Below are 54,268 nucleotides of genomic sequence, written 5' to 3'. Positions count from 1 at the left end.
CTTCTGGTCCGGTGGGGCCGCGAGTGCCGAGGTGATCATTGCGGTGGGCGGTGGCAGTGCCATCGATACCGCCAAGGCGCTGATGGTGGCCACGCCCAGCGGGCGTTTCTCCGAGCTGGTGGCGCTGCTGGCGTCCGGCAAGGCCTTCACGCCAGCGCGGACCAAGACGCTCATCGCCGTGCCGACGACGGCCGGTACCGGCAGCGAGGTGACGCCCTGGGCCACGGTGTGGGACCGCGGCGCGCAGAAGAAGTACTCGCTGCACCTGCCCGAGACCTGGCCGAGCATTGCGCTGATCGACCCCGAGCTCATGCTGTCGCTGCCCGCCTCGGTCACGCTGCAGAGCGGTCTGGATGCGCTGTCGCACGCGCTGGAGTCGATCTGGAACGTGAATGCCAACCCTGTGTCCGATACCTTCGCGGTGGCGGCGGTGCATGAGATCCTGGATGCCCTGCCGCAGCTGATGGAGCACCTGGACGACGCGGTGCTGCGCGGTCGCATGGCCCTGGCGGCCCTGAAGGCCGGCATGGCCTTCTCGAACACGCGCACGGCACTGGCGCACTCGATCTCGTACGAGATGACGCTGCGCTACGGGCTGCCGCACGGCATTGCCTGCAGCTTTCCGCTGCCCATGGTGCTGGAGCGGGCCATTGGCCAGAACCCGGAGCGCGACGCCGTGCTGGAAAGCGCCCTGGGAAACCTGGCCGGTGCGCCGGCCCGGCTGGCCCGCTTCATCGAGGAACTGGGTGTGAGGACGCGCTTTGCCGACTATGGCGTGAGTGACGACCAGGCGCAGCAGATGGTGGCCCATGCGCTGACCGGCGCACGCGGCAAGAACTTCATCGGAGCCAACACGGCAGCACTCAAGGAGGCAGCATGAGTTGCATCATGGAAAGCGTGGACTTCCGCGCGGAGGCCCTGCGCATCGGCGGCGCCAGGGTGCGCACGGAGCGCAGCATCGACGTCGTCAACCCCTACAGCGGCGAGCGCGTGGGCACGGTGGGCATGGCCAGCGTGGAGGACGTGCGCCGGGCGATGGACATCGCCCAGGCCTATGTGCCCACGCTGTCGCGCTACGAGCGTTCGGCCATCCTCAACCGGGCGGCGGCGCTGCTGCGCGAGCGCACCGACGAGGCATCGAACATCATCACCGCCGAGTCGGGCCTGTGCAAGAAGGACAGCACCTACGAGATCGGGCGCGTGGCAGACGTGCTCAACTTCGGCGCCAACGAGGCCCTGCGCGACGATGGGCAGGTGTTCTCGTGCGACCTCACGCCGCACGGCAAGAAGCGCAAGGTGATCACCACGCGCGAGCCGCTGTTGGGTGTCATCACGGCCATCACGCCCTTCAACCACCCCATGAACCAGGTGGCGCACAAGGTGGTGCCGGCCGTGGCCACCAACAACCGCATGGTGCTCAAGCCTTCGGAGAAGGTTCCCCTGTCGGCCTACTATTTTGCCGACCTGCTGTACGAGGCCGGCCTGCCCGTGGAGATGCTGCAGGTGGTGACCGGCGATCCGCGAGAGATCGCCGACGAGCTGCTGACCCACCGCCACGTCGATCTGGTCACCTTCACCGGCGGGGTGGCCATTGGCAAGTACATTGCGTCGAAGGCCGGCTACCGGCGCATGGTGCTGGAGCTGGGCGGCAACGACCCGTTGATCGTGATGGACGATGCCGACCTGGACAAGGCCAGCGACTTGGCGGTGCAGGGCTCGTACAAGAACTCGGGCCAGCGCTGCACGGCGGTCAAGCGCATGCTGGTGCATGAGAAGGTGGCGGCCGAGTTCACCGAGCGCGTGGTGGCCAAGACGGTGGCATGGCGCTATGGCGACCCGATGGACAAGGCCACCGAGATGGGCACGGTGATCGATGAGGCCGCGGCCCGCCACTTCGAGAAGGTGGTGAACGAGGCCATCTCCCAGGGCGCGCGCTTGCTGGCGGGCAATGTGCGCGAGGGCGCGCTGTACTCCCCCACGGTGCTGGACCGGGTGCGGCCGGAGATGACCGTGGTGCGCGAGGAGACCTTCGGCCCCGTGTCGCCCATCCTGACCTTTCGCAACATCGACGAGGCGATCTGCATATCCAACGGCACGGCCTTCGGCCTGTCGTCGGGCATCTGCACCAACCGCCTGGACGACGTGACCCGCTTTGCCAAGGAGCTGCAGGTCGGCACCGTCAACCTCTGGGAGGTGCCGGGCTACCGCATCGAGCTGACCCCGTTCGGTGGCATCAAGGATTCGGGCCTGGGCTACAAGGAAGGGGTGCAGGAGGCGATCAAGTCGTTCACCAACTGCAAGACGTTTACCTTGCCATGGTGAGCGGGCAGGCATTCGTCCCGCACGCAGGCCCTAGATCGCCATGCCCTGCACGGCGCTGGCCAGAGGCTCCAGTGCCGCCATGTCTGCTGAAGTGAGCGTGATGGAGGCAGCCGCCGCGTTTTCCTGGAGCCGCGAGGGCTTGCGGGTGCCGGGGATCGGCACGGCGGTGGCGCCCAGCAGACGTGCCTGCGTGTGCAGCCAGGCCAGCGCCAGCTGCGCCGCCGAGAGCCCGCGGGCGGCGGCCAACTGCTCGACCTGGGCCACGAGGCGGGCGTTGGCCGCCTGGTTGTCTGCCGCAAAGCGCGGGAAGTTCTTGCGGGCGTCGTCGGCACCCAACTGGCCGGCAAAGCTGCCACTGGTGAGCAGCCCGCGCCCCAGCGGGGCATAGGGCACGATGGCGATCCCCAGCGCCACTGCGCATGGCAGCACCTCGCGCTCGATCTGGCGGCTGAACAGCGACCATTCGGATTGCAGCGCCGCGATGGGATGGATGGCATGCGCTGCGCGCAGTTCGTCGGCCGTCACCTCGCACAACCCGAGCGCGCGGACCTTGCCGGCGCGCACCAGGTCGGCCATGGCGCCGATGGAGTCGGCCAGCGGCACCTCCTGGCTGCGCCGGTGCATGTAGTACAGGTCGATGGTGTCGACCCCCAGGCGCTGCAGCGAGCGCTCTGCCGCGGCGCGGATGTAGGCGGGCCGGTTGTCCAGGCTCCAGTCGCCGGGGTTGTCTGCGGTGCGGGTGTAGCCGAACTTGGTGGCGATGAAGGCGCGGCCCCGGTGCGCCCGCAAGAAGGGGGCGAGAAAGCTTTCGTTGGCGCCCAGGCCGTACATGTCGGCGGTGTCCAGCAGGGTGGCGCCCAGGTCCATCGCCTGCGCCAGCGTGGCCTGCGACTGCGCTGCATCGGCGGCGCCATAGAACTCGCTCATGCCCATGCAGCCCAGGCCCTGGGCCCCGACCATGGGGCCGGAGCGGCCGAGTTGAACCTGTGCGAGGGCGGGGTGCTTGTGTGCCATGGAGAACGATCCGTAAAAAGATGAACAAGCGCCCTGTTATAAGTATGGACCATGGTCCAAGGTCAAGCCGCCAGTGCAATGCTGATTTCCGAATTCGCCCGGGCCGCCGGCCTGCCGCAGGACACGGTCCGGTTCTACGTGAAGAAGGGCCTGATCACCCCGCGGCGTGGGCAATTGGGCGGCTCCAGCGCCTACCAGACCTTCACCGAGGACGACCTGGTGGCGGTGCGCATGGTTCGCCTGCAGCAGTCGCTGGGCTATTCGCTGGGCGAGATTGCGGCGCTCAACGAGGAATACCGCCGGGGCGCGCGCTCCAGGGCGCGGACGGTCGAGGTGCTGCGCACGCAGATCGAGCGGCTGGAGGACAAGAAGAGCCAGTTGGAAGGCGCGCTGGCCTTTCTGCGCGACAAGCTGGAATGGATCGAGGCGGGCAAGCCCGCGGGTGCGCCCCGGATCAGCGACTACCGGTGCTGAGGCGGCCGGTGCCTGCCGGGACGCGCCTGAGGTTCTAGCCGGCAGGGATCGGCCGGTGCGCCGATGCCTGTGCCACAGCAGCGAAAGCCCCCACCACCACCTCCCGCACGGTGTTCGCCACCTCGTGCCGGCTCTCCCTGCGCCAGGCAAGGTGCAGTTCGGCATGCAGGCCCGCCGGGTCGCGCAGCGGCCGGAACGCGACATTCGCATAGCCCAGCCGCATGGCCGAGTGGGGCACGAGCGCGACGCCCCAGCCCGCATCGACCAGCGCCAGGATCGAATGGGTGTGGCTGAGCGTGAGCACGGTGTCTGGCGCCACGCCCTCGGCGCGCAGGCGGCCGGCGATCAGCTCGTAGATGTAGCGTGTCTCCGACGGGCAGAACTCGATGAAGGGCTGGCCCTGCAGCGCTGCCAGTGGCATCGGCCCGCCCTGGGCCAGCGGATGGCTGGCGGGCGCGGCCAGCACCAGGGGCTCCTGCAGCAGCGGGGCCGAAGCGGCGAAGCTGCGCGGTGCGAAGGGCCGCACGATGCCCAGGTCGAGCCGGTCGCCGGCCAGGGCTTCGAGCTGGTCCACGCTCTGCATCTCGCGCAGCACCACGTGCACGTCGGGCAGGCCGGCGCGGATCGCGCCGAGCACCCGGGGCAGGAGGGCGAAGCTGGACGCTGCGATGAAACCCAGCGTCACGCTGCCGGCATCGGCGCGCATGGCCCGGCGCGCCGCCAGAGTGGCGGCCTGGCTGCGGCGCAGGATGTCTTCGGCCTCGCGCAGGAAGGTGGCGCCCGCGGGCGTGAGGCGCACCGCACCGCCCGCGCGCTCGAGCAGGCGCACCCCGACCTCGTGCTCCAGCAGCTGGATCTGGCGCGTGAGCGGGGGCTGCGTCATGTTGACCAGGGCGGCAGCGCGGCCGAAGTGCAGTTCGGTGGCGACGGCCACGAAGCAGCGCAATTGGGAGAGCTGGAACACGATCTATTTCTTGAATGGCGCCATCGCCTGTTTGGATTGGACACTGCCTGGGTGGCTTTTTACAGTGGATCCCATTGTTTCACTGTATCCAGGAGCTGCATTGTGAGTTCATTCCAGGGGCCGGCGCTGCGCAGCGCACTCGGCGGTATTTCGGGCATTTTGGTCACGCCGTTCGGTGCCGATGGCGCGGTGACCGCCGCGCCGCTGCGCCCGGTGGTGGACCGGGCCGTGCAGGCCGGCGTGCAGGTGCTGGTGGCCAATGGCAACACCAGCGAGTTCTATGGCCTGGAGGCCGGGGAGGCCGAGCAGGCGGTGCAGTTCGCCGCCGAGTGCGTGGCGGGGCGCGTGCCGCTGCTGGCCGGCGTGGGCCGCAGCGTGGGCGAGGCCTGCCGCCTGGCCCGTGTCTCGCGCGATGCGGGGGCCGATGCGCTGATGGTGCACCAGCCGCCAGATCCCTTTGTTTCGCCGCGTGGCGTGGTGGCCTATGTGCAGCGCATCGCCGAGGCGGGCGGCGGGCTGCCGCTGGTGCTGTACCTGCGCAACGAGAACATCGGCCTCGCCGCCGTGGAGGCGCTGTGCCGCATCCCCGAGGTGGTGGGCGTCAAGTGGGCGTCGCCCACGCCGCTGCTGCTGGCACAGGCCATGCGCCGCGTGGAAGACCGCAACCTGGCCTGGGTCTGCGGCCTGGCCGAGGTGTGGGCGCCGCCGTTCTACGCGGTGGGTGCGCGCGGTTTCACGTCGGGGCTGATCAACGTGCTGCCCGAGCGGTCGGTGGCCATCTTCCAGGCGCTGGAAGCCGGCGACCACGCGCTGGCGATGCGCCTGATCGGCGAGATGCTGCCTTTCGAGGAACTGCGTGCGCAGGAGAACAACGGCACCAACGTCACCGTGGTCAAGGCCGCGCTGCAGCTGATGGGCAACTCCTGCGGCGCCACGCGCCCGCCCTCGGCCTGGCCGCTCACCGAGCGGCAGCAGCAGGAGCTGGGCGCCTTGCTGGCAGGCTGGAATCTGCTGCGCTGACCTGGCCTCACCGTTTCTCTCCAGGCTTCTCTCTGCGACCCCAAACCAATAATCAGGATGACAAACATGCCATTTCGCCGCTCTGTGCTGGCGCTCGCCGCGCTCGCTCCCCTCACCGCCGCCCTGTTCAGCACCGGTGTGCTGGCCCAGGCTTTTCCGGCCAAGCCCATCACCATCGTGATCGGCTCCACGCCGGGCAGTGCCACCGACGGACTGGCCCGCAGCGTGGCTGCGGAAATGGCCAAGGCCACGGGCCAGGCCGTGGTCGTGGACAACCGGGCCGGTGCGTTCGGCAGCATCGCCGCGCAGTACGTCGCACGCGCCCAGCCCGACGGCTACACCGTGTTCATGACGACCAACACCACGCAGTCGGCCAATCCCCACCTGCTCAAGAAGATCGCCTACGACCCGATCAAGGATTTCGCGCCCGTCTCGCTGCTGGCGCGCGGCTACCTGGCGCTGGTGGTGAACCCCCAGGTCAAGGCCAGCAACGTGGCCGAGCTGGTGGCGCTGGCCAAGGCCTCGCCCGGCAAGCTCAACTACGGCTCGGGCAGTTCGTCGGCCCAGGTGGCCACCGAGCTGTTCCAGCAGTCGACCGGCACCCAGTTCAACTTCGTGCCCTACAAGGCCAACCCACCGGCCGTGATGGACCTGGTGGGCGGACAGATCGACCTGATGATCGTGGACCTGACCACCAGCCTGCCGCAGGTGAAGGCCGGCAAGCTGCGCGCCCTGGGCGTGAGCAGTGCGCGCCGCTCGCCGCTGGTCCCCGACGTGCCGGCCATCGGCGAGTCGCTGCCGGGCTACGAGTTCGGCTACTGGAATGCGCTGTATGCGCCCGCCGGAACGCCTGCGCCCGTGGTCCACCGGCTGAGCAGCCTGGTGCGCGATGCACTGGCCACGCCGGCGGTGCGCCAGGTGATCGAGCAGACCGGCCAGGAGGCATCCTTCATGGGCCCGGAAGAACTGGCGAAGTTCCAGCTCGGTGAACTGGCACGCTGGGGCAAGATCATCAAGGCGGCGGGGATCCAGCCGGAGTAGACCGGCGACCGCATGGCAGCCCGCGCGCCAGCGCCTTGCGCGCGGCCCGAAGCGTTCTCTGGCGCCGGGGTCAGTCCTGCGGCCGGAACCCGATGGTCAGCGAGGCCGGAACGCGGCCATCCACGTCGCGCGGCAGGGTCTCGGTCTTGTCCAGGGCGCGCAGCACGGCGTCGTCCCAGGCCTTGTTGCCGCTGGACTGCACGAGCCGCTTGCCGACGATGGTGCCGTCGGGTGCCAGGCGCACCTCGACCTCGGCGCGCGGGTTGCCCGAGATAGCGTCGGGGTAGACGATGTTGGGCTTGACCTTGGCAGCCACGCGGCCCCCGTAGCTGCCCGAGGGGCCGGAGTCGCGCTGGGCGGTGCCGGTGGACTTTTCGTTGCCCTCGGAGCCCGCCAGGCCTTGCATGCGGCGCAGGTTGGCCTCGCGCTGGGCGGCCAACTGCTTGGCTTCGGCCTCGGCGCGCTGTTGTTGCTGCTTCTTGGCGGCTGCTTCCTTGGCTTCCTTTGCGTCCTTGGCCTCTTCGGCCTTGCGCTTTTCCTCGGCCAGCTTCTTTTGCTTGTCCTTCTCTTGCTCGGCCTTCTTCTGCTCGGCGAGCTTTTCCTTCTTTTCCTTTTCGAGGCGTTCCTCGCGCTCGTCTTCCTTGCGCTCACGCTCGCGCTTTTCGCGTTCGAGCTTCTCGGCGCGGGCTTTTTTCTCCTGCTCCAGGCGCTTTTTCTCGCGCTCGATGGCGATGTCGGCCTCGCGCGTGTCGGGCTCCACGGCGCGCGGCGGCGGTGGGGGGGGCGGCGGTGGCGGCGCAGGTGTGGGAACGGGCCGTGGCTCGGGTGGCGTGGGCGGGGTGGGGGGCGTGGGCGGCGTCACCTCGGGTGGCGCGGCCTGCTGGGGTACGGCAGACCACAGCTCGGCCTGCACGGCGGGCTGGTCGGAGCTGGCCTTCCAGTTCACGCCCCAGGTGAGTGCGCCGATCAGCGCCAGGTGCACCAGCACCGCCAGCGAGATGGCTCGCAGGCGGGCAGGGGGGGCGGGGGGCGCAAACTGGTCGCGGTCGTCTTGGGCGTGCATGGAAGGGGTGGAGCGCTTTGCAGGGTCGTCGGTTCCGTGGAGGGATGAAATGGGCGTCAGTGGCTTGTCTACCGCTGGCAGCGCATACACACAACGTGCCAGGCGCCCAAAGCGTTGTCTGCCTGGCTCGCTAGCCGCCCTGCTTGACGGACAGCCCCACGCGCTGGACGCCCGCCTTCTGCAGGGCGTCCATGGCCTTGACCACGTTGTCGTACATCACGCCCTTGTCGGCCGTGATGATGACTGCCGTCTCCCTGGTCTGGTTCTTCTGCCAGCGCAGCGCGGCCTCGCCGATCTCGCGCTGGCTCATGCTGCGCGTGGCCTCGGGGGTCTTGAGCTGCAGCGAGCCGTCCTTGTTCACCACGATCTGGGCGACCACCTTGGGCAGGTTGCGGCCCTTGCCCACACTGGGCACGTCGACCATGCCGGGGGTGAGCATGGGCGCGGTCACCATGAAGATGATGAGCAGCACCAGCATCACGTCGATGAACGGGACCATGTTGATCTCGTTGATGGTGCGGCGGCCTCGGCCGCGGGACGCCATGGCGGGCATGCGGGCTCCCTTCCTGTTTTCAGTGGCCGGAGGCCGAGGTGGGCTGTTGCGCGCCCAGGTTGCGCTGCAGGATGTTGGAGAACTCTTCGATGAAGGTCTCCTGGTGCGTGGCCACGCGGTCGATGTCGCGGGCAAAGCGGTTGTAGGCGATCACGGCCGGGATGGCGGCGAACAGGCCGATGGCGGTGGCCACCAGCGCCTCGGCAATGCCCGGGGCCACGGTGGCCAGGGTCACCTGCTCCATGCCGGCAAAGCCGGTGAAGGCGTGCATGATGCCCCACACCGTGCCGAACAGGCCCACGTAGGGCGATACCGAACCCACGGTAGCCAGGAAGGACAGGCTCGACTCCACCACGTCCATCTCGCGCTGGAAGCTGGCGCGCATGGCGCGGCGTGCGCCGTCCATCAGGGTGCCGGCATCGGTGATGCGGCGTTCGCGCAGTTTCTGGTACTCGCGCATGCCGCTGGCGAAGATGCGTTCCATGGGGCCGGCGTTCTTGGCGTTCTGCGCGGCGCTGGCGAACAGGTCGTTCAGGCTGGTGCCGGACCAGAAGTCGCGCTCGAAGTCGTCGTTGAGCGACTTGATGCGCTTGAGCGCGAACAGCTTGCGGAAGATGGCAGCCCAGCTGGCGACCGAGACGGCCAGCAGCAGCGCCATGACGAGTTGCACCACCCAGCTGGCCTGCAGCACCAGGCTGAGGATGGACATGTTTTGGGAATTCATGTGTTTGTTGAGAGTTGTTCCAGAAGGGTGCTCGGTATTCTTGCGGGCCTGAGGGCGGCGGCGTCCACCCAGCCGATGCGGATGGTGCCTTCACTGAGCAGCAACGCGGACGCATTGTCGGTCATTGGCTGCTCCGGTTTCAGGAGCGCTCGCTGCAGTATTGTCAACGATGCGCGGCCTGCGTCCTGCAGCTGGGCGGTAACAATGAGTTCGTCGTCGAGCCTGGCTGGCCGCAGGTAGCGGACCTGGCTGTGGGTTACGACAAACATGCCGCCGGTTTGTTCCCTGAGTTGTTGTTGGCCGATGCCGAGGGAGCGGAGCCATTCGGTGCGGGCGCGTTCGAAGAATTTGAGGTAGTTGGCATAAAAGACGATGCCGCCGGCGTCGGTGTCTTCCCAGTACACGCGGATGGGGAATTCAAAGGCCATGGTGCTTGTTCCCTCTCGGTGCGGTGGTTGCTTCTGTGTTTGTGTTGAGGGCGGAGGCCGGGATGTGCGCCCGGCGGCGCACCCACTTTCTTTTGCGTCGCCAAAAGAAAGTGGGCAAAGAAAAGGCGACCCCCAGTCTGCGTCCCCCGATCGCCCTGTCGGGCGAACGGGGGCAGCCTGCGATGCTCGGATCTGGGGTGGGCGTCGCTGAACTCGCTGCGTGCTTCGCACTCCGCTCAAACAGCAGCGACGAGCCAGATGACGAAGTGCGTGTGTCCTTCGGCACACGCACCCACCCCAGCTCCTGCGCTTCTCGGCGCAGCCAGCAGGGGTGGGGAGCGGGTACCACCCGGCTGCTGCTTGCGCAGCTGCGCCGGGGGGCGGTTACGCGCTGCGCGCTGCCGACGGGCGGCGTAGCCGCCCTGCCCAGGCCGAGCGCAGCGACGGCACCCCGGGCCGAGCGAAGCAATGGCCCGTGTGGAGCCCGCTCCCAACCCCTTCTGACCGTGCCGAGAAGCGCAGGGCCTGGGGTGAGCGCGTGCCGCAGGACACGCGCATCGTTGTCTAGCTTGCCGCAGCTGTTTGAGCGGAGTGCGAAGCACGCAGCGAGTTCTGCGGCACACCCCAGGCGCGAGCATCGCAGGCTGCCCCCTCGCCGCAGGCGAGGGGGACACGGGCAGCGGGGTCGCCTTTCTTTGGGGTACGTTTCTTTGGCGAAGCAAAGAAAGGTACCTCGGCCGCCGGGCCGAGACCCGGCCTCCGCCTTCAAAAAAAGAGCAGACCTAACCACTACTCAGATCACCCCAACAAACGACGCAACCGAGCAACCGACTCCTCCAACTGCGCCATCGAATTCGCAGTAGAGAACCGCACAAACCTCTCCGTCTCAGCAGTCCCAAAATCCCGCCCCGGCGTAATCGCCACGTGCGCCCGCTTCATCACCTCAAACGCAAAATCCCAACTGCCATTCACACCCAACCGAGAAGCAGCCTTGGAGCAATCCGCCCAGGCATAGAACGCCCCATCCGGCATCACCGGAACCGACAGCCCCATGGACTGCAGCGCGGGAATGAAGAAATCCCGCCGTGCCTTGAACTCCGCCCGCCGCCGCTCGTACTCGGCAATGCTCTCGGCCTCGAAGCAGGCCAGCGCCGCATGCTGCGAGACCGTGCTCGCGCAGATGAACAAATTCTGCGCCAGGCGCTCGACCACGGGCACCATGGCCTCGGGCACCACCATCCACCCCAGGCGCCAGCCGGTCATGTTGAAGTACTTGCTGAAGCTGTTGATGCTGACGATGTTCTCGTCGATGGCCAGCGCCGTGTGGCCGAATTCTTCTTCGTACGACAGGCCCAGGTAGATCTCGTCGATCAGCGTGATGCCGTCGTGCGCACGCACGACTTCGTGGATGCGGCGCAGCTCGCCGGGCGCGATGGACGTGCCCGTGGGGTTCGATGGCGAGGCCAGCAGCACGCCGCGGGTCTTGTCGGTCCAGGCGGCGCGCACCTTCTCGGCGCTGAGCTGGTAGCGCTCGGCTGCGGTGGTAGGGACGAGCACGGCCTTGCCGTCCGCTGCGCTCACGAAGTGGCGGTTGCAGGGATAGCTCGGGTCGGGCATGAGGATCTCGTCGCCGGACTCGATGAGCGCCAGGCAGGCCAGCTGCAGCGCAGCCGATGCGCCGGCCGTGACCACGATGCGCCGGGCCGGCACGTTGACGCCGAAGCGCTGTGCATACCAGGCGCTGATGCGCTCGCGCAGGGGCTCCAGGCCCAGGGCGTTGGTGTACTGGGTGGCGCCGTTGCGCACGGCGCGGGCGGCGGCCTCCTGCACCAGGGGCGGGGCGGTGAAGTCGGGCTCGCCGATGTTCAAGAAGATCATCGGCTCGCTGGTGGCCGCTACCTCGCGTGCCAGGGCCTGGGCGGCCTTGGCCACCTCCATCACGTAAAACGGTTCGATGCGCTCGGCGCGCGAGGAGAATTTCATGGCTGGGTGGAGGTCCTGCCCGCGCGGGGCATTGTGGGGGGAGCCCGCCGGGCCGTGCATGCCCGGGGCAGGAAAGCCTGCGATGAGGCTCGGCCCATCAGGCCTGGGCGTCTTCGCCGCCCTCGGGTGCTGCTGCGTCGCTGGGGGCTGTTGCTGCTGCGGCTGCAGCACCCTTGTCGGCTGCGACTTCGGCGGCGCGCAGGCGCGGGGCCAGGCCATTGAGCACGGCGTTCACGTACTTGTGGCCGTCGGTGCCGCCGAACTCCTTGGCCAGCTCGATGCACTCGTTGAGCACCACGCGCCAGGGCACGTCGAGGCAGTGCTGGAACTCGTACACGCCGATCCACATCACGGCGTGCTCGATGGGCGAGATCTCGGCCATCTTGCGGTCCAGCAGCGGGGTGATCAGCGCGTCCATGTCGGCGGCCATCTTGATGCTGCCGTGCAGCAGCGCGTCGTAGTGCACCGAGTCGGCCTTGTGAAAGCCGGCCAGGTCGCGCGTGAAGGCGTCGATGGCCTCGGGCGCGTTGCCGCCCACCAGGTGCTGGTACAGCGCCTGCAGCGCGAATTCGCGCGCGCGGCTGCGCCCCGACTTGGAAGCCGCCTTGCGCACGCCGGTGCTCTTGAGGCCGGTGCGTGCCTGCTTGGGCGGGCGCTTGGCCGGGTGGCTGCTGGTGGCACCGGTGCCGTTGTCGTCGTCACCGTAGTTGTTGCTTTCGCTCATGACAGGTCTTCCAGCAGGTTGGCCATCTCCACGGCGACGCGGGCCGCGTCCGTGCCTTTTTCGCTCTGGCGGGCAATGGCCTGCTCGAGGTTTTCGGTGGTGATGATGGCGTTGGCAATCGGGATCTGGTAGTCGAGCGACAGGCGCGTGACGCCCGCGCCCGATTCATTGGCCACCAGTTCGAAGTGGTAGGTCTCGCCGCGGATGATGCAGCCCAGGGCGATCAGCGCGTCGTACTCGTCGGCCTCGCACATGGCCTGCAGGGCCACGGGCACTTCGAGCGCGCCGGGCACCAGCACGTGGGTGATGTGCTTTTCCTGCACGCCCAGGGCCAGCAGCTCGGCACGGCAGGCCGCGGCCAGGGTGTTGGTGATGCTCTCGTTGAAGCGGGCCTGCACGATGCCGATGTGCAGCTTCCTGCCGTCCAGCCTGTCCGCTGTTCCTTTTTCTGCGCCAAACATAGTGGTGATCCTGTTCTTTTACTCTTTGGGGATGAAGCCGGTGATTTCGAGGCCGTAGCCGGCCATGCTGGGCATGCGGCGGGGCTGGCCCATGAGCTGCATCTTGTGCACGCCGCACTCGCGCAGGATCTGCGCGCCCACGCCATAGGTGCGCAGGTCCATGCGGCCGCGTTCGGGCGCCTGGGCGGCGCGGGCCGTGCCTTCGAACTGTTCGAGCAGTTGCTCGGCCGTCTCGCCGCAGTTGAGCAGTACGGCCACGCCCTTGCCCTGGGCGGCCAGGTACTGGAGGCTCGAATCGAGGCCCCAGGAGTGCATGGAGCGGTTGACCTCGAGCGCGTCGAACACCGACAGGGGCTCGTGCACGCGCACGGGCACCACGTCGTCGGCGCCCCACTGGCCCTTGACCAGCGCCAGGTGCACGGCCTGGCTGGGCTGGTCGCGGAAGGCGTGCACGGTGAACTCACCAGCAGCGGTCTGCAGCGTGCGCGTGCCGACCTTCTGCACCAGCGTTTCGTTGCGGCTGCGGTACTCGATCAGGTCGGCGATGGTGCCGATCTTCAGGCCGTGCTCGGCCGCGAAGAGCTGCAGGTCGGGCAGGCGGGCCATGGTGCCGTCGTCCTTCATGATCTCGCAGATCACGGAGGCGGGGCTGCAGCCGGCCATCACGGCCAGGTCGCAACCGGCTTCGGTGTGGCCGGCGCGCATGAGCACGCCGCCGTCCACCGCCTGCAGCGGGAAGATGTGGCCGGGCTGCACCAGGTCTTCGGCGCGGGCGTTGGGTGCCACGGCGGCCTGCACGGTGCGTGAGCGGTCGGCGGCGGAGATGCCGGTGGTCACCCCCTCGGCCGCCTCGATCGACACGGTGAACGCGGTGGCGTGCTTGGTGCCGTTGCGTGTGACCATGGGCGGCAGGCGCAGGCGCTCGCAGCGCTCGCGGCTCAGCGTCAGGCAGATCAGGCCGCGGCCGAAGCGGGCCATGAAGTTGATGGCCTCGGGGGTGACATGGTCGGCGGCCAGCACCAGGTCGCCTTCGTTTTCGCGGTCTTCTTCATCCACCAGGATGACGATGCGGCCGGCTCGCATCTCGGCCACGATGTCCTCGACGGGCGAGATCGGCACGGGGGTGAGGGGGGTGTTCATGGAAGGCTTGGGCTTTCTGTGGGGACGGCTGGCGAGCGTGCGCAGCGCAGGTTCCCGTGGCCGGAGGTCGCCACACGGCACACACCTCCAAGAAACCGCCCAAAGAACATGCGATGCGGCGCTGCCGCACGTCGACGGAGCATATTGCCCCGGAAGTTACTGATTTTAATGCACCCGGGCAGTCCTGCGTCCACGGAGGGGCGCCATGTTGGCGCAAATCAGCGGCTGATACGTTCGTGTGCCCGAAAAACTGGCGCGCCCCAAGACCAGTGCCGCCGTGCAAGGGCCGCCCCGCCGCAGGGGCGGCGTCCCCCTGGGGGGAAGGCGCGAAGCGACTCAGGGGGGCTTCCTAAATCATGCTGCCCTGGATCACCACATCGGTCTCGGGGTAGGCCACGCAGGGCAGCACGCAGCCCTCGGCCTTTTCCTCGGGTGACAGGCCCGGCCATTCGATCTCGTAGCGCACACGGCCTTCCACCAACTGCCCGATGCAGGTGCGGCAGGTGCCGTTGCGGCAGGAGCTGGGCCAGTCGATGCCGCCCTGCTCGATGGAGACGAGCAGCGGCTGTTCGGGCCAGGCATCGCACTGGGCGCCATCGGGCTCGATGCGGGCGGTGAAGAAGGGGATGGCGGGCTGGGTCATGCGGTGTTGCCTGGGGCTGGGGTGCGTTGCCACACCAGCAAAAGGTTGTTGGAGGGCATGGCGTGGCGCTCGGCCAGGTGCAGGCCGGCGGCTGCGGCTTCGCGCTCCACGTCGGCGCGGTTGCGGATGCCCCAGGCCGGGTTCTGGGCGCGCAGGGTGGCGTCGAAGCCCTGGTTGCCGGGCGAGGTGGGCACGCCGTCTTCGATGTAGGGCCCGTAGGTGACCAGCCGGCCACCGGGGGCCAGGTGGCGCGCCGCGCCCTGCATCAGCCCCGCACAGCAGGCCCAGGGGGCGATGTGCAGCATGTTGGCGCAGTAGATGAGGTCGAAGGCCTCGGCAAAGGGCGCCTGGCCATCGGGCCAGGTGCCGGAGCGCACGTCCAGAAGCACGGCGGGCTGCACGTTGGTGGCACCGGCCTGCAGGGCCCAGCCGGCGATGGCGAAGAACAGTTCGTCCTTGAGGTCCGTGGGCTGCCAGGCCCAGCCGGGCAGGGCGGCGCCGAAGAAGGCGGCGTGCTGGCCGGTGCCGCTGGCGATTTCGAGCGCAGTGCCGGTATCGGGCAGCAACCCGCGCAGCACCGCCAGGATGGGGGGCTGGTTGCGTTCGGAAGCGGGACTGCAGGGGAGGGCGGGTGCGGTCATGGGTGTGGACAAAGTGCGGGGCGCGATGCTATCAAATTGAAAGCAGAGGGGGCTTCACAGGGTCTTTGCCGAAGTGCCTGAATTTTCATCAACGCAGGGATAAGCCTTGCAAATCAAGCACTTGGGACGGTCATACAGCGGTTCTCCAGAGTTATCCCCATGATTGTCCAGTGCTGGCAGGGATAACCGGACGCCCTTTGCCTAAAAAACAGGCGCCGCATCCATTCCCGTTGTGAATCAATGACTTGGATCGCCCATACAGAACTTGCCAAAACTTATCCACATGATTGTCCAGCGAAGGCTGGGATAACCGGCGGGTGGTGAGCGGTCCGGCGCTGCCTCAAAAATGGGCGGTGCGTAGGATTGCCTTGTGAATCAAGCACTTGCATCGGTCATACAGAACTTGTCCGGGGTTATCCACACGATTGTCCAGTGCCATCAGGGATAACCCGCAGATGTCGGCCGTGCCGGGCTGCCCAAAAAATGGGCGCTGCATTGGTTTCCCTTGTGAATCAATGGCTTGGCGATGCCATACAGGGCTTGCCAAAACTTATCCACATGATTGTCCAGTGCTGGCAGGGATAACTGCTGCCGCGTTTCAGGCCTCGATCTTCACGCCCTTCCAGAAGGCCACGCGGCCACGGATCTCGTCGGCCTCGGGCTTGGGATCGGCGTAGAACCAGGCGGCGTCGGTGTTCATTTCGCCGTTGACAAGCAGCGAGAGGTAGCTGGCCTGGCCTTTCCAGGCGCACATGGTCTTGTGGTTGCTGAAGGTGACGTACTCGCGCTTGAGCGAGGCTTCGGGGAAGTAGTGGTTGCCTTCGACCACCACGGTGTCGTCGCTTTCGGCGATGGTCACGCCGTTCCAGGTTGCTTTCATGGGAGATCCTTGGAGAGGGGGAAAGGGGCGCAAGTGCCCGGCGCCCGGGCGAGGGTGGGGCGCCAGCCGCGATTTTGCCTGCACGGCCAGCAGTCACGCACGGTACCGGCCTGCGGCGCGATGTGGCTTACAGTCGCTGCGCTGCCGCGGCGCGATCCAGGCCGCCATTTCAAAGCCAACCACCACAGGAGAACATTGACCATGGGTATCGATTTCAAGGGCCGTGTGGCCATCGTCACGGGCGCCGGTGGCGGCCTGGGCCGCCAGCATGCACTGGCACTGGCGGCGCGCGGCGCCAAGGTGCTGGTCAATGACCTGGGCGGCGCGGTGGATGGCAAGGGCGGCTCGGTGGGGGCGGCGCAGGCCGTGGTCGACGAGATCATCGCGGCCGGCGGCGAGGCGATTGCCAACGGCGCATCCGTCACCGACTACGTGGCCGTGCAGGCCATGGTGCAGCAGGCCATCGACACCTGGGGCCGGGTGGACATCCTGGTGAACAACGCCGGCATCCTGCGCGACAAGTCGTTCAGCAAGATGGAGATGGACGACTTCCGCCTGGTGGTGGACGTGCACCTGATGGGCGCCGCGCACTGCTGCAAGGCCGTGTGGCCGCACATGGTGGCCCAGCAGTACGGGCGCATCGTGATGACCACGTCGTCCACCGGCCTGTACGGCAACTTCGGCCAGTCCAACTACGGTGCCGCCAAGCTGGCCCAGGTGGGGCTGATGCAGACCCTGTCCATTGAGGGGGCCAAGTACAACATCCACGTGAACGCGCTGGCGCCCACGGCCGCCACGCGCATGACCGAGGGCCTGATGCCCCAGGAAGTGCTCGACGCCCTGAAGCCCGAGGCCGTGGTGCCCGCCATGCTGGTGTTGGCGCACGAGAGCGCGCCCACGCGCACCATCCTGTGCGCAGGCGCCGGCACCTTCGAGGCGGCGCACATCACGTTGACTCAGGGTATTCACCTAGGCGTTGGCGCCGACACCCCCGAGCAGCTCGCGGCCCGCCTCTCGGACGTGACCGAGCGCGCCGGCGAGCAAGTACCACAAAGCGGCGCAGCGCAGGGGACCAACGAGGTGAGCAAGGCCTTGGCGGCCAGGGTTTAAGCCAGATCCACACGCGCAATCGTGCGCCGTGCTAAGTTCCGGGCCGACACGAGATCGGTAATAAAGATATGAGAACTTTGCAGGAACGACTGACCGCCTACCCCGCCGACGCCCTGGCGGGGATACGCCGCGGCATCGAGAAGGAGGGATTGCGCGTGCTGCCCAGCGGGGGGCTGGCGCTCACGCCGCACCCGGCGGCGCTGGGTTCGGCGCTCACGCACCCGCTGATCACCACCGACTACAGCGAATCGCAGCTGGAGCTGATCACCGGCGCGCACAAGGGCGTGGACGATTGCCTGAACGAGCTGGCCGAGGTGCACCAGTTCGTGCACCGCGCACTGCAGGCCCAGGGCGGCGAGCTGATGTGGGCGTCGAGCATGCCCTGCGGCCTGCCCACCGACGAGACGATCCCGATCGGCCGCTATGGCAGCTCCAACGTGGGCCGCGCCAAGAGCGTCTACCGCATGGGCCTGGGCCACCGCTATGGCCGGCGCATGCAGACCATCTCGGGCATCCATTACAACTGGTCGCTGCCCGGCGTGGGCAGCGATGACTACTTCGCGCTGATCCGCAATTTCCGCCGCCACGCCTTCGTGCTGCTGTACCTGTTCGGCGCCTCGCCCGCGCTGTGCCCCTGCTTCGTGCAGGGGCGCGAGCACCGCCTGCTGCCGCTGGGCGACAAGGGCCAGGCCATGTACCTGCCGCACGCCACCTCGCTGCGGATGGGGCGCCTGGGCTACCAGAGCGACGCCCAGGCCACGCTGGCGGTGAGCTACAACGGCCTCAAGGGCTACGCCAACTCGCTGCACGAGGCGCTGACCAAGCCCTATCCGGCCTACGAGACGGTGGGCGTGCGCAACCCCGGCGGCGACTACAACCAGCTCGGTACCAGCCTGCTGCAGATCGAGAACGAGTTCTACGGCACCATCCGCCCCAAGCGCACGGTGAAGACCGGCGAGCGCCCGCTGCATGCGCTGCGCGAGCGCGGCGTGGAATACGTCGAGGTGCGGCTCATGGACCTGGACCCGTTCGTCACCGTGGGCATCACGGCGCAGACCATGCGCCTCTTGGACGTGTTCCTGCTGCACTGCCTGCTGTCCGACAGCCCGCCCGACACGCCCGAGGAGATCGCCGAGCTCCAGCAGAACCAGCACCTCACGGCCGAGCGCGGCCGCGAACCCGGCCTGCTGCTGCAGCGCGCGGGCCAGGCCGTGCCGCTGACCACCTGGGGCGCCGAGGTGCTGGCCGAGTGCGTGCCCCTGGCTGCGGCGCTGGACGCCACGCACGGCACCAGCGACTACAGCGATGCGCTGCGCGATGCGCGTGCGCTGATGGAAGCGCCCGAGCGCACGCCCTCGGCGCGCGTGCTGGCCAGCATGGTGCAGGACCACGAGAGCAACTTCGAGCGCTTTGCCTTCCAGCAATCGGCCAAGGCGCAGAACACGCTGCTGGCCTTGCCGTGGAGCGATGCGCAGCAGGCGCGGTTCGAGCAGATGGCGCATGACTCCGTGGCGGCGCAGAAGGCTATTGAGGCAGCGGATACCTTGCCGTTTGAGCCTTGGCGGGAGCAGTACATGGCCGTGGGTGGTTTGGGCTGAGAGTTTGGTTTGTGGTGGCTTCTGCTGTGGGTTGAAGGCGGAGGCCGGGATGTGCGCCCGGCGGCGCAGTAACTTTCTCTTGCGTCGCCAAGAGAAAGTCACCAAAGAGAAGGCGACCCCGCTGTCTGCGTCCCTTCGCTTCGCTGCGGGCAGCCTGTGATGCTCGGATCTGGGGTGGGCGTCGATGAACTCGCTGCGTTCTTCGAACTCCGCTCAAACAGCATCGACGAGCCAGATCACGAAGTGCATGTGTCCTGCGGCACATGCACCCACCCCAGCCCCTGCGCTTCTCGGCGCAGCCAGAGGGGTGGGGAGCGGGGTCAAAAACGGCTGCTGCTTCGCAGCTGCGCCGGGTGTCGGTGACGCGCTGCGCGCTGCCGACGAGCTGGGCGATCGTCCTGGCGAGCCGAGCGCAGCGAAGGACCACAGGCCGAGCGAAGCAATGGCCCGTATGGGGCCCGTTCCCACCCCCTTCTGACCGTGCCGAGAAGCGCAGGGCCTGGGGTGAGCGCGTGCCGAAGGACACGCGCATCGTTGTCTGACTCACCGCGGTTGTTTGAGCGGAGTTCACCCGCAGGGGGAACGCAGCGAGTTCCGCGGTGCACCCCAGGCCCGAGCATCGCAGGTTGCCCCGGAGCGAAGCGCAGGGGACACGGGCAGCGGGGTCGCCTTTTCTTGGCCTACGTTCTTTTGGCGAAGCAAAAGAAGGTAGGTGCGCCGCCGGGCGCACACCCCGGCTCCCGCCCTCAATCCAAGCACGCAATAACCACGAAGACCAGTCCGCTGAACCACGTCTGGGCAACAACAGCACCGTCACCCCAACTGCAGCAACGCCTCCTCACGCCAATACTCAGCCGCAGCAAAGAACCCCTCCCACACACACCCATTGCACCCCCGCCCACAACAACTGGTAGGCTCAGGCGGTGGCGCGCGCAGGGTGATGCCCATCGCCGCAGCCTGCTGCTGCAGCTGTGCAAACATAGCCCGGGCCGCATCGACCGGTGCCGCAGGCGTGGCGGCGCTCACGGCTTGCGCTTGGCCCGGCGCAGCAGGTACTGCACGATGAAGCCCCCGCCCAGCACCAGAGCGAACCAGCCCACCAAGGTGGCCTGGGCCATGAGATCGCGCACGCCACCCGATCTGGCGACGTAGGGCGCCAGCAGGATCACCAGCCCGATGAGGGCGCAGGTGACGCCCTTGAACAGCATCTCCTTGTCGGCCTTGGCCTGTTGGGGGTTGCGGGGAGTGTTGTCGTTGGTTGGCATGGCGATGGCTGGCAGAAAATATGCCGAAAAGGCGCTAAAACAGCGCCAGGGCAAACCGCGATTATCCTTGCCACCCCGATTTCCGATCCGTTCGACTAGAAAGTACCCCCGCATGGCCATCCAGTGGTTCCCCGGTCACATGCACCTGACCAAGAAAGCCATCACCGAACGTGTCAAGGACATCGACGTGGTGATCGAGGTGCTGGACGCGCGCCTGCCCGGCTCCAGCGCCAACCCCTTGCTGGTCGAGCTCACGGGGCACAAGCCCACGCTCAAGGTGCTCAACAAGCAGGACGTGGCCGACCCCGCGCGCACGGCGCTGTGGCTCGACTGGTACAACGCCCAGCTCAGCACGGGCGCCGTGGCGCTCGATGCCTCGGAGGCCGCGCCCGCGCGCAAGCTCATCGACGGCTGCCACCGCCTCGCGCCCAACCGGGGCGGCATGGCCAAGCCCATGCGGGTGCTGATCTGCGGCGTGCCCAACGTGGGCAAGTCCACGCTGATCAACACCCTGACCAACAAGCGCCAGGCCAAGACCGGCGACGAGGCTGGCATCACCAAGATCGAGCAGCGCATCACGCTGGCCGACGACTTCTACCTGTGGGATACGCCCGGCATGCTGTGGCCGCGCATCATCATTCCCGAAAGCGGCTACAACCTGGCCGCCAGCGGCGCCGTGGGCCGCAATGCCTACGACGAGGAACTGGTGGCGCTGGAGCTGCTGCGCCGCCTGCAGCAGCACTATGCACCGCTGCTGGAGGCGCGCTACAAACTGGGCCTGCCTGCCGGGAGCATGGCCACCATGCACGACGAGGAGCTGCTCGAAGCCATCGGCAGGAAGCGCGGCGCCATGCTGGGCGGTGGCCGGGTGAACCTGCAAAAGACCGCCGAGATCGTGATGACCGACTTTCGCACGGCCATCTTGGGGCGCATCACCCTGGAGACGCCCGCCGAGTTCGAGGCCTGGCGCGCCGCCGGCCTGGCCGAGGACGCCAAGCGCCAGGCCAAGAAGGACGCGCGCGCCAAGTCCAAGGGCAAGGGATCGGGCGTGCGCGAACCCGCTGCGGGCGACGCCGCCGAGGCCGAATAGCCGGGGTGCCCCGGCGCGGGGCCGGTGGCCGGGCCGGACTGTGGCAATTGAGGACTCGATAGACGCGATGTATCGCGTTACCATGCCAATTCATCGGCTGCCACCGCTTTGATGACGACCATGCGCGCTGTTGCCCACCTGCTGCCCTCCGACCGCGACGACACCACCACGCAGCAACTGGTGCGGGCCGGCGCGTGGGTGGTTGCGGTCACCGGCACGCTGATCGCCGCGCTGCTGCTGCTGGACGCCCCGCTGTCCTGGACGCATGTGCTGCTCAACCTGGGGGCGGGCGGCATGGGGGCCTTGTCCGTGGTGCTGGGCCGCATGGGGCGCTGGCACCAGGCGGCGCTGGTGCTGGTCTGGGGGGTGTGGGGCGTGGTGGCCATGGTGGCGGCCAGCAATGGCGGCCTGCGCGGGCCCAATTTGCTCAATTTTCCGGTGCTGATCGTGTTTGCGGGCTGGATCCTGGGCGCACGCGCCACCCTGTGGCTCACGGGCTGCACAGGCGTGTTGATGCTGGTCTTCCTGTGGGCCGACCTGCGCGGCTGGCTGCCGGACGCCCGCTATGGCAACCGCCTGGCCTACCTGGCCTACCTCACGGGCATTCTGTCCGTGACGGCCGCTGCCACGCTGCTGTCGCGCCGCAGCTACCTGCGCCGCGTGCAGGAGGCGCAGCAGACCGCTTCGAGCCTGGCCGACAGCGAGGCCGAGCTGCGCAAGCTGCTGCGCGCCGTGGAGCAGAGCCCCGAGAGCATCGTCATCACCGACCTGGCCGGGCGCATCGAGTATGTCAACGCCGCCTTCCTGGCCCGTATGGGCTATGCGCGCGACGAGGTGCTGGGCCAGCCATCGGCCCGGGTGTCCAGCAACGGCATGGCGCCTGCACAGCGCCTGGGCCTGCGCGACACGCTGGAGCGCGGGGAGAACTGGGGCGGCGAGCAGGTCAACCGCCGCAAGGACGGCGCCGAGGTGATCGAGGCGGTGGTGGTGGCCCCGATCCGCCAGTCCGATGGGCACATCACCCACTATGTGGAGCTCAAGCAGGACATCACCGAGCGCAAGCGGGCGGCCGACGAGATCCACCGCCTGGCCCACTTCGACGCGCTCACCAGCCTGCCCAACCGCACCATGCTGATGGACCGGCTGTCGGCCCTGCAGTGGCGCTCGGGGCGGGCGCCGAATGTACCGGGGGCCTTGCACGCGCTGGTGTTGCTGGACCTGGACCGCTTCACCACCTTCAACGACGCGCGCGGCAGCGAGATGGGCGACCGGCTGCTGTGCGCCGTGGCGCTGCGCCTGTCCGAGCTGCTGCCCGACCAGGGCCTGCTGGTGCGCGTGGCCGGCGACGAGTTCGCCATCGTGCTGCACGATCTGGCCAGCCAGGCGCCGCAGGCCAGCCGCCGGGCGCTGGCCTTTGCCGAGCAGGTGCAGGCCCTGCTGCTGCAGCCGCTGCGGCTGGAGGGCTATGCCGACGAGGCCCAGCTCGGTGCCAGCATCGGCATCACGCTGTACCCGCAGAGCCCGGCCGACTCGCCCCAGGAGGCGCTGCGCCGCGCGGGCACGGCGCTGCACCGGGCCAAGCAGGCCGGGGGCGGGCGCTCGGCCTTCTTCGAGCAGGGCATGGGCGAGGCGGCGGAGCAGCGCTTTCTGGTGGAGCGCACGCTGCGCCAGGCGATTGCGGACGACGAGTTGCGGCTGTTCCTGCAATCGCAGGTGGATGCGCAGGGGCAGCTCACGGGCGCCGAGGTGCTGGTGCGCTGGCAGCACCCGCGCGATGGCCTGCTGGCGCCCGGTGCCTTCATTCCCATTGCCGAGGAGTCCGACCTGATCGTGGGCCTGGGCAACTGGGTGCTGGCGCAGTCGTGCGCGCTGCTGGCATTGCCGGTGATGAGCGGGCAGCGCCTGCGCCTGTCGGTCAACCTCAGCGCGCGCCAGTTCCGCCAGGCCAATTTCGTGCCGCAGCTGCGTGCGCTGCTCGAATCCACCCGGGCCGACCCGCGCCTGCTCACGCTGGAGGTCACCGAGGGCCTGGTGATCGACGATTTCGACGATGCCGTCGGCAAGATGCGCGAGCTGGCGGCGCTGGGGGTGGAGATGTCGCTGGACGACTTCGGCACCGGCTACTCCTCGCTGGCCTACCTCAAGCGCCTGCCCATCCACGAGATCAAGATCGACCGCTCCTTCGTGCACGATGCCCCGACCAGTGCCGACGATGGTGTGCTGGTGCAGGCCATCCTGTCGGTGGCCAGCCACTTCGGCCTGCGCGTGGTGGCCGAGGGCGTGGAGACCCGGGCCCAGGCCGACTTCCTGCGCCAGCGTGCGCCCGACATCCTCTACCAGGGCTACCTCTATGGCCGGCCCGAGCCGCAGGAGGACTGGCTGGCCAGGCTTGCACCCGGCCCCATCGTCTGAACCAGGAAAACAGCCCCCGCTGCCGGGAGGCAGCGGGGGCTGTTGTTCGGTCCGGCGGTGGGCCGGATGCTGGCTGGCTTACTTGTTCTTGTCCTTGCCGCGTGGCAGCACGGCTGTCACGGGCGGCATGGGACGGTCGGAACCGTGGGATTCCTTGGGAATCGACGTGTCCTTCTTGGGCTTCTTAGCCATCTTGTTGCTGCGCTGTTCACCTTTGGCCATGGGTCCTCCTGGTTGGGTCTCCGGATGGGACCGCTGCGCAGCATGGTACGCCACATCCGGGGTGTTCGCGATGACGGATGGTGGCTCTTTTTTCAGGGCGCCGGGGAGCGTGGTGGCCTCATGCCCGCGCCGCTGCAACCACGGCTGTGGCCTCCACCTCGACCAGCATGCCGTCGAGCGCCAGGCGCGGCACCGGGATCAGCGTGCAGGCGGGCGTGGGTGCGTCGCCCCACACGCGGCGCGCGGCTTCGGTCCACAGGGCCAGGCGGGCCTCGGTGTGGTCCACGACCAGCAGCGTGAGCCGCGCCACGTCATGCACGGTGGCGCCGGCCGCCTCCAGCACGCGGCGCATGTTGTCCAGGGCATGCGCGAGCTGCTCGGCAAAGTCCGGCGACAGCTCGCCCGCCAGGTTCTCGCCGCCCTGGCCCGAGGCATAGACCGTGCGGCCCGCCAGGGGCGCGACCACCACGTGCGTGTAGCCATTGGGGGCGGGGTCGTACACGCCCTCGGGGTTGATGTGGGCGAGTGTGGCGGCGTGGGCGGAGGTGAGGCGCGAGGCGATCTGGGACATGGGTGGGTTCCTGAAATCGTTGAAGAGGCTGTTAGTATTCAACCTCAAGCTAAGTTGAGGTCAACGGCCACTTTTCGGAGCAGGGTCATGAAGCAGCACGACGACGCACCAGGCGATTCCATGGCAGAGCTGGCCGCCGATCTTTCGGTGGGCGAGGTGGCCCGGCGCAGCGGACTGGCCGTCTCGGCGCTGCATTTCTACGAAACGCGGGGCCTCATCGCCAGCGTGCGCAGCGCGGGCAACCAGCGGCGCTACCCGCGTTCGGTGCTGCGCCGGGTCTCGGTGATCAAGATCGCCCAGCGCATGGGCGTGCCGCTGGCGGCCATCGGCGAGGCGCTGCAGGCCCTGCCCGCTGGCCGCACGCCCACGGTGGCCGACTGGCGCCGCCTGTCCGAGCGCTGGCGCGAGGACCTCGACGAGCGCATCCGCACCCTGACCGCGCTGCGCGACCAGCTCGATGGCTGCATCGGCTGCGGCTGCCTGTCGCTCAAGGTCTGCCCGCTGCGCAATGCGCAGGATGCGCTGGCCCGGGAAGGGCCCGGTCCGCATTTCTGAGCGGCCCTGGGCGGGCTGCGCTCGTTACCAGCGCAGCGGCGCGGGCTCGTTGTCCCAGAAGATCCAGCGGCGCACCTCCGTGTAGGGCGAGGTGCCGATGGAATACGGGTCCAGGCCCGCTTCGGTGCGCTCCAACACGGCCAGGTAGCCCCCGTAGCTGCCCACCAGCAGCGTGTTGCCGTCCGCCGATGCCTCGACGGCGCTGATGGTGCTGCCCACATGGTGGCGCCACAGGATGTTGCCCTCGCCGTCCAGGGCATGAATGTAGCCGTCCGCATCGCCCATGACGGCCAGGCCCGGCAGCGTGGCCGAGGCGTACACGCGCCAGCGCGTGTTCACGAGCGTGCCCTCGCCGTCCTGTGCGTCATCCACCCGCGTGGCGCTGGTGATGCCGTTGTACAAGTGGCAGGAGTTGAACCACAGCCACGTGCTGTCATGCGAGAAGCGGGCGTGGTGCGGGTAGGAGGAGTGGGTGTCCAGCGTGCGCAGCGGCCGGCCCTGGGCGTCGAGCAGGATGTGCGTGCTGTCCTGGTCGCCCAGGGCGATGAAGCGCTCGTCGGGCGACAGGGCCATGTGCAGCATGTCCATGGCCAGCAGGCTGCCTGGGGGCTCGCCCTCGGCGGCGTCCTCGTGGTTCTTGGGCCAGGTGTAGGGGCCGCCATCGTCCTCGCCGTCTTCGCCCTCGTCGAACTCCTGCGGGTGCAGGCGCTGCACGCCCTGGGCAGCGCTGATCAGGTAGATGCCGGTGGGGTTGCGCAGCAGCACGCGCTGGCCGTCGTTGAAGGGGATGATCTCGTCGCAGCGTTGGCCCAGCGCGCCCGCCACCAGGCCCATGGACGCGGGGATGCCCTCGTTGCCGCGTGGCAGCGGCAACTGCGCGATCAGCGGGCCGCCATAGCCCTGGTGCGTGGTGATGTGCGTGCCGTCGCTCTGGGCAAAGCAGTGCCCGTCGGCCGAACGCCCCAGGCCCTGCAGCGCGGGCAGCAAGGTCACAGTCACGCCTTCGATCTGCGCCCAGTGCACGGCATCGCTGTAGGTGGGCCCGATGCGCGCGAGGATGCGGCCGTCCGACAGCAGCAGGGCCGGGCCGATGAACTGTCCGGCCTTGGCTGCCGTGCGCACATAGGCGTCCGGGGCAAAGGCAAAGCGCTGGCGAAAGCGCTCGGCCAGCGCCTCGTCGGCATGGCGGTTCACCACGCGGGCCAGTTGCAGCACCGTGGGGGCGCTGGCCTTGCGTGGGTCTTCGGGGATCCGGGCGGTGCCGTCACCGTCTTCCTCGTCGTCGGTGTCCTCGTTGTCGCCGTCCTCGCTGCCCTGTTCGGCGCGGGTGAGCAGGGCCAACTGGTGGGCGCGTATCGCCGCCACATAGCCCTCGCCATCGGCCTGCCATTGCCCGGACAGCAGCATCAGCTCGGCCGGGAACACGGCGGCATCGGGCAGGTCCGGTGCCAGCGGGGGCGTGGCCAGCAGGCGCACGGCGGCCTCGATGCGTTGGGCCTCGGCGCGCTCGGCCTGCTGCTTCTCGTGCGCGCCCCGGATCCTGGCTTCCACCTGGGCCACCATGCGCAGCAGCCGCGCGATGTGGTCCACCGCCCCGCGTGGCAGGGTGGCCTTGGTCTCGTTCTGCCGCTGGGCGTACCTGAAATCCACCAGCGGCGGGCCCGTGCGGGCCTCGTCGACGTCGAGCTGGTAGGCGCTGTACATGTCGTCCGGGTCGTCCCCGGGACGGGGCTCGCCGTTCTCCCAGCTGAGCTTGAGCGCACGGCCATAGGGCTCGCCCTCGTGCAGGCAGGGCTGGCGTGCGCCGACCCACACGTCGCCCTGCCAGGTGCCGTTCCTGTCGCTGTCCCACCAGTCGTTGTACTCCTCGGTGAAATAAGGCAGGCTGGTGAACTGCTCGATGTGCTTGGGCGTGAGCGTGCCCTGCAGCCGGCGGTACAGCGGGTAGCCGGCGCGCGACTGGCCCACGGCACGGCGCAGGTAGTCGAGCACGCCACGCCAGGCCTGGGTACAGGCTTCTCGCGCCTCGGCAGGCGCTTCGTCGTCGAGCACCTTCCAGCCGTCGCCCGTGCCCTCGGTGTAGCCGCGGTAGAGCAGCGTCGCCACCTCGTTGAACGGGATGGGCTTGCGCAGCACGGCTGCCGCCAGGCGTGCCAGCAGGCCTTTGCGCGTGGGCTCGTGCTCCACCGAGAGGTAAAAGTCCCAGGTCTTCCAGACGGTGATGAAGACGTTGTCGTCGCGCTGGTCGCCCTCGGCATCCACATGCCGGCGGCACAGCGAAAAGTCGGTCTGGCCAAACCAGCCGGGCGCCTTCTTCTCCTTGTGCGTGACGATGGGCGAATTCACCGCCGCGAGAATGTTGGCCACGCTGATGGCCTCGTCGGCGAAGAGGTCGCTGGCCAGCGGCATGTCGGCGCTGATCTCGGCGCTGGTGCGCACGGGGCTCTCGCTGGCGCGCACGGCCTCCACCACGCGCTCGCGGTCCAGCAGATCGCCGATGCCGTCCGTGCCATCGTCGATGCCGTCGAAGTACCCGGGCAGGAACACCAGGCCGGCCACCTCGGCAGAAAACTCCGCCAGGCTGGGCACGCCGCGCACCTCGTCGAGGAGGAACTCCACCTGCTCGCCGCCGGCGACCTGCACGTGGTACCCGTCGGTGAACAGCGCCACGCGCGCGGCGAGGCCTCCGTCCACGTGCAGGTCGCCGTGGTCGTCGTGGCCCCAGAGCAGTTCTTCCACCGTGAGCACATCCTTCACGTACACCAGTTGCCCGCCGATCACCGCGTGCTGTGCTTGCAGGCTGCCCAGCACCACCAGGTTCGTGGTGCCATCGGTGTCGCTGGCGGTCAGCGCGCCGTCGATGCGCAGGCTGCCTTCGACGAGCAGCAGGTGGGGGGCGCGGCGGGGCAGGGCCACGGGCTCGGGTTGCGCCTGCGCCAGCCGGTGCAGCCCGCCATCGGCCACGAGCGGCGTGTCCAGGTGCAGTTCGGGCCACTGCAGGTCGCCGGTGATCCAGGCGGCGGTCTCCTCGCTGAATTCTTCGGGATCGGCCCGCAGGCGCTCGGCGAGGGCGCAGTCGGCAGGCAGCAGATGGGCCACATCGGCCAGGGGGACAAGGCGCAGGCTGGGCAGGCTGGGCATGGTGCTTTCAGGGCAATGAACAGTCGGCGGGCATCGTACACCGCGTGCAGGTCGCCACGGCGCGGCGTGCATGCCCGACCGTTTGGACCGACAATGATGTGTTGTCTTATCAGTTAATGAAACCCTCCCACCATGAGCCAGAACCCGCCCTTGTTTGAAGTGCTGCCCCGCGACCTGTCCGCCTACCGCCAGGGCAATGTCGGCATCGACTACGTGCACCGCTTCGAATCGGGCAAGCCCGGCCCCCATGTGCTGGTCAATGCGCTCACGCACGGCAACGAGATCTGCGGCATGGTCGCGGCCACCCACCTGCTCGACAGCGGCGTGCGCCCGCTCATCGGCACGCTGACCATCAGTTTTGCCAACGTGGCGGCCTACGAGTCGTTCGACGAATCCCGCCCGTTCGAGAGCCGCCAGCTGGTGCACAACCTCAACCGCGTCTGGTCGGCGGCCGAGCTCGATGGCAGCGACGACAGCCCCGAGCTGCGCCGCGCGCGCGAACTGCGCCCCGTGGTGGCCGCGGCCGAGCACATTCTGGACATCCACTCCACCAGCCAGGACGTGCAGCCCTTCTGGGTCTACCCGGCCTACGAGCGCAACTCGGCGGCGGCCCTGGCCATCGGCCTGCCGCCGGTGCACATGGTCATGCCCAACGGCCTGGGCTCCGGCACGCCGCTGATCCAGCACGGCCGCCACGGCCAGGCCCTGGGCGATGCCGGCGTGGCCATGGTGGTCGAATGCGGCCAGCACTTCCTGAAATCGGCCGCCGACCTGGCCACCCTGGTGGCGCAGGACTTCATCGCCCACTTCGGTCTGACCGAGCCCCGCGCCGACCGCGCCGTCCCCGGCCCGCAGCGCCGCTTCGAGCTGCTCGAGACCTGCATGGTGCTCACGCCGGACTTCGCGTTCACGCGCCCGGTGCAGGGCTTCGAGACCTTCGCCAAGGACGAACTCATCGCCACCGACGGTACCGTGGAGATCCGCGCGCTGTGCGATGACTGCACGGTGCTGATGCCCACGCGTGAGCCCATCGTGGGGCGCGAGGCGGTGTATCTGACGCGGCCGATCTGACCCTTGGGCGGGCGGGCGGGCGGGCAGTCCGCAGGCCCGCATACCATGCAGATTTTTCCTGCCAAAAATGGCGGCATTGGTTCGTAAAAACCTGATTGTGGATCCGGCCGTGGCTGCTGTTCCTTTCCTGCTGCGCTGCCCATACTCCGGGGCTTGCCATCTTGAAAGGACAGCACGCCCATGTTTTACACAATCACCTGGTTTCTCTCGCTCATGCTGCTGGCCCTGTGGTCCCTGGCCTGCCGGGGCGTGCATGCGGTGACGGCCTGGGCGGTGGGCAGCGCAGGGGCCCTGGCCGGTGGCACTGCTGCCATCGACCCTGCAGTGCTGTTGCCCGAATGGATCAAGGCCTGGATACCGCCCACGCTGGCGCAGGATTTCGGAGCCATGCTCGCCTCCGTGGGGCCGGTGGTCCAGGCGGCGCTGGAAACCGTGCCCGGCCTGTCCGGCGCCGTCGCGGTGCTGGCGTGGGTGGTCTGGGGCCTGGGCGCATCGGTGCTGGTGGTCCTGGCGGTGGCGGCGCATGTGCTGATTGCGGTGCTCCAGCGCCGCAGTGCCGGCTCCCAGGTCAACGCCGCCGCGCCATCCATGCAGCCCACAGGCCGCTGAGCACGATCACCGCGATGCCCAGCAGGGTATGCTGGTCGGGCACCTGGCCGAAGGCCAGCCAGCCCAGCAGCCCGGCCCAGAGCAGTTGGGAGTACGAAAACGGCGCAATCGCCGAGGGAGGCGCCACACGGTAGGCCCAGACGATGAGCCACTGCGCCAGGCACCAGCTGCCGGCCATGGCCAGGAGCCAGGGCCACTGCCGTGCGATGGCTGCCAGGTCCATCTGCAGCGCTGCCGGTGACAGGGCCAGCACGCCCAGCACGGCGGAGTAGAGCATGGTGGTGGGGGCCGGGTCGCTGCCGCTGAGCAGCCGGGTGCAGACCACCGAGGCCGCCCAGGCCAGCGAGGACAGCAGCGGGAACAGCATGGCGCCATCGAAGCCCGCGCCGCCGGGCTGGGCAACGATGAGCACCCCCGCAAACCCCAGCAGCACCGGCGCGTTGCGCAGCAGCCCGAAGGGCTCGCGCAACAGCATGGCCGACAGCAGCGTCACGTACAGCGGCGAGGCAAAGACCAGTGCCGTGGCATCGGCAATGGGCAGCGTCTTGACGCCCTGCAGAAACAGCACCGCCGAGCCGACCAGGCCGCAGGCACGCCCCAGCTGGAGCAGGGGGCGGCCGGAGCGCAGCAGGCCGGGACGGTGCACGGCCAGGGGCAGCACGGTGAGCAGCAAGAGGGCATAGCGCAGCCAGGCAAGCTGGCCGGCGCCGAGCCCGGCCCCTGCGTGCTGGACCAGCGCGTCGGACACGGAAAAACCAGCCATGGCCCCCATCAGGAGCAGGCTGCCCGTGGTGTGGGCGGACATGGATGTGGCGGAAAAAGGGGGGAGGCCTGCGTTAGGCGGTGGGCCGGCGTACCCGCAGCAGGCCGGACTTCTTCGGGTGGTGATCGATCCACCAGGCCTGGGCGGACAGGGCCGTGCCCTTGGCCGTGGTCCGCGCCGCCAGCTGGAGCAGCCAGCCACCCGGTGGCCCGGCCGCAAGCCGGCCTTCGCCCACGGTGAGATCGGAAAACTCGACCAGCACCGGGTCGTCAGGTTGCCAGCGGGTCACGTCGCCAGCGGGACCAAGGCCCAGGCGCACGCCGGGATAGAGATGGCTGTCGCCAGCCTGCAGGTGCCGGGCCGTCATGGCGGCGGGACGGTGGTCAGCGCTCGTCGAGCGCATCGGCCACGATGCGCATCGTGGTGGCGATGTGCTCGCGCGTGAGCTGCTCGGCACGGTCGCCATCACGCCGCTCCAGCGCCGCGAGGATCTCGTGGTGCTCCTTGGCGGAGTGCGCCAGCTGGTCCTTGGCGAAGATCACCGGCAGGCGCAGGCTCCAGTACTGGAACTGGGTGCGCTCGTGCTGCTCGACGAAGTAGGCATTGCCGGAGAGCGCCACCACGCGGCGATGGAAGATCTGGTTGAGCCGGTTCACCTCGCTGCGCGAGACCGCCTCGGCCGCGTCCATGGCCACGAGGATCTGGCGCAGCTCCTGCAGCGCCTCGGCCGGGGCCCGTTCGGCCGCCAGCCGCGTGGCATAGCCCTCGATCGCCATGCGGCTCTCGAAGATGCTGCGCACCGCCAGCGGTGCCCCCGTGCCCACTACCCAGCCGCGGCTGCGGCTGACCAGGCCTTCGCCCTGCAGGCGCAGCAGGGCCTCGCGCACGGGGGTGCGGCCCGCGGAGAGGAGCGCGCAGATGTCGTCTTCCACCAGGCGTTCACCGGGTTTGACCTCGTGCGACAGGATGCGGTCGCGCAGCTGCTGGTGGACGTCTTGGATGATCGGCGCCGTGCCGTTGTGGTTGCGGGTCATGGGGTTCCCATTGTGGCGAACGGATTTCGGGGTGGCATCAGGCCGTGCGGCGCACTTCGAGCACCACGCCGGCATCGGCGCGCGTGTCGAAGTAGGTGAAGCCGGAGCGGTCGGCGCGGCGCCCCCGGGCGGTCGGCAGCACGCCGGCCTGCCGCGCATGGGCCTCGGCCTCGTCGCAGTCCTCCACCTCGAAACCGAGGTGGTAGACGCCTTCCCCGCGCGTGTCGAGGAATTGCCGCTGGGGCGAGTCTAGCAAGGACGGCTGGCACAGCTGCAGCTGGAAGTTTCCGAGGTCCAGGCACTTGTAGCGCATGGCGTCGGAGGCGGCCTTGTTCGGCACTTCGAAGGCCACATAGGGCTGGCCCTTGGGGTAGTCGAACCAGGGGCCCATGCCCAGGCTCTCGTAGTAAGCGACGGCCTTGTCCAGGTCGTGCACGACGATGCAGACATGGTGCAGGTGGTGGAAGGGGTGGTTCATGGCGAAGTCTCGTTCGGTCGGTGAGAATGTCAGTGGGAAAGGTGGTGGGCCAAGAACTGGCGGCCGCGCTCGCTCGCGGGGCCCTCGAAGAAGCGCCGGGCCGGCAGCACGTCCTCGACGATCTCGCCGTTGACCATGAACAGCACCCGGTCGGCAAAATCGCGCGCCAGGGCCATCTCGTGCGTGGCCATCAGCATGGTGATGCCGTCCTCGGCGAGCTGGCGGATCACGGCGATGACCTCCTGGGCCAGTTCGGGATCGAGCGCGCTGGTGGGCTCGTCGAGCAGCATCACCGAGGGTTCCATGGCCAGCGCGCGCGCAATCGCCACGCGCTGCTGCTGTCCGCCCGAGAGCTGGTGCGGGTAGGCCTGGGCCTTGTCTGCCAGGCCGACTCGGCGCAGCAGTGCCTGCGCGGTGTCGCGCGCTTGGGCGCGCGGCTTGCGCAGCACGTGCAGCGGGCCGGACATCACGTTGTCGAGCACGCACAGGTGGCGAAACAGGTTGAAGCTCTGGAACACCATGCCGGTGCGGCGCCGCTGCAGGCTGATCTCGTGGTCGCTGAGCTCGTGCAGCGCATCGCCGCGCTGGCGGTAGCCCACGAGCGCGCCGTCGACGGCGATGGTGCCGCCGTCGATGGTCTCCAGGTGGTTCACGCAGCGCAGCAGGGTCGACTTGCCGGCGCCGGACGGACCGACCACGGCGACCACCTGGCCGCGCGGGACCTGCGCGCTGACATTGCGCAGCACGCACTGCGTGCCGCGGAATTTGGTCACTTCCATCAATTCGATGGCGTTGGGGGACGGCTGGGACATGGTCTGCTAGCGGTGGGGAAAGAGTTTCTCGAGGGTGGTCTGCAGCGCCGTGGCAAAGGCCGTCATCACCAGGTACCAGAAGCCTGCGACGGCCAGCAGCTCGACCACGTGGAAGTTGGCTGCATAGATGTCGGTGGAGATGCGCAGCAGCTCCAGGTAACCGATGGCCGAGGCCAGCGAGGTGGACTTGAGCAGCAGGATGTACTGGTTGCCCGCGGCTGGCACGATGATGCGCGCGGCCTGCGGGATCACCACCTTGCGCATGAGCAGGCCATGCGGCATGCCGATGGCACGGGCGGCGTCGCGCTGGCCGTTGTCCACGGCCAGGAAACCGCCGCGGATGATCTCGGCCATGTAGGCGCCCTCGGCCAGGCTCAGCCCGATCAGCGCCGCTACGTGGGGCGTGATGACCGCGGTCATCGGCGCATCGAGCAGCACCCAACTGGTGAACGGGATGGCGATGTGCAGCTGCGGGAACATGATCGGAAAGGCGTTGAACCAAAAGATCAGCTGGATCAGCATGGGGGTGCCGCGAAACAGGTAGATGTAGGTCGATGCGAACGCCGTGAGGATGGGGTTGCCGCTCACGCGCATCAGCGCCGCCACCAGCCCGACCACGCCGGCCAGCAGCAGGGCGGTGGTGCCCAGCATCAGGGAGTTGATGGCACCTTCCAGCACCAGGCGGCTGAACAGGTATTCCAGGAAGACCGGGAGCTTCATCACCTGGGCCTTGATCGCAGCGTGCAGCAGCACGGCCAGGGCCGCCAGCACCAGGGCGGCAAAGATCCACGGGCCCCAGGGGCGGCGGTGCACCACACGGCGCGGTCGCACGGTGGCTGGAGAGGGAGATGGAGGGGTTGCGGAGGTCACACGAGGTTCCGGTCGGGGCAGGGGAGGGGCGGCAGGCCGCCCCCGCAAGGGTTACTTGCCGCGTTTGGACGCGGGAAGGTTGACGCTGATGGCCGGCAGGGCGGCACCGCCCACGCCCCACTTGTCGAGCAGCTTCTTGTAGCTGCCGTCGTCCAGCATCGACTGCGTGGCCTTTTGCACCGCATCGCGCAGGGCGGTGCGGTTCTTGGCGAAGCCCCAGGAGGTGATGTACTGCGTGAGCATGTAGTTGCCGCCGACGATGCGGTAACGGTCCGGGAACTGCTGGCCCATGTACACCAGGGCGGGGAAGTCGCCCAGGTAGCCGTCCACGCGGCGCAGGTCCAGCTGCATGCGCGCGTCGGGCGCCGAGGGCAACTGCTCTGCGCGGATGGCTGGCTTGCCGCCCTTCACGCAGCGCTCGGACGCGGCCTCCACCTGGGCCATGATGACCCGGCTGCCCAGCAGGGTGGCCACGCCCTTGCCGCAGAAGTCGTCGATGGTATCGAGGCGCTCCTTGTTGGCCGCCAGCGCCAGGATGCTGCCGCCCGAGAACAGGTAGTTCACGAAGTCCACCTTCTGCTCGCGCTCTTCCGTGTCGCTGATGCCGCCCGAGGCCAGGTCGAAGCGGTCGGCCTCCAGGCCGGGGATGAGCGCGGAGTATTCGGCCTGCACGAACTCCAGCTTCAGCCCCAGGCGCTGCGCCACCTCGGCCAGAAGGTCGCGGCTGGCGCCGGTGACCTCGCTCTTGCCCGGCTCACGGAATTCGATGGGCGGAAAGGTCTGCTGCGAGCCCACCCGGAGCACGCCGCGCGCCTTGATCTCCGCCGGCAGCTCCGCGGCAAGGGGCCTGGCCGCCTGGGCCTGGCCCAGCAGTGGAATGGCGGCCGCCAGCAAGAGCAGGCCGCTGCGGAATGGTGGCTTCAGGAAACGCATGGAGAGGTCCTTTCAGGTACGCGCAAGGGGTGGGCGGTGGCTCAGCGGCTTTCGGCGGACTTGCCCGGAATGGCCGACGGGTTGGGACGGTCTGCGCGCGGGCAGGGTGCTGCCGCGTCGAACGTGGCCTGCACCGAGGCGATGTACTCGGCCGGGAACTTCCATGCCGCCAGGCCCGTGGGGATGTGCTCCCAGTAGAAGTTCGGCGGGCGCATGGCCATGCCGGGCTTGGACAAGCGGTAGGTCCAGCAGTCGTAGGCCTTGCCGTCCTCGCCGTGCACGGTCAGGAAGAAGCGTTCGAAGTCGTCGTAGTCCTCGTTGAGCTGGTGGGGTTCGTGCTCGAACACCACGCCCAGGGCGTTGTTGCCCACGGCGTCGGAGACCCCGTTGAGGTGGCACCAGCCGCGGTCGCTGCGCTCGCCGGCCGCATGGAACTGCAGGCGGTGGTTGGCCGCGTGGGCCTTGGTGATGGCCTTGGTCGTCGGCCAGTAGCGGCGGATCTCGGGATCGTTGAGCCAGGTGCAGTAGGCAAAGTAATAGAGCATGGTCGCTTTCTTTCAGGGAGAGTGAAGCCTCGGGAGAGGCGGTGAGGTGAATCTGTATATCTCTTCGTATACGAACAATGCAAGAGCTGTGCCAAAAACTGCCGCATTCCTGCATTTGACCTGTTTGTATACTTTTATGTGTACGAGAAGATATACGAAGACCGAGTCTGCGCGCTCGGTGTTTTCCCTGCCCGGCCTGGCACGCCCCATGGCACGGCCCTGGTGCACCGGGGCCCTTTCGGCGTGCAGGCTGCGCCCTGTTGGTGCAGCCCGCCCGGTAGCCCGCGCCGACTTGCCGGCTCGGGCCGCAGGGCCTCTCAGCCCAGCTGCAGCTGGCCCGTGCCGTCCGCGCCCTGCATCTGCTGCTCGCGCGCGGTGGCCAGCAACTCCTTGCGGGTGTTGTCGATGTGCTCTTCGAGCAGGGTCACCACCTTGGCGACGTCGCGCGCACGGCAGGCGGCCACCAGCTGGTAGTGGTCGGACTGCGGCTTGTCCTTGCCCGTGGCGGTGGACATGGCCAGGTGGGTGTAGCGGTCGGTGTTCAGGCAGTACTCCTCGATCAGGCGCTTGAGGCGCATGTTGTTGGCCGGGGCCGACAGCGCCAGGTGGAACTGGCGGTTGTATTCGGCCCAGTCGCCCACCACGTCGCTCTTGCTGTAGTCGTCCAGGATGCGCTCCATCGCCTCGAAGTCGCGCTCCACCATGTTGGGCACGGCCAGCCGGGCGGCATGGCATTCGAGCGCCACACGGATGTCCAGCAGCTCGCAGATCTGCTGCACGTTCATGCCGGCCACCACCGCCCCGCGGTTGAGGTGGTGCACCACCAGGCCTTCCGACTCGAGCTGGCGCAGGGCCTCGCGCACGGGGATGCGACTGGCGTTGAACTGCGTGGCCAGTGCGTCCTGTCGCAACTGGTGGCCTGCGGCGAGCTTGCCGCCAAGGATGTCGTGGCGCAGCGCGTCGCGGATGACCTGGTGCAGCGCAAGCGGTTTGGTGGTGCGGGATCTCATGGCGCTATTGGATCAGAACTTGGGCTACAGGCCGCAATGCCATTGTCATATTGGATCCGCATGTATAGAATTGGATCCAATTGATGATTTGTTGGATTTAAATCAAAACGAATTGGGTTCAATAAGGTGGCATTTGGCTACTTTTTGAGGGTCTGGGCGTCGTCGCCACACCGCCATGGGACCCCCTCTCCGTTCGGGCTGGCACTCCTACAGGCATCCCCCTGCACCCCCCGTGCATTGCGGCGCGAGCCGATTTTTTGACCCATCCACCTAACGGAGCTTCCATGTCCATGAAATTTCGAACCCTCCGGGCGCCCATGGCGTTCGCCTTCAGTCTGGCCGTCACCTCGCATGTGCTGGCGCAGGACACCGTGCAGATGGGCGCCGTGCTCTCGCTCACCGGTGCCAATGCCACGGTCGGCGAGGACGTGCGCCGCGCGGTTACCCTGGCGGTCGACAAGGTGAATGCCGACGGCGGCGTGCTCGGCAAGAAGTTCAGCGTGATCGTGGAAGACTCGGGTGGCAACGCCACCACGGCCCTGAACGCGGCGCGCAAGCTGGTCAGCGTGGACAAGGTGCCCGTGGTGATCGGCGAGTACTCCTCGGGCATCACGCTGCCCATGGCGCAGTACTTGGTAAAGGAGGGCGTGGCCCACATCAACATCGCCAGCACCAGCGTGAAGATCCGCGATCTGGGCGCCAGCTCGTTCAACCTGATCGGCCTGGAGGACAAGGGCAACCAGTTCTCGTCCAGGGACGTGTGGGACCTGGGCTACCGCAACGTGGCCATGGTGGCGCCCAACAACGCCTACGGCCAGGGGGTGGTGCATGGCTTCAAGCAGGAGTTCGAGAAGCTCGGCGGCAAGGTCGTGACCGAGGTGCTCTACACCGCGGGCCAGTCCACCTACCGGCGCGAGTTGCAGCAGATGTCGCGCAGCAACCCCGATGCCTACATCTACACCGCCTATGGGCAGGAATCGGCGGTGATCAACCGCGAGGCCATGGAGCTGGGCCTGCGCAGCAAGCCCTGGTACGCCATCCTGATCTCGATGAGCCTGTCCGACACCGCGCCCGAGATCGCCAAGGGCCAGCTCGGCATGGAAGTGGGCTCGGTATACGGCGCGGCGGGCAAGGCCTATGCCGAAGCCTTTGCCGCCAAGTACAAGGAAGGCATGAAGACCTCGTACACCGGCTATGCCTACGACGCCGTGCTCATGACAGCCGCCGCAATGAACAAGGCCAAATCCACTGACACCGCCGCCGTGCAGGCAGCGCTCAAGGAGCTGGGCAAGGGCGGCTATGTGGGCGTGACCGGCCCCATCGTCCTCGATGCGGAGCGCCAGCGCACCGACCCGCCCTACGCCAAGCTCAGGTACGACGGCAAGGTCGTGCCACGCTGATCCCCTGCCAGCCTCTCGCCGCGCCCCCCTTCGGGCGCGGCATCCCCTGATGCCCGGCACACCGCGCACTGCGCGCGGGGCCGGGCCCACCGACCCGTTTCCATGCTTCAACTCCTCTTCGACACGCTGTTGCGTGCCTCGGACCTCGCGCTCGTCGCGCTGGGCCTGAGCACCGTCTACGGCCTGGTCAAGTTTCCCAACATCGCGCACGTGCAGTACGCCATGCTCGGTGCCTACGCCACCTATGCCCTGTTCGCCTGGGGCCTGCCGCTGCCGCTGGCCATTGCCACTGCCTGCGGTCTCACGGGCCTGCTCACGCTGGTGCTGCACCTGCTGGTGTTCCGCCGCCTGCTGCGCTCGGGCCCGGCCATCGCCATGATCGGCTCGCTCGCCGTGGCCATGCTGGTCGTGGCCGTGGCGCAGGGTGTCGCGGGCTCCTTCCCGCGCATGTTCAACCTGCCGATCACCGAGCCCGTGGTGCTGGGCGGCGTGCGCCTGTCGCACACGCAGATCGCCGCCATGGGCACCACGGCCGTGCTGCTGGCGCTCTTCACACTGCTGCTGTTCTTCACCCGCACGGGGCGCGCCATGCGGGCGCTGTCGACCAACCCGGCGCTCGCGGCGGCATCGGGCCTGAACGCCGAGGGCACCACGCGCCTGGTCAACTTCGCCAGCGGCGCCATCGCCGGCCTGGGCGGCAGCCTGCTGGCCTTGTCCACCGGCGCCCACATCAACCTGGGCCACGACCTGCTGCTGCCGGTGTTCGCTGCCGCCATCCTGGGCGGCCTGGGCAACCCGCTGGGGGCGGTAGCCGGCGCAGCGCTGATCGCGCTGACCGAGACCCTGGTCACCAACCTCGACTTCGGCTGGCTGGTGGGCAAGCCGCTGGCCTTCCTGCCGGTCTCCTACATCAGCGCCGCATCGTTCCTGATCCTGCTGCTGGCCTTGCTCTTCAAGCCCTACGGCCTGTTCGACCGCGAGGTGCGCCGTGTTTGACTTCCTGATCTCCACCTTGACCATCGCCGGCATCTACGGCCTGATGGCCCTGGGCCTGAACCTGCAGGCGGGCTATGCCGGCCTGCTCAACTTCGGCCACATCGCGTTTGCCGGCATCGGCGTCTACGCCACCGGCATCGCGGTGCAGGCCGGCTGGCCGCCGCTGGCGGGCGCCGGCTGCGGCGTGCTCGTGGCCATGCTGCTGGGCTGGTGCATCGCCCGCCTGGGGCGCCAGCTCGGCTCGGACTACTGGGGCATCGCCACCCTGGCCATCGCCGAGATCCTGCGCACCGTGGCCACCAACGAGGACTGGCTGACCGGCGGCGCCAACGGCATCAGCGCCATCCCCTCGCTGTTCGACGGGCTCGGCCGGCCGTGGAGCGCACTGGCCTTCCTGGCCCTGGTGCTGGCACTGGTCGCGGCCTTCGCGCTGCTGGTGCGGCGCCTGGCCAATGGCCGCTTCGGCCGCGCACTGCGCCTGACGCGCGAGGAACCGCAGCTGGCGATCTGCATGGGCTACGACCTGCGATCGCTCAAGACGCGGGCCATCATGGCCGGCGCCGCCGTCACGGCGCTGGCGGGCTCGCTCTACGCCCACTACATGAGCTTCGCCGGCCCTGACTACATGGTGGCGTCGGAGACCTTTTTGCTGTGGACCATGGTGATGATCGGTGGCATGGGCAACACGGCCGGCGTGCTCGCCGGGGTGGTGCTGGTGCAGGGCGCCTATGCGCTGGTGCCGTTTGCCAAGGACTACTTCCACTTCAGTTCCGACCTGGCCGGCGCGCTGCGCCTGGGCCTGATCGGCGCCATCCTGCTGGCCTGCCTGCTGTGGCGCAGCGAGGGCCTGATCCCCGAGAAGCTGCGAAAGATGCCATGACCACCACCGCACCCATGAATGCATTCCTCGAAGTCCGCAGCGTCGCCAAGGCGTTCGGAGGCAACCAGGTCCTGTCGGACGTGAACATCCAGATCGCGCAGGGCGAGATCGTCGGCCTGCTCGGGCCCAACGGCTCGGGCAAGAGCACCCTGCTCAACGTCATCACCGGCTTCACGCCGGCGGATGCGGGCAGCGTGCGCTTCGCCGGCACGTCCATCGAGCGGCTCACCGCGCACCGCATCGTGCGCACCGGCATGGCGCGCACCTTCCAGCTGCCGTCCATGCCCACCCGCATGTCGGTGATGGAGGTGGCCATGGCCGCCGCCACGGCCCACCACGGCGTGTGGGACACCCTGCTGGCCACGCGCGGTGCCCGCCATGCCGAGCGCGACGCCCGCGACCGGGCCGAGCATCTGCTGCGCGAGTTGCTGCTGACCCCCGTGCGCGACCTGCCGGCATCGGCCATCTCGGGCGGGCAGAAGAAGCTGCTTGGCATCGTCTGCGCGCTGATGGCGCGGCCGCGCATGCTGCTGCTCGACGAGCCCACGGCGGGCGTGCACCCCAACCTGCGCCGCGACATCGTCACGGCGCTGCAGCGGCTCAACGCCCAGGGCATGACCCTGGTGATCGTGGAGCACGACATGCACTTCATCCGCGAGGTCTGCACGCGCTGCGTGGTGCTCGACCGTGGCGAGATCGTCGCCAGCTGCCCCCCCGAAGAGCTGGCCCGCAACGAGCGCGTGCTGCAGGCCTACCTGGGCACCGCATCCCGCCCCACCGAACCGAGCCCGGAGGCCGCATGATAGAAATCCACGATGTGGTGGCCGGTTACACGGCCGAGATCGACATCCTGCGCGGCATGAGTCTGCAGGCCCAGGGCTCCGAGATCGTGACCCTGCTGGGGCCCAACGGCTGCGGCAAGAGCACGCTGCTCAAGACCATCGCCGGCTTCCTGCTGCCGCGCAGCGGCCGCATCACGCTGCGCGGCGAGGATGTCTCGCAGATCCCCGTGCACCGCAAGATCCGCCACTGTGGCCTGGGCTTCGTGCCGCAGACGGACAACGTCTTCAGCGCTTTGACCATCCGCGAGAACCTGCAGGTGGGCGGCCACTACCTGCCCAAGGCCGAGTGCGCACGGCGCATGGACGAGCTGTGCGCACTGTACCCGGTGCTGGCGCGCAAGCTGGACATGCGCGCGGCCTCCATGTCGGGCGGCGAGCGGCAGATCCTCGCGCTGGCACGGGCCCTCATGCCGCGCCCAGGCATCCTGCTGCTCGACGAGCCTTCGGCCGGCCTCTCGCCCAAGGTGCTGCACGAGGTGTTCGACGCCATCGTCCACGTGCGCGACCAGGAGCGCGTGACCATCCTCATGGTCGAGCAGAACGCGATGGAGGCGCTGCGCATCTCCGACCGCGCCTACGTGCTCTCCATGGGCGCGGTGGCGCTCACGGGCGACGCCGGCGCGCTGATGCGCGACGAGAAGGTGCGCGAGCTCTACCTGGGCGGTCGCGCGCACTGAAGTGAAACACCCCCTGAGTCGCTTCGCGCCTTCACCCCTCTCTCGACTCGCTGCGCGAGTCGGGAGGGGGACGCTCCCGGTGCGGCGGGGCGGCCCTTGCACGGGAGCACTGGCTTGGGCCGCGCCAGTTTCATACGCCGTGGGTGGCGTGCAGCGCAATGAATAACTGATACGGATTCGCCTTCAACCGTCTAACGTCGTTGGTTCGCCTTGAATCCGTATGAACCGCTGCACTTCGCCATCTCCCTCCGTTTCTGTCCGTCTGCGCTTCGAGGAGCCGCCCATGCTGCTTGCCCGTCTCTCCATCCCGGTCCTGCTGTGGGCGCTAGCGCCCGCAGCGCTGCATGCGCAGACAACCCCGGCACCCATCCAGCTGGGCACGACGGCCCCGTTCAGCGGCGCCTTTGCCGAGTACGGGCAGGAGTACCGCAAGGGCGCGGACGCCTGCCTGGCCAGCATCAACGCTGCGGGCGGGGTGCGCGGGCGCCCGGTGGCCATCCACTACCTGGACGACGGATACGAGCCCGAGCGCGCGGTGGCGAATGCGCGCACGCTGGCGGGCAAGGGCATCGCTGCCTTCGTGAACCTGGTGGGCACCGGCTCGCTGCAGCAGCTGCAGCCGGTGTTGGCGGAACTCAAGGTGCCGGTGGTCGGCGTCTCCAGCGGCGCCGACCTGCTGCGCCAGGAGTCGCTGCCCGGCAGCCGCTGGGTGTTCCACACCAAGGCCGGCAACGGCGACGAGTTCGAGGGCTTTGCACGCATCCTGCCCACCATCGGCATGGACCGGGTGGCCCTGGTCTACCAGGACAACCCTTTCGGCCGCGCCGGGCTCGACAGCGCGCGCAAGGCCTTCGCGGGCCGCCAGCCCGCAGAGATCCGCCTGGGCGAGTTGCCGGACACGGTGGCCCAGGTTCAGCGCGCGCAACCCCATGCCGTGGTGCTGATCGCCGCGGGGCAGGCGGCGCCCGCCTTCATCGCGGCCTACCAGGGCGCCGCCGGTCCTGGCGCGCGCGTGGCGGTGCTCAATGTCGTCGGTGGCCGGGTACTGACCGACCAGCTGCGGGACAGGGTGGCCGGCATCATGACCTCCATGCTCTACCCGAGCCCCTGGAACGGCGCGCGCCGCGTGGTGCGCGACTACCAGGCCAGCCTGGCCCGCGCGGGCGACGCCAGCCCCTCGCTGCTGAGCCTGGAGGGCTGCATCAACCTGCGCTTTGCCGTGGAGGCCCTGCGCGCGGCCGGCGACGACCCGTCGGCCGCCGGCGTGCGCAAGGCCCTGGAGCGTGGTCTGAGCGTGGACCTGGGCGACTTCACGCTGGCCCTGCCACCCGGCAGGCAGGTGGCCTCGCGCTACACCTCCCTGGGCATCTACCGCGGCAACGGCCGGGTGATGGAGTGATGCCCGACCTTCCCCAACCACAACAACAAACTGTGCTTTCCATGTCCCTCCCCACGTCCCTTTCCCTTCCCCCAATCGCCTTCATGGGCGGCGGCAACATGGCCAGCGCCATCATCGGCGGCCTGGTCCGCCAGGGCCACCCGGCCAGCCAGATCGAGGTCGTCGAACCCTGGGGACAGGCGCGCGAAGCCCTGCGCGCGAATTACGGCATCGACGCCCAGACTGAGGCCGGCCCGGCCCTGCAGCGCGCCCGCATCGTAGTCTGGGCCGTCAAGCCCCAGACCTTCAAGGACGCCGCCGCCCAGGCGCGTGCCCACACGCAGGACGCCCTGCACCTGAGCGTGGCCGCCGGCATCCGCTCGGACAGCATCGCCCAGTGGCTGGGCAGCGAGCGCATCGTGCGCACCATGCCCAACACCCCGGCCCTGGTGGGCAAGGGCATGAGCGCGCTGTACGCCCGCCCCGGCGTATCCGAGGGTGAGCGCCAGAGCGTGGAGGCCATCATGGCCACCACGGGCGAGTACCTGTGGGTGGACAGCGAAAAGCAGCTCGATGCCGTGACGGCGCTGTCGGGCTCGGGCCCGGCCTACGTGTTTTACTTCCTGGAAGCCATGGCGCGCGCCGGCACGGCCATGGGCCTGTCGGCCGAGCAGGCCCACCGGCTGGCCGTGGGCACCTTCGTGGGCGCCTCGGAGCTGGCGCGCAGTTCGGACGAGCCACCGGCCGTGCTGCGCGAGCGGGTCACGTCCAAAGGCGGTACGACCTATGCGGCGCTGCAGTCCCTGGCGAGGGACGGGGTGGCCGATGCCTTCGAGCGCGCCATGCGGGCTTCGGAGCAGCGGGCGCATGAGCTGGGGGAGGAGGGTGGGGGGACCAAGTCAGCTGCGGGATGAGTCCTTAAGCCTTTGCAGTTCCTCCGTTGCCATTTCGCGATGCCAGAACGATGATTCGAGCGCCAGAAACTCCTCCAGGGTCGAGATCGCACGAGCGCAGTCTCCTGCGAATTCCAGCTCGGCAGCCTTGGTCATGGACTCCACCAGCAGACGATCGGCTGCCGAGCATTCGCAGGGCTCGTCGGCGTTGTCGGGGTTGAAGTCAGGTATCAGTTGATGAACCTGATGGCGAAGGTCCGACATTTCTGCCAGGGCTTTTTTGAGATCCGCGATGGTCTCCTGGGTCATCCCATGCGTTCCATCACGGATCTCGGCCTCTGTCTGCCTTTGCAGTGCGCTTGAAATCAGCCACAGGCGTCGGATGGATTCGGATGTGGTCATGGGGTGGAGCAACTGAAGAAGATGGTTCGTGCACCGAATGCTCAAATCGAGCCAGGCGCGAAGCCTACCCTGGGCGCTTTGGCGCGTCACCCCAAGAAACGCGGGTCATGGTGGTCTAATGCCGCAAGCGCATTGATCATCAGCATGTCCCGCCGCATCCGACCAAAACCCCGTTCTGTACCAGATTGGGGTCCAGGGTGGGTGCTTTACGCGCGGTGGGAGTTTCTTCCGTTGAAGCAACTGGCGATGTATCTACGGAGGATCATCATCGCGGAGCGCCGATGCAAGACGGGTGAGTTTCCGAGGCATCTTCTGTCGCGATTTCGCCGTCGTCGTCTGGCAGTCGCTCGCCAGCTTGTTTTGTTGGGTGGCACGGTCAACCCCCGCATGTTTACCGACCCGCACCGGCGCGGTTGGCGAGCTGGACAGCCGTTCTGGATAGCCAATATGCCTTGCGCCAATGCCGCCCGGGGGTGTTTTTTCTGGTACCGATCATCAAAGATATGCAGTAGGCACCGTAGGCCCGCATGCGCAACAGGGACCGCGTTCCTGCCTCTCAGTGCATCAGCCCGTCCAGCAACTTCGCCACATGCACCGCCTCCCGCTGCGCCCCGTCCGCAATCTGGTGTCGGCAGCTCGTCCCGTCCGCCACCACGATGGCATCGGGGTTCTTGCGCATCGCAGGCAGCAGCGCCGCCTCGGCCATCTGCATCGACACCTTGTAGTGCGAAGCCTCGTAGCCAAAGCTGCCGGCCATGCCGCAGCAGGAGCTTTCGATCAGCTCGGGCTGGGCCTCGGGGATCAGGCGCAGCACCTCCAGGATGGGGGGCACGGCGCCGAAGGCCTTTTGGTGGCAGTGGCCGTGCAGCAGGATGGGTTTGCCGGCGGGCTTGAGCCTTGGGGCGAAGCGCCCGGCCTTGGCTTCGCGGGCTAAAAATTCCTCGAACAGCAGGGCTTGCTGGGAGACGGTCACGGCCTTGTCGCCCAGGCCCATCACCAGGGCTTCATCGCGCAGGGTGAGCAGGCACGAGGGTTCCAGCCCCACGATGGCGATGCCGGCCTGGGCCAGGGGGAGCAGGGCGTCGATGAGGGCGCCGGCCTTGGCCTTGGCTTCGTCGACCATGCCGGTGGCCAGGTACGTGCGGCCGCAGCAGTGGTGGCCGCCGGCCTTTTCCACGGTGTGCAGCACGTAGCCTGCGGCGTGCAGCACGCGCGCGGCGGCCAGGGCGTTCTCGCTCTCGAAGGTGCCGTTGAAGGTGTCGACGAACAGCACGGCCGTCTTGCGGCCGGCCTGGGCGGCGGCGATGGTGTCGTCCTTGCTGGCAAACAGGGAGGCATCGTGGCGGCGCCAGAAGGTGTCCGCGCGCCAGGCGGGCAGTGAGCGCCGGGCCGAGAAGCCCAGCAGCTTTTCGCCCAGCCAGGCCGCGCCGGGCACGGTGTTGCGCAGGTTGAGCAGCCAGGCGAAGTGGCTGGCCGTGCGCGCATAGCCGGGCAGGTGGGCCACCAGCTTGTCCTTGAGCGTGTGGCCATGCTTGCGCTTGTAGTGGGCCAGGAACTCGACCTTCATCTTGGCCATGTCCACGCCCGTGGGGCAGTCGCGCTTGCAGCCCTTGCAGCCCACGCACAGGTCCATGGTGTCGTGCAGGGCCTCGCTGGTGAAGGCGTCGGGGCCCAGCTGGCCCGACACGGCCAGGCGCAAGGTGTTGGCGCGGCCGCGCGTGAGGTGCTGCTCGTCGCGCGTCACGCGGTAGCTGGGGCACATGGTGCCGGCGTCGAACTTGCGGCAGTGGCCGTTGTTGTTGCACATCTCCACGGCCTTGGCGAAGCCGCCGGTCACGTCGCCGCCGGTGCCGGGCGCGGTGGTCACCTCGGTCACGGGGTCGGCCTGCACGTTCCAGGCCGACCAGTCGAGCACGGGCGTGAGGGGGATGCGCCTGTAGGGCCGGGGCGCCGTGGGCGGCGCAAAGCGGAACAGCGCGCCGTCGTCCATCTTGGGCGGGTCGATGATCTTGCCGGGGTTGTACAGGCCGATCGGGTCCAGGTGGGTCTTGATGGCGCGAAAGGCCTCGTTGATCGCCGGGCCGAACTGCCACTCGATCCACTCGCCGCGGCACAGCCCATCGCCATGCTCGCCGCTGAAGGCGCCCTTGTACTTGCGCACCAGGGCGCTGGCCTCCTCGGCAATGGCGCGCATCTTGGCCGCTCCATCGGTGCGCATGTCGAGGATGGGGCGCACGTGCAGCGTGCCCACCGAGGCATGCGCATACCAGGTGCCGCGGCTGCCGTACTTGGCGAACACCTCGGTCAGGCCGTCGGTGTACTCGGCCAGGTGTTCGAGCGGCACGGCGCAGTCTTCGATGAAGCTCACGGGCTTGCCGTCGCCCTTGAGGCTCATCATGATGTTCAGGCCCGCCTTGCGCACCTCCCACAGGTTCTTCTGCGGCGCCTCGTCAGGCATCTCGACCACGCTGCCGGGCATGCCCAGGTCGCCCATCAGCTCCACCAGCTGGCGCAGCTGCGGCAGCAGGGCGGCCTTGTCAGCGCCCGAGAACTCCACGAGCAAGATGGCTTCGGGCTTGCCGATGAGGGCCGTCTCCACCGTGGGGCGAAAGGCCGGGTTGGCCAGCGCCAGCTCGATCATCGTGCGGTCCACCAGCTCCACCGCCGTGGGGCCGAGCTTGACGATGTGCTGCGCCGAGTCCATGGCCTTGTGGAAGCTTGGAAAGTTGACGATGCCCAGCACCTTGGCACGCGGCAGTTCGCTGAGCTTCAGGGTCAGGCTGCGCGTATAGGCCAGCGTGCCCTCGGAGCCGATGAGCAGGTGCGCCAGGTTCACGCTGCCGTCGGCGGTGTAGGGCTTCTCGCTCTGGTTGTCGAAGATGTCGAGGTTGTAGCCGGCCACGCGGCGCATCACCTTGGGCCAGTGCTCGGCGATCTCGCTGCGGTGCTGCTGGGCCAGGGCATGCACATGCTGCGCAATGGCGCTGGCGCGCGGGCCCAGCGTGGCCAGCGGGCCGAAGTCGACCAGCTCGCCGTCGCTCAGCCAGGCGCTCGCGCCCAGCACGTTGTGCACCATGTTGCCGTAGGCCACCGAGCGCGAGCCGCAGGAGTTGTTGCCCGCCATGCCGCCCAGCGTGGCCTGGGCGCTGGTGGACACATCCACCGGGTACCACAGGCCGTGGGGCTTGAGCTGGGCGTTCAGGTGGTCGAGCACGATGCCCGGCTCCACGGTTGCGGTGCGGGCCTCGGCATCGAAGGCCAGCAGCTTGCGGAAATGCTTGGTGTTGTCGATCACCAGGGCCGCGCCCGTGGTCTGGCCGCACTGGCTGGTGCCGCCGCCGCGCGGCAGCACGGGCACCTTGAGGTCGCGCGCGATGGCGATGGCGGTGGCGATGTCGCGCTCGGTGCGCGGCACCAGCACGCCGGCCGGCATGATCTGGTAAATGGAGGCATCGGTCGCGTAGCGCCCGCGCGATCCGGCATCGAACAGCACCTCGCCCTCGGTCTCGGCGGCCAGGCGCCGCGCCAGGGCCTCGCAGGTCTCGTTGGGGGGCAGGGTGGTACCGGCTGGCTGCAGGGTGCTGGCGGGTTCGATGCGCATGGGGAGGGGGTCCTAGGTTTTGGCTTGCCGCTTGGTTTGGGGGTAGATCTCGCCTGCGCGCAGCAGCTCCAGCACCGTGTCGCGCTTGCGCTGCACATGGGCTACGAGCACCTTGCGCATGGCCTCGGCGTCGTGCGCGGCGAGGGCGTCGATCATCTGTTCGTGCTCGGCCACGGCCAGCTTCCACTTGGTCTCGTTCTGGTTGGTGCGAAAGCGCAGCGACTGCACGCGGGCATTGATGGAGCGGTAGGTGGCCGTGAGCACCGGGTTGCGCGCCGCCTCGTTGATGGCGGTGTGGATGCTGGCGTTGATGCGGTAGTAGCCCGACAGGTCGCGCCGGGCGAAGCAGGCCATCATTTCGTAGTGCAGGGCGCGCAGCTCGGCCAGCTCGGCATCGGTGATGCGCTGGGCAGCCAGTTCGCCCGACATGCCTTCGAGCGTGGCCAGCACCTCGAAGGTGTTCACCACGTCGGCCTCGGTCAGCTTGACGGCCACGGCGCCGCGGTTGGGCAGCAGGTCCACCAGGCCTTCGGCACCCAGCAGCTTGATGGCCTCGCGCAGCGGGGTGCGTGACACGCGCAGCTGCTCGCTGAGCTCGCGTTCATTGAGCTTGGCACCGGGCGCGATCTGGCCTTCCACCAGCATGGTGCGCAGGCGCGCGGCGACCTGGTCGTGCAGCGCGAGGCGGGAGATTTCGATGATTTCAGCCATGAAGTTCTTTCTGTTTTGAATTTTGCATGCAAAAAATTGGCGGATCAATCGCTATATTTCAGGGTATTCCCGCATGCAATTGTGTTTTTTGCATGCAAAACTGAAGAAAGAAAGGACGCTCCATGCTTCAACTCGACTTTCACCCTACTGGCCGCCACTTCCTGCAGATCCCGGGCCCCAGCCCGGTGCCAGACCGCATTTTGCGGGCGATGAGCCTGCCCACCATCGACCACCGGGGGCCCGAGTTCGGCGTCCTGGGGCTCAAGGTGCTCTCGGGCATCCAGAAGATCTTCCAGACCCGGCACCCGGTGGCGATCTACCCCGCTTCGGGCACCGGCGCATGGGAAGCGGCCCTGTGCAACACCCTGAGCCCGGGCGACCATGTGCTGATGTTCGAGACCGGGCACTTCGCCTCGCTGTGGCAGAAGATGGCCACGCGCCTGGGTATCTCCACCGAATTTTTGGCCTGGGAGGGCAAGGACGAGCACCTGCCCCTGGCCGGTGGCTGGCGCCGCGGCGTGCAGGCCGACCTGATCGAGGCGCGCCTGCGCAAGGACACCGAGCGCAAGATCAAGGCCGTGTGCGTGGTGCACAACGAGACCTCCACGGGCGTGACCTCCGACATCGCCTCGGTGCGCAAGGCCATCGACGCGGCGGGCCACCCGGCGCTGTTGATGGTGGACAGCATCTCCGGCCTGGCGAGCGCCGACTTCCGCCACGACGAGTGGGGTGCGGACGTGACCATCAGCGGGTCGCAAAAGGGCCTGATGCTGCCGCCGGGCATCAGCTTCAACGCGCTGTCGCCACGCGCGCTCGAGGCCTCGAAGAAGGCCACGCTGCCGCGCGCCTTCTGGGCCTGGGACGAGATCGTGGAGATGAACAAGGACGGCTACTGGCCCTACACGCCCAACACCAACCTGCTGTACGGCCTGTCCGAGGCGCTGGACATGCTGCTCGCCGAGGGGCTGGACAACGTCTTCGCGCGCCACCAGCGCTGGGGTGCGGGCGTGCGCGCCGCCGTCAACGCCTGGGGCCTGCCCATCCAGTGCGCCGACCCGGCCGTGTACTCGCCCGTGCTCACCGGCGTGATCACGCCCGAGGGCGTGGATGCCGATGCCGTGCGCCGGCTCATCCACCAGCGCTTCGACCTGTCGCTGGGCACGGGCCTGGGCAAGCTCAAGGGCCGCATGTTCCGCATGGGCCACCTGGGCGACAGCAACGACCTCACGCTGATTGCCATGGTGGCGGGCGTGGAGATGGGGCTCAAGCTTTCGGGTGTGGCCCTGGCCGGCAGCGGGGTGCAGGCCAGCATGGACTACTTTGCCAACCATGCGGCACCTGCCGCATTGAAGAAGGCCGCCTGAGCCCTCGACTGCCCGTTCCTTGAAGGCCTGACAGATCGGCCGGCGCCTGCGGGAGGCGCCGGCTGCTCGCCTGCACGCATGTGCAGGCTTTTGGCCCGCACGCATGTGCAGGTTTTTCACCCGCACGCACGTGCAGGCTTTTCGCCCGCCTGCGCCCCCGGCGCAAGCATGGTTTGGCCGAGTTATCGACCCCGTGTTTTCTTTTTGCCACTGGCCGTGCACGCATGCGGCCGGGGCGGTATGTGCTGAGTTCATTCAACCCGGCCTGCACAAAAAAGGGCCAACGAAGGAGACAAGCGATGATGATGAAAAGACGTTCCCTGATCCAGTCCGCAGGCGCGGCAGCGGCCACGCTCGGCGCGCCGCGCCTGTTCGCGCAGGAGTGGCCGAGCGGCCCGGTGCGCATCATCGTGGGCTTTCCGCCCGGGGGCGGCACCGATGCGCTGGCGCGCGTGGTGGCGACCAAGCTCTCCACGATGTGGAAGCAGTCGGTCATCGTGGAGAACAAGGCCGGCGTGTCGGGCGTGCTGGCGGCCGAGTACGTGGCCCAGCAACCCAGCGACGGCAGCACCTTGCTCATGGCGCACATCAACAGCCATGCCCTGGCGCCCAGCCTGCAGCCCAAGCTGCGCTACGACGTGCAGCGCGACTTCGTGCCCATCGTGATGGTGGGCGTCACGCCCAACCTGCTGATCGCGGGGCCGGGGCAGAAGGCGCTGACCGTGAAAGAGATCGTGGCGTTGTGCAAGGCAGACCCCGGCAAGGTGAGCTTCGGTTCGGCCGGCCCGGGCTCGGCCCAGCACCTGGCGCTGGAGATGTTCAAGCTGCAGGCGGGGGTGGATGCGCTGCATGTGCCCTACAAGGGCAGCGCACCGGCACTGGCCGACCTCATGGGCAACCAGATCCAGTACTGCTTCGAGACGATGACGGCCGCCACCCCGCACGTCAAGAGCGGCAAGGTGGCCGCCGTGGCGCAGACGCGCACCAAGCGCGCCAAGGGCCACCCCGGCGTGCCCACCATGCAGGAGCAGGGCTTCCAGGGCTTCGAGGCCACCACCTGGTACGGGCTGGCCGGGCCGGGCAAGCTACCATCGGGCGTGGCCGACAAGATCAACCGCGACGTGAACACGGTGCTGGCCATGCCCGACGTGCAGGAACGCCTGGACACCTACGGCGCCGAAGACGGCGGCGGAACACGCGACAAATTCAAGGACTTCATCGCCACCGAGATTGCCAAGTGGGGCAAGGTGGTCAAAGAAGGCAATGTCAAAGTGGAGAGCTAGAAGACGATGGCTGAACAGAACCCGACGACCGGATTGACCCAGGCCCTGGTGGCCGCATGGCAGGCGGGCCGCACCATCAGTGCCTTGCCCTGGGGCGGGGCGCTGGCGGATGCGCCTGCGGCCTATGCCGTGCAGGAGGCCGTGGCCCATGCCATGGGCTGGTTCCCGCCGGGGCCGGCGCGGCACTGGAAGTCGGGTGGCCCGAACCGCCAGGCCGTGCTCACGCATGCACCGCTGCCGCCAGCGGGCGTGCGCACCAGCCCGGCCGACTATTCGGCCCTGCAGTTCCACACCATCGGCATCGAGTCCGAGATCGCGCTGCGCCTGGGTCAGGCCGTGTCGCCCGCGCAGGCCGCGGCGCTCACGCCCGATACCGCGGGCATGTTCGTCGATGCCATGGCTGTGTCCATCGAGATCGTGGACACGCGCTGGCAGGAAGGCGGCGACGCCCCGGCCCTGCTGCGCCTGGCCGACCTGCAGTCGCACGGCGCGCTGGCGCTGGGCGACTGGGTGCCCTATGCCGCCCGCGATTGGGCGGCGCAACGCTGCACCACGCGGATTGGCACGCGCGAGCCCGTGTTGCGCACGGGCACGCACCCTCTGGGCGACCCGGCCTGGCTGCTGCCCACCTGGCTGCAACATGCCACGCGCAATGGTGCGACCGTGGCTGCCGGCACGGTGGTGACCACCGGGTCGTGGGTGGGCCTGCTGCCCGCCTCGCGCGGGGACATGGTCGAAGTGGAATTCGATGGCGTGGGCACCGCCTCGCTGCAACTCTAGAACGACGAACCGGGCTGCGAGAGGAACGCCGTTTCCTCGGCCGTGGACACGCGCCCCAGGACCTGGTTGCGGTGTGGGTAGCGGCCAAAGCGCGCAATGATGTCGCGGTGCTTCACCTCGAACGCCAGATTGTTCTCCAGACCCGGTTGGTCGAACAGCTCCATCGCCTGGGTGTGGATGGCCAGCGACTCGCTGTGCATGTAGGGCATGTAGGCAAAGGCGCGCTGGGCCATGGGCAATGCCTTGTGCTGGCCACTGGCCACGAGTTCCTGCGCCAGGGTAAGCGCCTGGGCATCCTGCGCGAAGGCACCGGACGTGTTGCGGTACACGTTGCGCGAGAACTGGTCGAGCACAATGATCTCGGCCAGCCGGCCCTCCGGCGAGGCGCGCCAGGATGACAGCTCGCACTGGCGCGCGGCTGCCAGCGTGGCGCCGAAGCGTTCGGTGATGCGGCGGTCGAGCGCATCGTCCTGCATGAAGTGCTGGTTGGGCGTGAGTTCCTCGAACCAGAAGTGGAAAACGTCTTCGGCTTGCATGGGCGGGCGGGGCGCTAAAAAAAGATGCGCCCATGATAGGGCGCATGCAGGTCGGTCGGTCCGAAGGCGGTGGTTTCCTCAGTGCTTGGTCAGCCGGATCTTGCCGTCCTTGACGTACTGGTTGTACTGGTCCTTGGGGATCGCGGCGGAGCCTGCGGCATCGTCTTCGGTGGTCCAGCTCAGGGTGGTGCTGTCGGGTGCGGTGATCAGCTCCACCGGGCCTTCGGGGATGGCGATGGGTGCACCGTCGCCGGGGGTGAACGTCACATGGCCACGGATGGTGGCGTGCTGCGTAGGGGCTTGTTTCATGGAAGGCATCCTTGCGGCAACGAGGCCGCTGTTGGCATGCCTTTATTACAGCCCGGCGGCCGGGCTGGCCTTGTCAGACCGGACCCCGTGGGCAAGCGGGCCGAAGACGGCAATTGCAGTTCACGGAGGCAGCACGGCCTGCTGCTGCGTGTTGCGCTCGGTGCGCACCAGGTACAGCCCGCTGCCGATGATGATGGCGCCGCCGATCAGCGTGGAGGCGCCGGGCACGGCCTGCCACAGCACCCAGTCCAGCCCCATGCCCCAGGCCAGGGCGGTGTACTCGAAAGGCGCCACGACCGAGGCCTGGCCGTGGCGAAAGGCCTCGGTGATCGCCAGTTGGCCGAGGAAGCCCGAGACCCCCATGGCGGCCACCAGCGGCCAGTGGGAGGCGTCCAGCACCTTCCACTGCGGCAGGGCCAGGGCCGTGGCGCCCAGTGCCAGCATGGCCGTGGTCCAGAAGACCAGGCTGGCGCTCGAGTCGGTGCGCGTGAGCAGGCGCCCGGCAATGGCCGAGATGGCATAGCCCGCGGCCGCGCCCAGTACGGCCAGTGCGCCCACCGAGAGCATGGCCTCCTGGCTCGGGCGCAGCGCCACTACCACGCCCACCAGGCCGAGCACGATGGCGATCCAGTGCGCGCCGCGCACCTTCTCGCCCAGCACCACGGTGGACAGGGCCGTGATCAGCAGCGGCGCGATGAAGAACAGCGTGTAGGCCTCGGCCAGGCCCAGCTCGCGCAGCGCAAACGCGAACAGCGCCAGCATGGTGATGTTGATCGCGCCGCGCAGCAGGTGCAGCGGCCAGCGCACCTTGAGCAGGCCGCGCACCTCGCCGCGCCACAGCACGTACAGGGCCACCAGCGGCAGGGCCGCCAGGCCGCGCATGGAGGCGACCTGCATGGCGGGGTAGCTGCCCGACAGGGTCTTGAGCAGCGCGTCCATCACCGAAAAACAGCCCACCGCCAGGCACATGGCGATGATGCCGCGCAGGTTGCCCGACAGCGGTGCACGGGCAGGGGTCTGGCTGGGTGGGGCGGCCTGGGCGGTGGGCTCAGCCACCGGCGGTTCCCGGAGCGAGGAGGACTGGGGACAAGGTCATGGCAGCAACAATCGTGATCGTGGGCGGTGGGATCGATCCCCCGGCGCAGTGCAGGGCTCTGCAAAAAGTGTAGCCCAGGCCTGCTGCCAGCAGGCTGCCAACATTCCCACGCTGCGGGACGCCTGCCTGTCTGCCTGCCTGCTTGTTTGCCTGCGCTATCGTCTATCGATCAATCAATCGGCTTCTTGTTTTTCTTTTGCTTTTTCTTTGCCACCGCGCTGCGAACGGTTCTGTGTGGCGTCGTGCAGCAGCGGGATGAGCCACAGCACGGCCAGTGCCAGCACGGTGCTGAGCACAGCCGTGACTTCGCGCCCCAGGCCTGCGGCCACGCCGATGGCGGCGGTGAGCCAGATGCCGGCGGCGGTCGTCAGGCCCCGGACCTGGCTTTCCCCATCGCCATCGCCCTTGAGGATGGTGCCGGCCCCGAGAAAGCCGACGCCCGCGACGATGCCCTGGATCACACGGCTGTTGTCCGCGGGGCCGATGCCGATCTGCTGCGCCACCAGCACGAACAGGGCCGCGCCCATCGCCACCAGCATGTGGGTGCGTATGCCGGCGGCCTTGCCGGCGTGCTCGCGCTCCCAGCCCAGCATGCCGCCCAGGATGCCGGCGACCATGAGGCGCACGACGATGCGGGTGGCTTCGCCGGCGTCAGGGACGTCGGAGAATTCTGAGGCGACGGTGGTTGCGACCTGTTGCCACCAGGCGTCGGTGGTGCTTGTTTCTGCCATGGTGTGGGTGCTGTCTTTGTGGGTGTTGGGGGGGCTGGCGTCAATGTGCTCTGGACGTTTGGGGGCGGCTAGAGGTGGGAGGCGGTATTGGGGGTAGGACGGGGCTGACGTTTGTGTCTGTGTTGTTTGTGGTTGCTGTGTGCTTTGGTTGAGGGCGGGAGCCGGGATGTGCGCCCGGCGGCGCAGTAACTTTCTCTTGCGTCGCCAAGAGAAAGTCACCAAAGA

56 protein-coding genes (1 of these 56 cut by a window edge) are annotated in these 54,268 nt (G+C 68.2%); 22 read left to right on the top strand and 34 right to left on the bottom strand.

Going from position 1 to position 54,268, the window contains the following annotated elements; all coding sequences use genetic code 11:
* Window positions 1-880: the 3' portion of an iron-containing alcohol dehydrogenase PsrA gene (gene psrA / locus AC07PF_RS29970; protein ID WP_494614334.1), read on the top strand. The gene continues 230 nt to the left of window position 1, outside the view; only the last 880 of its 1,110 coding nucleotides appear in the window; the start codon falls outside the window, past its left edge; it ends in the stop codon at window positions 878-880.
* On the top strand, window positions 877-2,322 hold the full coding sequence (gene phnY / locus AC07PF_RS29965; RefSeq protein WP_494614333.1) for a phosphonoacetaldehyde dehydrogenase: 1,446 nt from the start codon (window positions 877-879) through the stop codon (window positions 2,320-2,322). Before psrA ends, phnY begins: the two co-directional genes overlap by 4 nt.
* Before the next feature lie 30 nt (window positions 2,323-2,352).
* Here phnY and AC07PF_RS29960 read toward each other — a convergent pair whose 3' ends face one another.
* Complete coding sequence (locus AC07PF_RS29960) at window positions 2,353-3,336, bottom strand: aldo/keto reductase (protein WP_494614332.1); 984 nt, start codon at window positions 3,334-3,336, stop codon at window positions 2,353-2,355.
* 78 nt (window positions 3,337-3,414) lie between these two features.
* Between AC07PF_RS29960 and AC07PF_RS29955 the strand changes: the two genes are divergently transcribed.
* Window positions 3,415-3,810, top strand: a complete 396-nt coding sequence (locus AC07PF_RS29955) for a MerR family transcriptional regulator (protein ID WP_494614331.1) — start codon at window positions 3,415-3,417, stop codon at window positions 3,808-3,810.
* A 34-nt stretch (window positions 3,811-3,844) separates the two neighbouring features.
* Here AC07PF_RS29955 and AC07PF_RS29950 read toward each other — a convergent pair whose 3' ends face one another.
* Window positions 3,845-4,774 carry a LysR family transcriptional regulator gene (locus AC07PF_RS29950; RefSeq protein WP_494614330.1) on the bottom strand — a complete coding sequence of 310 codons (930 nt, stop codon included), beginning with the start codon at window positions 4,772-4,774 and terminating at the stop codon, window positions 3,845-3,847.
* Window positions 4,775-4,876: 102 nt separating this feature from the next.
* On the opposite strand from AC07PF_RS29950, the gene AC07PF_RS29945 reads away from it, so the two are divergent.
* Window positions 4,877-5,794 carry a dihydrodipicolinate synthase family protein gene (locus tag AC07PF_RS29945; RefSeq protein WP_494614329.1) on the top strand — a complete coding sequence of 306 codons (918 nt, stop codon included), beginning with the start codon at window positions 4,877-4,879 and terminating at the stop codon, window positions 5,792-5,794.
* A gap of 66 nt (window positions 5,795-5,860) precedes the next feature.
* On the top strand, window positions 5,861-6,835 hold the full coding sequence (locus tag AC07PF_RS29940; protein WP_494609781.1) for a Bug family tripartite tricarboxylate transporter substrate binding protein: 975 nt from the start codon (window positions 5,861-5,863) through the stop codon (window positions 6,833-6,835).
* A gap of 70 nt (window positions 6,836-6,905) precedes the next feature.
* On the opposite strand, the gene tolA is transcribed toward AC07PF_RS29940, so the two are convergent.
* The 11 genes from tolA to AC07PF_RS29885 form a co-directional block, all read right to left on the bottom strand.
* Entirely contained in the window at window positions 6,906-7,898 is a 993-nt protein-coding gene (gene tolA, locus AC07PF_RS29935; protein ID WP_494614328.1) for a cell envelope integrity protein TolA, read from the bottom strand.
* A 130-nt stretch (window positions 7,899-8,028) separates the two neighbouring features.
* A complete protein-coding gene (locus tag AC07PF_RS29930; RefSeq protein WP_494609783.1) occupies window positions 8,029-8,451 on the bottom strand; it encodes a biopolymer transporter ExbD in 423 nt (140 codons plus the stop codon).
* Between the two features lie 19 nt (window positions 8,452-8,470).
* On the bottom strand, window positions 8,471-9,175 hold the full coding sequence (tolQ, locus tag AC07PF_RS29925) for a protein TolQ (protein ID WP_007861827.1): 705 nt from the start codon (window positions 9,173-9,175) through the stop codon (window positions 8,471-8,473).
* On the bottom strand, window positions 9,172-9,603 hold the full coding sequence (gene ybgC, locus AC07PF_RS29920) for a tol-pal system-associated acyl-CoA thioesterase (RefSeq protein ID WP_494614327.1): 432 nt from the start codon (window positions 9,601-9,603) through the stop codon (window positions 9,172-9,174). Before ybgC ends, tolQ begins: the two co-directional genes overlap by 4 nt.
* Before the next feature lie 798 nt (window positions 9,604-10,401).
* The gene (locus tag AC07PF_RS29915; protein ID WP_494609784.1) at window positions 10,402-11,586 is read right to left on the bottom strand and encodes a pyridoxal phosphate-dependent aminotransferase; all 1,185 of its coding nucleotides are present in this window, start codon (window positions 11,584-11,586) and stop codon (window positions 10,402-10,404) included.
* A 97-nt stretch (window positions 11,587-11,683) separates the two neighbouring features.
* A complete protein-coding gene (gene nusB / locus AC07PF_RS29910) occupies window positions 11,684-12,310 on the bottom strand; it encodes a transcription antitermination factor NusB (RefSeq protein ID WP_494609785.1) in 627 nt (208 codons plus the stop codon).
* Complete coding sequence (gene ribH, locus AC07PF_RS29905) at window positions 12,307-12,771, bottom strand: 6,7-dimethyl-8-ribityllumazine synthase (RefSeq protein ID WP_145699079.1); 465 nt, start codon at window positions 12,769-12,771, stop codon at window positions 12,307-12,309. The genes nusB and ribH overlap by 4 nt, the downstream gene beginning before the upstream one ends.
* 18 nt (window positions 12,772-12,789) lie before the next feature.
* A complete protein-coding gene (ribBA, locus tag AC07PF_RS29900; protein WP_007858486.1) occupies window positions 12,790-13,911 on the bottom strand; it encodes a bifunctional 3,4-dihydroxy-2-butanone-4-phosphate synthase/GTP cyclohydrolase II in 1,122 nt (373 codons plus the stop codon).
* Between the two features lie 349 nt (window positions 13,912-14,260).
* The gene (locus tag AC07PF_RS29895; RefSeq protein ID WP_145699080.1) at window positions 14,261-14,554 is read right to left on the bottom strand and encodes a 2Fe-2S iron-sulfur cluster-binding protein; all 294 of its coding nucleotides are present in this window, start codon (window positions 14,552-14,554) and stop codon (window positions 14,261-14,263) included.
* Window positions 14,551-15,195 (bottom strand): DUF938 domain-containing protein, encoded by a 645-nt coding sequence (locus AC07PF_RS29890; protein ID WP_494614326.1) that lies wholly within the window; start codon window positions 15,193-15,195, stop codon window positions 14,551-14,553. Before AC07PF_RS29890 ends, AC07PF_RS29895 begins: the two co-directional genes overlap by 4 nt.
* A 598-nt stretch (window positions 15,196-15,793) precedes the next feature.
* The gene (locus tag AC07PF_RS29885) at window positions 15,794-16,075 is read right to left on the bottom strand and encodes a DUF427 domain-containing protein (protein ID WP_007858480.1); all 282 of its coding nucleotides are present in this window, start codon (window positions 16,073-16,075) and stop codon (window positions 15,794-15,796) included.
* 201 nt (window positions 16,076-16,276) lie between these two features.
* Here AC07PF_RS29885 and AC07PF_RS29880 point away from each other — a divergent pair, with 201 nt between their 5' ends.
* Window positions 16,277-17,185: an SDR family NAD(P)-dependent oxidoreductase gene (locus AC07PF_RS29880; protein ID WP_494614325.1), complete on the top strand. Its 909-nt coding sequence runs from the start codon at window positions 16,277-16,279 to the stop codon at window positions 17,183-17,185.
* Window positions 17,186-17,253: 68 nt separating this feature from the next.
* Window positions 17,254-18,783: a glutamate--cysteine ligase gene (gene gshA / locus AC07PF_RS29875; protein ID WP_494614324.1), complete on the top strand. Its 1,530-nt coding sequence runs from the start codon at window positions 17,254-17,256 to the stop codon at window positions 18,781-18,783.
* 813 nt (window positions 18,784-19,596) lie between these two features.
* On the opposite strand, the gene AC07PF_RS29870 is transcribed toward gshA, so the two are convergent.
* Both AC07PF_RS29870 and AC07PF_RS29865 read right to left on the bottom strand, forming a co-directional pair.
* A complete protein-coding gene (locus tag AC07PF_RS29870; protein ID WP_494610253.1) occupies window positions 19,597-19,764 on the bottom strand; it encodes an oxidoreductase-like domain-containing protein in 168 nt (55 codons plus the stop codon).
* A gap of 41 nt (window positions 19,765-19,805) precedes the next feature.
* A complete protein-coding gene (locus AC07PF_RS29865) occupies window positions 19,806-20,048 on the bottom strand; it encodes a hypothetical protein (RefSeq protein ID WP_007855017.1) in 243 nt (80 codons plus the stop codon).
* Window positions 20,049-20,160: 112 nt separating this feature from the next.
* Here AC07PF_RS29865 and ylqF point away from each other — a divergent pair, with 112 nt between their 5' ends.
* A complete protein-coding gene (gene ylqF, locus AC07PF_RS29860; protein WP_494614323.1) occupies window positions 20,161-21,138 on the top strand; it encodes a ribosome biogenesis GTPase YlqF in 978 nt (325 codons plus the stop codon).
* Window positions 21,139-21,258: 120 nt separating this feature from the next.
* The gene (locus AC07PF_RS29855; RefSeq protein ID WP_494614322.1) at window positions 21,259-23,550 is read left to right on the top strand and encodes a putative bifunctional diguanylate cyclase/phosphodiesterase; all 2,292 of its coding nucleotides are present in this window, start codon (window positions 21,259-21,261) and stop codon (window positions 23,548-23,550) included.
* A 78-nt stretch (window positions 23,551-23,628) separates the two neighbouring features.
* On the opposite strand, the gene AC07PF_RS29850 is transcribed toward AC07PF_RS29855, so the two are convergent.
* Together AC07PF_RS29850 and AC07PF_RS29845 are read right to left on the bottom strand one after the other, a co-directional pair.
* Complete coding sequence (locus AC07PF_RS29850; RefSeq protein ID WP_007855012.1) at window positions 23,629-23,772, bottom strand: hypothetical protein; 144 nt, start codon at window positions 23,770-23,772, stop codon at window positions 23,629-23,631.
* 118 nt (window positions 23,773-23,890) lie between these two features.
* Window positions 23,891-24,343 (bottom strand): RidA family protein, encoded by a 453-nt coding sequence (locus tag AC07PF_RS29845; RefSeq protein WP_007855009.1) that lies wholly within the window; start codon window positions 24,341-24,343, stop codon window positions 23,891-23,893.
* Window positions 24,344-24,430: 87 nt separating this feature from the next.
* On the opposite strand from AC07PF_RS29845, the gene soxR reads away from it, so the two are divergent.
* Window positions 24,431-24,898: a redox-sensitive transcriptional activator SoxR gene (gene soxR, locus AC07PF_RS29840; RefSeq protein WP_494610228.1), complete on the top strand. Its 468-nt coding sequence runs from the start codon at window positions 24,431-24,433 to the stop codon at window positions 24,896-24,898.
* A gap of 24 nt (window positions 24,899-24,922) precedes the next feature.
* On the opposite strand, the gene AC07PF_RS29835 is transcribed toward soxR, so the two are convergent.
* Window positions 24,923-28,039, bottom strand: coding sequence for a WD40 repeat domain-containing protein (locus AC07PF_RS29835; protein ID WP_494614321.1), 3,117 nt, complete (start codon window positions 28,037-28,039; stop codon window positions 24,923-24,925).
* A 132-nt stretch (window positions 28,040-28,171) separates the two neighbouring features.
* Here AC07PF_RS29835 and AC07PF_RS29830 point away from each other — a divergent pair, with 132 nt between their 5' ends.
* Both AC07PF_RS29830 and AC07PF_RS29825 read left to right on the top strand, forming a co-directional pair.
* On the top strand, window positions 28,172-29,110 hold the full coding sequence (locus AC07PF_RS29830) for a M14 family metallopeptidase (RefSeq protein WP_494614320.1): 939 nt from the start codon (window positions 28,172-28,174) through the stop codon (window positions 29,108-29,110).
* 180 nt (window positions 29,111-29,290) lie between these two features.
* Window positions 29,291-29,719 carry a hypothetical protein gene (locus tag AC07PF_RS29825; protein ID WP_494614319.1) on the top strand — a complete coding sequence of 143 codons (429 nt, stop codon included), beginning with the start codon at window positions 29,291-29,293 and terminating at the stop codon, window positions 29,717-29,719.
* Here AC07PF_RS29825 and AC07PF_RS29820 read toward each other — a convergent pair.
* The 9 genes from AC07PF_RS29820 to AC07PF_RS29780 form a co-directional block, all read right to left on the bottom strand.
* A complete protein-coding gene (locus AC07PF_RS29820) occupies window positions 29,679-30,524 on the bottom strand; it encodes a DMT family transporter (RefSeq protein ID WP_494614318.1) in 846 nt (281 codons plus the stop codon). The genes AC07PF_RS29825 and AC07PF_RS29820 overlap by 41 nt on opposite strands.
* A 31-nt stretch (window positions 30,525-30,555) precedes the next feature.
* Complete coding sequence (locus AC07PF_RS29815) at window positions 30,556-30,849, bottom strand: hypothetical protein (RefSeq protein ID WP_494614317.1); 294 nt, start codon at window positions 30,847-30,849, stop codon at window positions 30,556-30,558.
* Window positions 30,850-30,865: 16 nt separating this feature from the next.
* Window positions 30,866-31,516 carry a GntR family transcriptional regulator gene (locus tag AC07PF_RS29810; protein ID WP_494614316.1) on the bottom strand — a complete coding sequence of 217 codons (651 nt, stop codon included), beginning with the start codon at window positions 31,514-31,516 and terminating at the stop codon, window positions 30,866-30,868.
* A gap of 37 nt (window positions 31,517-31,553) precedes the next feature.
* Window positions 31,554-31,994 (bottom strand): VOC family protein, encoded by a 441-nt coding sequence (locus tag AC07PF_RS29805; RefSeq protein WP_494610235.1) that lies wholly within the window; start codon window positions 31,992-31,994, stop codon window positions 31,554-31,556.
* 29 nt (window positions 31,995-32,023) lie between these two features.
* Entirely contained in the window at window positions 32,024-32,806 is a 783-nt protein-coding gene (locus tag AC07PF_RS29800) for an amino acid ABC transporter ATP-binding protein (protein ID WP_494614315.1), read from the bottom strand.
* Window positions 32,807-32,812: 6 nt separating this feature from the next.
* Window positions 32,813-33,637 (bottom strand): amino acid ABC transporter permease, encoded by an 825-nt coding sequence (locus AC07PF_RS29795; protein ID WP_494610237.1) that lies wholly within the window; start codon window positions 33,635-33,637, stop codon window positions 32,813-32,815.
* Between the two features lie 90 nt (window positions 33,638-33,727).
* Window positions 33,728-34,609 (bottom strand): ABC transporter substrate-binding protein, encoded by an 882-nt coding sequence (locus AC07PF_RS29790; RefSeq protein ID WP_494614314.1) that lies wholly within the window; start codon window positions 34,607-34,609, stop codon window positions 33,728-33,730.
* 41 nt (window positions 34,610-34,650) lie between these two features.
* Window positions 34,651-35,154, bottom strand: a complete 504-nt coding sequence (locus AC07PF_RS29785; RefSeq protein ID WP_494614313.1) for a gamma-glutamylcyclotransferase family protein — start codon at window positions 35,152-35,154, stop codon at window positions 34,651-34,653.
* 317 nt (window positions 35,155-35,471) lie between these two features.
* Window positions 35,472-36,164 carry a GntR family transcriptional regulator gene (locus AC07PF_RS29780; protein WP_494610240.1) on the bottom strand — a complete coding sequence of 231 codons (693 nt, stop codon included), beginning with the start codon at window positions 36,162-36,164 and terminating at the stop codon, window positions 35,472-35,474.
* 317 nt (window positions 36,165-36,481) lie between these two features.
* Between AC07PF_RS29780 and AC07PF_RS29775 the strand changes: the two genes are divergently transcribed.
* From AC07PF_RS29775 to proC, 7 genes are all read left to right on the top strand, one after another.
* Window positions 36,482-37,564, top strand: coding sequence for an ABC transporter substrate-binding protein (locus AC07PF_RS29775; RefSeq protein WP_494614385.1), 1,083 nt, complete (start codon window positions 36,482-36,484; stop codon window positions 37,562-37,564).
* A 102-nt stretch (window positions 37,565-37,666) separates the two neighbouring features.
* Window positions 37,667-38,560 (top strand): branched-chain amino acid ABC transporter permease, encoded by an 894-nt coding sequence (locus AC07PF_RS29770; RefSeq protein ID WP_494614312.1) that lies wholly within the window; start codon window positions 37,667-37,669, stop codon window positions 38,558-38,560.
* The gene (locus AC07PF_RS29765; protein WP_494614311.1) at window positions 38,553-39,440 is read left to right on the top strand and encodes a branched-chain amino acid ABC transporter permease; all 888 of its coding nucleotides are present in this window, start codon (window positions 38,553-38,555) and stop codon (window positions 39,438-39,440) included. The genes AC07PF_RS29770 and AC07PF_RS29765 overlap by 8 nt, the downstream gene beginning before the upstream one ends.
* A 14-nt stretch (window positions 39,441-39,454) precedes the next feature.
* Window positions 39,455-40,243 carry an ABC transporter ATP-binding protein gene (locus AC07PF_RS29760; RefSeq protein ID WP_494614310.1) on the top strand — a complete coding sequence of 263 codons (789 nt, stop codon included), beginning with the start codon at window positions 39,455-39,457 and terminating at the stop codon, window positions 40,241-40,243.
* Complete coding sequence (locus AC07PF_RS29755) at window positions 40,240-40,959, top strand: ABC transporter ATP-binding protein (RefSeq protein WP_494610243.1); 720 nt, start codon at window positions 40,240-40,242, stop codon at window positions 40,957-40,959. Before AC07PF_RS29760 ends, AC07PF_RS29755 begins: the two co-directional genes overlap by 4 nt.
* Before the next feature lie 283 nt (window positions 40,960-41,242).
* Window positions 41,243-42,358, top strand: coding sequence for an ABC transporter substrate-binding protein (locus AC07PF_RS29750; protein WP_494614309.1), 1,116 nt, complete (start codon window positions 41,243-41,245; stop codon window positions 42,356-42,358).
* Between the two features lie 41 nt (window positions 42,359-42,399).
* Window positions 42,400-43,251: a pyrroline-5-carboxylate reductase gene (gene proC / locus AC07PF_RS29745; RefSeq protein WP_494614308.1), complete on the top strand. Its 852-nt coding sequence runs from the start codon at window positions 42,400-42,402 to the stop codon at window positions 43,249-43,251.
* Here proC and AC07PF_RS29740 read toward each other — a convergent pair.
* The 3 genes from AC07PF_RS29740 to AC07PF_RS29730 all read right to left on the bottom strand — a co-directional run bounded on the left by AC07PF_RS29740 (window position 43,237) and on the right by AC07PF_RS29730 (window position 47,944).
* Window positions 43,237-43,632: a hypothetical protein gene (locus AC07PF_RS29740; protein ID WP_494610245.1), complete on the bottom strand. Its 396-nt coding sequence runs from the start codon at window positions 43,630-43,632 to the stop codon at window positions 43,237-43,239. The two genes, proC and AC07PF_RS29740, sit on opposite strands and share 15 nt — an antisense overlap.
* Window positions 43,633-44,188: 556 nt before the next feature.
* Window positions 44,189-47,233, bottom strand: a complete 3,045-nt coding sequence (locus AC07PF_RS29735; protein WP_494614307.1) for an FAD-binding and (Fe-S)-binding domain-containing protein — start codon at window positions 47,231-47,233, stop codon at window positions 44,189-44,191.
* A gap of 12 nt (window positions 47,234-47,245) precedes the next feature.
* Window positions 47,246-47,944, bottom strand: a complete 699-nt coding sequence (locus tag AC07PF_RS29730) for a GntR family transcriptional regulator (RefSeq protein WP_494614306.1) — start codon at window positions 47,942-47,944, stop codon at window positions 47,246-47,248.
* Window positions 47,945-48,066: 122 nt separating this feature from the next.
* Between AC07PF_RS29730 and AC07PF_RS29725 the strand changes: the two genes are divergently transcribed.
* From AC07PF_RS29725 to AC07PF_RS29715, 3 genes are all read left to right on the top strand, one after another.
* On the top strand, window positions 48,067-49,308 hold the full coding sequence (locus AC07PF_RS29725; RefSeq protein ID WP_494614305.1) for a pyridoxal-phosphate-dependent aminotransferase family protein: 1,242 nt from the start codon (window positions 48,067-48,069) through the stop codon (window positions 49,306-49,308).
* A gap of 299 nt (window positions 49,309-49,607) precedes the next feature.
* Window positions 49,608-50,591, top strand: coding sequence for a Bug family tripartite tricarboxylate transporter substrate binding protein (locus tag AC07PF_RS29720; RefSeq protein WP_007854985.1), 984 nt, complete (start codon window positions 49,608-49,610; stop codon window positions 50,589-50,591).
* 6 nt (window positions 50,592-50,597) lie between these two features.
* Window positions 50,598-51,371 (top strand): fumarylacetoacetate hydrolase family protein, encoded by a 774-nt coding sequence (locus AC07PF_RS29715; protein WP_494614304.1) that lies wholly within the window; start codon window positions 50,598-50,600, stop codon window positions 51,369-51,371.
* On the opposite strand, the gene AC07PF_RS29710 is transcribed toward AC07PF_RS29715, so the two are convergent.
* The 4 genes from AC07PF_RS29710 to AC07PF_RS29695 form a co-directional block, all read right to left on the bottom strand.
* Entirely contained in the window at window positions 51,368-51,907 is a 540-nt protein-coding gene (locus AC07PF_RS29710) for a DUF924 family protein (protein WP_494614303.1), read from the bottom strand. The two genes, AC07PF_RS29715 and AC07PF_RS29710, sit on opposite strands and share 4 nt — an antisense overlap.
* 78 nt (window positions 51,908-51,985) lie before the next feature.
* Complete coding sequence (locus AC07PF_RS29705) at window positions 51,986-52,216, bottom strand: hypothetical protein (protein WP_007854978.1); 231 nt, start codon at window positions 52,214-52,216, stop codon at window positions 51,986-51,988.
* Between the two features lie 120 nt (window positions 52,217-52,336).
* Window positions 52,337-53,272, bottom strand: coding sequence for a DMT family transporter (locus AC07PF_RS29700; protein ID WP_007854977.1), 936 nt, complete (start codon window positions 53,270-53,272; stop codon window positions 52,337-52,339).
* A gap of 213 nt (window positions 53,273-53,485) precedes the next feature.
* Window positions 53,486-54,043: an MgtC/SapB family protein gene (locus AC07PF_RS29695; RefSeq protein ID WP_494614302.1), complete on the bottom strand. Its 558-nt coding sequence runs from the start codon at window positions 54,041-54,043 to the stop codon at window positions 53,486-53,488.
* Window positions 54,044-54,268: the final 225 nt, after the last annotated feature.

Source organism: Acidovorax sp. GW821-FHT10A04 (assembly GCF_059415825.1).
Note: the sequence above shows the minus strand (reverse complement) of the source record. Positions and strands in the feature narration are given on the sequence as shown.

Bases quoted from the DNA above. Each gene is read 5' to 3' on its own strand.
- phnY (WP_494614333.1), top strand. From the start codon at position 877: ATGAGTTGCATCATGGAAAGCGTGGACTTCCGCGCGGAGGCCCTGCGC.
- AC07PF_RS29960 (WP_494614332.1), bottom strand. From the start codon at position 3,336: ATGGCACACAAGCACCCCGCCCTCGCACAGGTTCAACTCGGCCGCTCC.
- AC07PF_RS29955 (WP_494614331.1), top strand. From the start codon at position 3,415: ATGCTGATTTCCGAATTCGCCCGGGCCGCCGGCCTGCCGCAGGACACG.
- AC07PF_RS29940 (WP_494609781.1), top strand. From the start codon at position 5,861: ATGCCATTTCGCCGCTCTGTGCTGGCGCTCGCCGCGCTCGCTCCCCTC.
- tolA (WP_494614328.1), bottom strand. From the start codon at position 7,898: ATGCACGCCCAAGACGACCGCGACCAGTTTGCGCCCCCCGCCCCCCCT.
- AC07PF_RS29930 (WP_494609783.1), bottom strand. From the start codon at position 8,451: ATGCCCGCCATGGCGTCCCGCGGCCGAGGCCGCCGCACCATCAACGAG.
- tolQ (WP_007861827.1), bottom strand. From the start codon at position 9,175: ATGAATTCCCAAAACATGTCCATCCTCAGCCTGGTGCTGCAGGCCAGC.
- ybgC (WP_494614327.1), bottom strand. From the start codon at position 9,603: ATGGCCTTTGAATTCCCCATCCGCGTGTACTGGGAAGACACCGACGCC.
- AC07PF_RS29915 (WP_494609784.1), bottom strand. From the start codon at position 11,586: ATGAAATTCTCCTCGCGCGCCGAGCGCATCGAACCGTTTTACGTGATG.
- nusB (WP_494609785.1), bottom strand. From the start codon at position 12,310: ATGAGCGAAAGCAACAACTACGGTGACGACGACAACGGCACCGGTGCC.
- ribH (WP_145699079.1), bottom strand. From the start codon at position 12,771: ATGTTTGGCGCAGAAAAAGGAACAGCGGACAGGCTGGACGGCAGGAAG.
- ribBA (WP_007858486.1), bottom strand. From the start codon at position 13,911: ATGAACACCCCCCTCACCCCCGTGCCGATCTCGCCCGTCGAGGACATC.
- AC07PF_RS29895 (WP_145699080.1), bottom strand. From the start codon at position 14,554: ATGACCCAGCCCGCCATCCCCTTCTTCACCGCCCGCATCGAGCCCGAT.
- AC07PF_RS29890 (WP_494614326.1), bottom strand. From the start codon at position 15,195: ATGACCGCACCCGCCCTCCCCTGCAGTCCCGCTTCCGAACGCAACCAG.
- AC07PF_RS29885 (WP_007858480.1), bottom strand. From the start codon at position 16,075: ATGAAAGCAACCTGGAACGGCGTGACCATCGCCGAAAGCGACGACACC.
- AC07PF_RS29880 (WP_494614325.1), top strand. From the start codon at position 16,277: ATGGGTATCGATTTCAAGGGCCGTGTGGCCATCGTCACGGGCGCCGGT.
- gshA (WP_494614324.1), top strand. From the start codon at position 17,254: ATGAGAACTTTGCAGGAACGACTGACCGCCTACCCCGCCGACGCCCTG.
- AC07PF_RS29870 (WP_494610253.1), bottom strand. From the start codon at position 19,764: ATGTTTGCACAGCTGCAGCAGCAGGCTGCGGCGATGGGCATCACCCTG.
- AC07PF_RS29865 (WP_007855017.1), bottom strand. From the start codon at position 20,048: ATGCCAACCAACGACAACACTCCCCGCAACCCCCAACAGGCCAAGGCC.
- ylqF (WP_494614323.1), top strand. From the start codon at position 20,161: ATGGCCATCCAGTGGTTCCCCGGTCACATGCACCTGACCAAGAAAGCC.
- AC07PF_RS29855 (WP_494614322.1), top strand. From the start codon at position 21,259: ATGCGCGCTGTTGCCCACCTGCTGCCCTCCGACCGCGACGACACCACC.
- AC07PF_RS29850 (WP_007855012.1), bottom strand. From the start codon at position 23,772: ATGGCCAAAGGTGAACAGCGCAGCAACAAGATGGCTAAGAAGCCCAAG.
- AC07PF_RS29845 (WP_007855009.1), bottom strand. From the start codon at position 24,343: ATGTCCCAGATCGCCTCGCGCCTCACCTCCGCCCACGCCGCCACACTC.
- soxR (WP_494610228.1), top strand. From the start codon at position 24,431: ATGAAGCAGCACGACGACGCACCAGGCGATTCCATGGCAGAGCTGGCC.
- AC07PF_RS29835 (WP_494614321.1), bottom strand. From the start codon at position 28,039: ATGCCCAGCCTGCCCAGCCTGCGCCTTGTCCCCCTGGCCGATGTGGCC.
- AC07PF_RS29830 (WP_494614320.1), top strand. From the start codon at position 28,172: ATGAGCCAGAACCCGCCCTTGTTTGAAGTGCTGCCCCGCGACCTGTCC.
- AC07PF_RS29825 (WP_494614319.1), top strand. From the start codon at position 29,291: ATGTTTTACACAATCACCTGGTTTCTCTCGCTCATGCTGCTGGCCCTG.
- AC07PF_RS29820 (WP_494614318.1), bottom strand. From the start codon at position 30,524: ATGTCCGCCCACACCACGGGCAGCCTGCTCCTGATGGGGGCCATGGCT.
- AC07PF_RS29815 (WP_494614317.1), bottom strand. From the start codon at position 30,849: ATGACGGCCCGGCACCTGCAGGCTGGCGACAGCCATCTCTATCCCGGC.
- AC07PF_RS29810 (WP_494614316.1), bottom strand. From the start codon at position 31,516: ATGACCCGCAACCACAACGGCACGGCGCCGATCATCCAAGACGTCCAC.
- AC07PF_RS29805 (WP_494610235.1), bottom strand. From the start codon at position 31,994: ATGAACCACCCCTTCCACCACCTGCACCATGTCTGCATCGTCGTGCAC.
- AC07PF_RS29800 (WP_494614315.1), bottom strand. From the start codon at position 32,806: ATGTCCCAGCCGTCCCCCAACGCCATCGAATTGATGGAAGTGACCAAA.
- AC07PF_RS29790 (WP_494614314.1), bottom strand. From the start codon at position 34,609: ATGCGTTTCCTGAAGCCACCATTCCGCAGCGGCCTGCTCTTGCTGGCG.
- AC07PF_RS29785 (WP_494614313.1), bottom strand. From the start codon at position 35,154: ATGCTCTATTACTTTGCCTACTGCACCTGGCTCAACGATCCCGAGATC.
- AC07PF_RS29780 (WP_494610240.1), bottom strand. From the start codon at position 36,164: ATGAGATCCCGCACCACCAAACCGCTTGCGCTGCACCAGGTCATCCGC.
- AC07PF_RS29775 (WP_494614385.1), top strand. From the start codon at position 36,482: ATGGCGTTCGCCTTCAGTCTGGCCGTCACCTCGCATGTGCTGGCGCAG.
- AC07PF_RS29770 (WP_494614312.1), top strand. From the start codon at position 37,667: ATGCTTCAACTCCTCTTCGACACGCTGTTGCGTGCCTCGGACCTCGCG.
- AC07PF_RS29760 (WP_494614310.1), top strand. From the start codon at position 39,455: ATGAATGCATTCCTCGAAGTCCGCAGCGTCGCCAAGGCGTTCGGAGGC.
- AC07PF_RS29755 (WP_494610243.1), top strand. From the start codon at position 40,240: ATGATAGAAATCCACGATGTGGTGGCCGGTTACACGGCCGAGATCGAC.
- AC07PF_RS29750 (WP_494614309.1), top strand. From the start codon at position 41,243: ATGCTGCTTGCCCGTCTCTCCATCCCGGTCCTGCTGTGGGCGCTAGCG.
- proC (WP_494614308.1), top strand. From the start codon at position 42,400: ATGTCCCTCCCCACGTCCCTTTCCCTTCCCCCAATCGCCTTCATGGGC.
- AC07PF_RS29740 (WP_494610245.1), bottom strand. From the start codon at position 43,632: ATGACCACATCCGAATCCATCCGACGCCTGTGGCTGATTTCAAGCGCA.
- AC07PF_RS29735 (WP_494614307.1), bottom strand. From the start codon at position 47,233: ATGCGCATCGAACCCGCCAGCACCCTGCAGCCAGCCGGTACCACCCTG.
- AC07PF_RS29730 (WP_494614306.1), bottom strand. From the start codon at position 47,944: ATGGCTGAAATCATCGAAATCTCCCGCCTCGCGCTGCACGACCAGGTC.
- AC07PF_RS29725 (WP_494614305.1), top strand. From the start codon at position 48,067: ATGCTTCAACTCGACTTTCACCCTACTGGCCGCCACTTCCTGCAGATC.
- AC07PF_RS29720 (WP_007854985.1), top strand. From the start codon at position 49,608: ATGATGATGAAAAGACGTTCCCTGATCCAGTCCGCAGGCGCGGCAGCG.
- AC07PF_RS29715 (WP_494614304.1), top strand. From the start codon at position 50,598: ATGGCTGAACAGAACCCGACGACCGGATTGACCCAGGCCCTGGTGGCC.
- AC07PF_RS29710 (WP_494614303.1), bottom strand. From the start codon at position 51,907: ATGCAAGCCGAAGACGTTTTCCACTTCTGGTTCGAGGAACTCACGCCC.
- AC07PF_RS29705 (WP_007854978.1), bottom strand. From the start codon at position 52,216: ATGAAACAAGCCCCTACGCAGCACGCCACCATCCGTGGCCATGTGACG.
- AC07PF_RS29695 (WP_494614302.1), bottom strand. From the start codon at position 54,043: ATGGCAGAAACAAGCACCACCGACGCCTGGTGGCAACAGGTCGCAACC.